We start from the raw sequence: 56,055 nt of genomic DNA on the forward strand, positions 1-56,055 counted from the left end.
CCCCTCAGGTCGGGTTGTTCACCGGGCCGTTCAGCCGATCGCTGTCGGCGATTTCGGCAAACCGGGCCGGTCGCAGACCGGCCCGTTGCATGGCCTGCACCACGCGGGGGCTGATCAGGGCGGCATACTCGCCGCGGTGGTCGTAGTCGACCATGGCCGGCGTGAGCCGGTCACGACTGGCCGGATGACAGTAGATTTCGGCTGGCGCGCCGCCATGCGCGGCGGCTATTGCCGCCAGAACCCGCGCTTCGGTCATGTGGCCGGTCGCCCGCAGGCCCAGCAGGCGGGCGTTGGATGCCACCCCGGACGCGGTCATGCGCCGCCGCATGTGCCGCAACCAGGGTGCCATCAGTGTGGTCTCGACCGCCGTACGCCAGCCGCCGTTGCCCGGCTCGCCGGCATCGTGGCGTGGCTCGTAGGGCCAGCGCATGGCCCGCAGGCCATACTCGCCGCCGATACGCAGCGCCAGCGAGAGGATGGTGGGGTGCACGTGGAAATGCTTGTGTGCATTGACATGATCGAGGACCAGCCCGGTGGCCGCGAATGCGTCGTACTGCGCCCGGATTTCCGCGGCGAGCTGCCGCCGCACACGCGGCCGAAAGAAAAAGCGCGCGCCGGCGCTGGCCATGCCGTCGTGGAAACGGCCATTGGCATCGACCAGATCGGGAATGACCGACCGGGGCAGCACGGCGCGGCCGTCGGTCAGCACCAGGTGCAGCCCGATGCCGAGCGCGGGCCGCGCATGCGCCAGCGTCACCGCCTCCGGCGCGGCTTCTGCGCCCACCATGAGACTGGCCGCGCTCAGGATGCCCGCATCGTGGGCGTGCGCGACAGCCTCGTTCACCGCCGGATGCAGGCCAAAGTCATCGGCCGTGACGATCACGCGCCCCGATGGCGCGCTCATCGCGGCCGAGTTTCGGCCGGCATGGCGTGGTCGCCCCGCGTCGGTCTCAACGATGACTCAGGAACTGCGCGAATTCGCGGCCCTCGCGCAACCGCCGTCCGATCATGCTGGGATGGCGCACCATTTCGGCGGTGAGCTCGGCGATCTTGCCCGGCCGGAAGTAGAAGCGCTTGTAGAAGGTTTCCACCGACTCGAAGATCTCCTCCTTGCCCAGGTGCGGATAGCTGATCGGGGCGATCTGCACGCCATCGTCGTTGACCAGCGCCTCGGGGCCGCTGGCATCGAGCCAGCCGTTTTCCATGGCCTCGTCGTAAAGCCGAGTACCCGGGTAGGGCGCGGCCAGGGACACCTGAATGGTGTGCGGGTTGATTTCCCGCGCGAAATCGATCGTCTCGCGAATCGTCTCGCGCGTTTCGCCGGGCAGCCCCAGGATGAAGGTGCCGTGGATGGTGATACCGAGCTTGCGGCAGTTCTTGGTGAACTCGCGGGCGATATCGGTACGCAGACCCTTCTTGATGTTATGCAGGATCTGGTTGTTGCCGGACTCGTAGCCCACCAGCAGCAGCCGCAGGCCGTTTTCCTTCATGATCTTGAGCGTCTTGTACGGCACATTGGCCTTGGCATTGCACGACCAGGTGACGCCGAGCTTGCCCAGCCCCCGGGCGATCTCCTCCACCCGCGGCTTGAAGTCGGTGAAGGTGTCGTCGTCGAAGAAGATTTCCTTGACGTGCGGCATCTCGCGCTGGATATAGGCCACTTCCGCGACCACGTTCTCTGGGCTGCGCACCCGGTAACGATGCCCGCCGACCGTCTGCGGCCAGAGGCAGAAGGTGCATTTCGAACGGCAACCGCGCCCGGTGTAGAACGACACGTACGGGTGTTCGAGATAACCGATGAAGTAGTTCTCGATGGTCAGATCGCGCTTGTAGACCTCGGAGACGAACGGCAGCTCGTCCATGTTCTCGATCATCGGCCGATCGGGATTACGCACGTGCTCGCCGTTGGCATCGCGCCAGGTCAGCCCGAGAACGCCGGACAGGTCCCGACCTTCGGCGACTTCCTTGCAGGTGTAGTCGAATTCCTCGCGGCCCACGAAGTCGATGGCGGTGGACGCGCCCAGCGAGCCGTCCGGGTCCACGGCGACCTTGGCGCCGACCATGCCGATCAGCAGTTTGGGGTTCTCGCGCTTGAACGCTTCGGCGACTTTCACGTCGGTGGCGAACGACGGCGAACTGGTATGCATGATCACCAGTTCGTACTCGTGCGCCAGCGGCAGCACGTCGTCCAGGGTCAGGCCGTCCGCGGGCGCGTCGATCAGCCGACTGCCGGGGACCAGGGCCGCCGGCTGGGCCAGCCAGGTGGGGTACCAGAATGACTTGATTTCGCGCTTGGCCTGGTAGCGTGCGCCGGCACCGCCGTCGAAGCCGTCGAAGGAGGGCGGATGCAGGAAGAGCGTTTTCATCAGTGCTTATCCATTGACTGTGGTTTCATGGAGCCGTCGGAGCCGATCCGGTAGGTATAGCCTCGCCAGCGGATCGAACGGTTTGATAGTCCGTTGAGCCAGTCGTATAGCGTCAGGAACTCTCGCAACGGCCAAAGCCATAGGCCGTCGGTCGCGGCGCGCCCGGCACGACGGTTCTGAACCCCGTGCAAAGCCACGTCCGCAGTGATTGTCACACCCAGCAGTACGATAGAGATAGGCTGCGCGCAAGTCATTATAACGCCGCACAAGGCCGTGGGCAGTGTACAACTGACGAAAAGAAAGCCGTAACTGACCGGTGCGAGCAGACGGATCGTGCGCATCCATCGCGTTTCGTGGCGGCGCAGGCCGCGCAGGCCGGGTTCGTCGACCGTGGTTTCGACCACGACGTCCGACAGGACGATCGAGCGCCCGAGCGCGCGGATCTGTTGCCCGAGCCGGTGATCGTCGGCCAGGTGGTCTGCCAGCGCGGCAAAGCCGCCGATCCGGGCGAGATCCTCGCGGCGCAGCGCCAGGGTCGCGCCCGCCGCGTAGTCCTGTACTCCAAACAGACGGGCCACGAGTACCGACGGCATGAACCAGTCGTCGATGAAAAGTGTCGCAAGACGGGACCAGCGCGCCGCGGTCGGCCGGCCGCGATAAAGGCAGGTCACCAGGCCCACGTCCGAATCGGCGAGCGGCGCGGTCACACGGTGGAGGTAGTCGGGGCGGACATGGATGTCGCTGTCAGCCAGTACGAGGTGCTCGTGGCGCGCCGCGGTCATCATGTTGACCAGGTTGCTGACCTTGCGATTGGCGCCCCATTCACGCGCATCGAGCACGATGTCGATGTCGTGCTCCGGATAGGCCGCACGGATGCGCCGGGCCACGGCAAGCGCCGGATCCGTTTCGTCCTGCACACCGAACACGATCTGGAATTCCGGGTAATCCTGTTCCACGCATGAGCGCAGGGATGATTCGAGCTCGGTCTCGGCGCCGCACAGCGGCTTGAGCAGCGTGACCGGCGGTGCCGCGCCACGGGCTGCGGTGCGGCGCCGTTGCTTCGGGCCCAGACAGGCCGCCAGCAGTGCCATCAGGCTGTAGCCGCCGGCAAGACCGGCCAGGACAAAACCCAGGGTGTGGAAGACCTCGGAAGCGTTTATCACATCGGCGCAGGGTTGGGGCTGAATTCGATCGGCACGTGACGGCGGGGCCGTGCCGAATTCGTCGGGGCGGCAGACGATAGCGCAAAAGCGGGGTTCGCGCAGTGACAGCGCGACCGCACGCACGGTCCGGCCACGCGAATCCATCCGCTTGTTTTGGTGCACTTTCCGCGCCATTGCCGCGTTGCGGCCACGGGCTGCATGCCGGCAGACTGGCCGTGGCCGCGCCTTGTGCGGCACGAAAAATCACGCGAATACAGACCTAGGCTGCCGGACCAGCGGCGCGCGCCTCGTCGGCAATATCGATCACCACCTTGCCGATCGCAGCACCCGCTTCCAGATGCGCGTGCGCGGCGCCCACATCGCCCAGGTTGAAACGGCGCTCGTCGAGCAGTGGCACAAGCTGGCCCGCGGCCACCAGCGCGCCCGCCCGGGTGAGGATGTCGCCGTGGTGCGCCGGATTCACGCCGTTGAGCATGGCCGTGAGCATGAAGATCGTATGCAGGGTCAGGCTCTTGGTGTGCATCGGCGTCAGATCGGCCGAGTATTGTGACACGATGGTCGCCACCTGGCCGTTGACGCGGACCGCGTCGAACGACTTGGCGATGTCCGAGCCGCCGGTGGCGTCGAAGATCACGTCGAAGCCGCGGCCGCCGGTCAGCCGCGCGACGTATTCAGCGACCGATTCCTCGCGATAGTGAATGGTCTCGTCGGCCCCGCAGCGGCGCGCGATGGCCGCCTTGTCGGCGCTCGAGACCGTGGCCGCCACGCGCGCCCCCTGGGCCTTGGCGATCTGGATCGCGATATGGCCGACACCGCCGGCACCGCCGTGGATGAGCACATGATCGCCGGGCGCGACGCGCGTTCGATCGACCAGTGCTTCCCACGCCGTGATCGTAACCAGCGGCAGGGCCGCGGTTTCGCGCCAGCCGAGCCCGGCCGGCTTGAATGCCATCAATTCGGCATCGACCACCACGTACTCGCCGTAGGCGCCGCCGCGACCGACCAGGCCGGCCGCGCAGCCATAGACGGCATCGCCGACGGCAAACTGCCGCACGTGGTCGCCCACCGCGTCGACTTCACCGGCCACGTCGCAGCCGAGCACGGCCGGTAGCGCGGGTGCGATCGCCGGGCCGGCGGCGCGGAGCTTGGTGTCGACCGGGTTCACGCTCGAGGCGATCTGGCGCACGCGAATCTGGCCCGGCCCCGGTGCGGGCAGCGCCACATCGGCGGGCTCGAAGACATCGGGCGTGCCGAATTGTCGAATCTGTTGAACTTGCATTGAGAAGCCGAAGGCTTGGATTTCGCTGCTCAACATACGCCAAGCAAGGCATTTCGGCATAGCCGCATGGCAGACCAAGGTGCAGTGTCGCGCGATTCCCGGGCCCCGCATTGTGCATTTCAGAGCGCGGGTCGCGGCCCGATTGCAAGACGCGGCGGCGATGAGCAACGCTTTGCATCCTTGGGGGAATCATGAAGCGGAACTGGACACTGGGTGTCGCCATCGCCATCGCCATGGCGGCGTCGCTGGCTGCCTGCGGCGGCAACAGTAGCGACGACAACAGCCAGGCCAGCGCGTCCGGCACGGAGGCTCGCAGCCTGTATGCGCCGGCTTCCCAGAATGCGGTGATCCCGTTTCCGAACAATCTGCTGTTCGTCGATGCCAGCAACACCACCGGCCTGCTGGCCGGCGTGAGCGCCGATGGCACGCTCAATATCCCGGATACGACCGGTGCCAATCCGGTGATCGCCGACGCGAACAAGCTGGACGGGTTCTCCACCACCGATAATCTGTATGCCGATTTCTCCGGCGCGGATATCGACGTCGCCACGGCCAATAATGGCAGCGTACGCGTTATTGATGCGGCGACCGGGTCGGAACTCGCGGCCGGCACCGACTTCGACGTGGTGAAATCGCCCGACGTGGTCGACCACACGCGGTTGCTGATTCGGCCGCTCAAGCCGCTGGACCCGGCCACCACGTACTACGTGGTCATCACCGACCAGCTCAAGACCACCAATGGCGGCCGTGTGGCGCCCAGCGATCAATTCGCGATCGCGGACTCGGCCAGCGCGGTCGGCTCCGATGCCAATCCGGCGGCCCACTTCAGCGCGGCGCAGCAGGCCACCCTGGAATCCATCCGCAGCCAGCAGATCCGCCCGATCCTCGACAGCGTGCCCGGCGCCAGCGCCAGCAATGTCGTCGTGGCCTGGCAGTTCACCACTCAGAGCATCGGTGCGTCATTGCGGTATATCGCGGCGCACCCGACGCCCAACCCGAACGGCAGCAGCGACGGCGGCATTCGTGTCCAGCCGCTGCCCGACGGCCATGGCGGTCAGCTTTCGACCGGTGATATCAACGCCAGCCTGCCCGATACCGCGAATATCTACCAGGGGACGGTGGATCTGTCGTACTACCTCGCCGCCGCCGCGCACGACGGCACCTCGCCGCCGGCGCCCCTGACCACTTACTGGGTTTCCGATGGCAAGGCCGCCCCGGGCCATGCGACGCTGCGCACGCCGAGCGGCGGCTCGATCCCGTGCAGCGTGCTGGCGGCCAGCGATTCCACCACGGGCTGCTTTCCGTATCCCAAGGTGCGCTCGGTGCAATCGGTACCGGTGCTGGTGGCCGTGCCGAACGCCAACAGTCCGAGCGGCGGCACGCCGCCCGCGGGCGGCTGGCCGGTGGTGATCTTCCAGCATGGCATTACCGGCGATCGCACCAACATGTTCGCGGTGGCCCCCGTGCTGGCCGCGGCCGGTTTCGTGACCGTAGCCATCGATCTGCCGCTGCACGGGCTTGCGCCGGGTAACGCGCTGGCGATCAGCGGTCACGAGCGGACCTTCAACCTGGATGCCAACGGCGACGGTGCGGTCGATCCGTCCGGGGCGAATTTCATCAGCCTGACCAGCCCGATCACCTCGCGCGACAGCCTGCGCGAGGCGGTGGCCGATCTGATCGATCTCAACGCTACCGTCATGCAGAGCTCGATTACCGTCGTGGGCGGAACCGCGATCAAGCTCAACGGGCAGCCGAGCCAGTTCCTCGGTCATTCGCTGGGCGCGATCGTGGGGTCGACGCTGATGGGCGTGACCTCGGCGAGCGCCTTCGACGCGGCGACGCTCGCCAACCCGGGCGGTGGCGTCATCCGCCTGCTGGGCGGTTCGGCGGCGTTCGGCCCGAAGATCGCGGCGGGGCTGAAGGCGGCCGGTGTCGGTGCGGGCAGCGAGGCCTATCAAAACTTCCTGCGCCTGGCCCAGACCATCGTCGACGGCGGCGATCCGATCAACTACGCCAAAACCGTGGCGGTGCGCCATCCGTTGCATATGATCGAGGTTGTGGGGGGCGGCAACGGCGGCGTGAATCCGCCCGATCTGGTGGTGCCGAACGCGGTACCGGCCAACGTCGGTCCGGACTTCACGCCGGCGACCAGCGGCGCCTGTCCGGTCACCGCCGGCTATACCCCGGCGCTGGATACCGTCTGTGTCGGCGGGCCGTTGTCGGGCACCAATCCGTTGGTGGCGGCGATGGGTCTGGCTTCGGTCGCCGAAAGCGTGCCTTTCCAGGCCGGCAGCCAGCCAGCCGACAGCGTGGTGCGCTTTGCCAGCGGTGCGCACAGCACGATCCTGGATCCGACCGCGGGCACGGCCAATGGCAGCGTCGATCCGCAGGAAGGCGCGGCGACCACGGCTGAAATGCAGTGCGAGAGTGCCGGCTTCCTGGCGGCGGCAGCCGCCGGTGTCGCCAGCCCGACGATTCCCCTGGGCTGTCGGCAGTAGGCGCGCGACCGGCGGCGTGCCGTCGCCGGTTCGGGCACGCCGCGCCCGCCCGCCGGTCTGTCCGGGGCGGGGCGCGGCGTTGTCGCATCCGGGCGCGGCTGGCTACACTACCCGGCCGACCGGGTTCAGGCCGGCACAGCGCTCCCGCGCCGCTGCCCGAGCCCGGCATGGTTTCCATCCATGCGCCGCATCGCGCCGTCCGAGCATCGTCAATGAGCATCAAGTCCGACAAGTGGATCCGCCGCATGGCCGAGAGCGAAGGCATGATCGAGCCCTTCGAGCCCGGCCAGGTGCGAGAGCGCGACGGCGAGAAGATCGTCTCCTACGGCGTGTCCAGCTATGGCTACGACGTGCGCTGTTCGCCGCACTTCAAGATCTTCACCAACATCAACACGGCGGTGGTCGATCCCAAGGCGTTCGATTCGAGGGGCTTCGTGGATTTCGAAGGCGAGACCTGCATCATCCCGCCGAATTCGTTCGCGCTGGCCTCGACGGTTGAGTACTTTCGCATCCCGCGCAGCGTGCTCACGATCTGCCTCGGCAAGTCGACCTATGCCCGCTGCGGCATCATCGTCAATGTCACACCGCTGGAGCCCGAGTGGGAAGGCCACGTGACGCTCGAGTTCTCCAACACCACGACGCTGCCGGCGAAGATCTACGCCAATGAAGGCGTGGCACAGATGCTGTTCCTGGAATCGGACGAAGTCTGCGAAACGTCCTACGCCGACCGCGGCGGCAAGTACCAGGGCCAGCGCGGCGTGACCCTGCCGCGCGCCTGAACCCGTTGGCCAAGGCGTTTCTTGCGCGCAGTCGGCTGAGTAAGAAAGGGCATTTGTCCGCAAATGCACACGAATGAGCGCCAATAAGAAGAAAGATTAAGACAGTGCTGCTTCAGCTGTGCGAGCAAATTGCGTCGTCAAGCCGTTGCGTGAGCTGTATCCCTGCTCGGCAGCGTTTTGATGAAGGCCAACGGATGACTTGAGCGGTTATGGTCAGTCGAAAACGTGCTTCGGGCGCTGGGATGCATAGTCCGCCACTATTGATCCGGCATCAAAACAGCTGACTTCATCAGCTGTTTTCAAGGCTTCGCGGCCGATGGCCGCGGCGAGCATGCGATCGCATACTCGCGCTATTAACCCGAAAAATCATCTATTTTTGTGCCGTGTTAATAACGCTAATGCAAGAGTTCGTGTGCTCTTCATTCTGCGTTTATTTGCGGACTGATTTTCATCGGTCGGGCCTCACAGTCGATAACAGGCCAAACCGCTGATCAGTGGCCGGTCGTGTCGCTGCGCGACAGCGATTGCATCGTCAGGACATACTGCGTGTTGCCGTCCTCGAGACGCCGTACCTGAACGGGAATCCAATCCGCATTGCGCGCCAGCCAGAAGGTCAGCGCGTGATGATGCTGGCCGTCGCGGGCCAGTTTGACGGTATCGAAGAGACCCCCGGGTGTCTTCAGGTTGCCCGCGTCGCTCACATGCACCTTGTAGGTCTGCAAGCCGTCGTCGTCGGCGAGGATGAAGCGGTGTCCCGTGGGCAGCGTGTTGCCGGGCCGGGTCGAGGCCAGCCAGCGGCGGGCCGCGATCTGCAATGACATCGGGTCCTGCGTGCCGGGCTTGAGCGCGTAGGTCTGGCCGTCGCCCTTCCCGTTCCGATACTGAACGGTCATGGCCGACCAGTCGAACTTCAGGGTGTAGCTATGGCCCGGCTTGCCCTCGACGTGATGACGGAAATACCGGGGCTGGACCTTGCCGTCGACGATACAGAAGCGGGTCTCGTCGTCGATGTCGCCCAGGAACATGCGGACCAGCGCGTTGGGTTTGGCATGGCCGGTATAGACGAAACAGCCGTTCTGCTGGCCCGGCTTCAGGCTGAAATGGGCATCGCCCAGCGGCAGCCCGGATTTGCGCACGCTATAGACTGCGCTGAAGGCATCCGTGGGCGAGGCCAGTGTGGCGGGGCTGACGACGGCGAGGCTCAGCCCCGCGAGCAGAACGGTTGTCAGATGTGCCGTAATCTTCATGGGCCGGGGGTATCCTCGTCGTAGTCGATGATCGGCGGCTCGGATTGCAGGCGACCGTCGCGATGGATGCCGTCGGTGCGCCAGACCACCCGCCCCGAGATGAGATCGTCGAGTGCGGCGGCGTAAAGGCGCTGTTCGATGCGATCCATGATGCGGTCGGCCAGCATGTCGGCGGTGTCGCCCGGGCGAATGGTGATGCGGCCCTGGCGGATCACCGGGCCGTCGTCCAGCGTGGGGGTGACGAAATGCACGCTGGCGCCATGGTCGCGATCGCCCGCGGCCAGGGCGCGCTCGTGCGTGTGCAGGCCCTTGTATCGGGGCAGCAGCGACGGATGGATGTTGACGATGCGCCCGGCAAAGCGTTCGACGAAGGTATCGCTCAGCACCCGCATGAAGCCGGCCAGCACGATCCAGTCGGGCTTCTCCGCGGCGATCCGGTGCGCCAGCGCCGCGTCATAGCTTTCCCGATCCGGGAAATGGCGCGGCGAGATGCTGACCGCGGGCAAGCCGGCGAGGCGCGCCGTCTGCAGGCCCGGCGCGCGTGCCTTGTTGCTGGCAACCAGCACGATCTCGGCGTCGAGCGCACCGGCGTCGATTGCCCGCATGATGGCTTCTAGGTTGCGCCCGCGCCCTGAGATGAGCACGACCAGCCGGGCCGGGCGTTTGTGTTCGCTCGCGCTCATCAAACGATGCGCACGGCGGGCTCGTTATCTTCGCGGGCATGCACGTGGCCGATTTCGAACACGGTCTCGCCGGCGTCTTGCAGCACCGTGCGCGCCGTCGCGGCCTGATCGGCCGGCAGCACGATGCAGTAGCCGATCCCGTTGTTGAAGGTCCGCGCCATTTCCTCGGCCGCCACGTTGCCGGCCTCGGCGAGCCAGTCGAACACGGCCGGCCGTTGCCAGGCCGAGCCCTCGATGGTCACGGCCTTGTCCCCGGGCACGACGCGGGCCAGGTTTTCGGCCAGCCCGCCGCCGGTGACGTGGGCCATGCCGTGGACGGTAGTCCGGGCCAGCAGCTCGCGCACGGCTGCCACATAAATGCGCGTCGGCGCCAACAGTGCATCCAGCAGGCTGTGCTGGCTGCCGATCGGCGCCATGAGATCGGCGCTGCTGGTCTCGATGATCCGGCGCACCAGGGAATAACCGTTGGAATGCGGGCCGCTGGAGGCCAGGCCCAGCACCACGTCGTTTTCCGCGATGGCCGAACCATCGATGCGCGCATCGTATTCGACCACGCCCACGGTAAAACCGGCCAGATCGAAATCGCCCGCGCCGTACATGCCGGGCATCTCGGCGGTTTCGCCGCCGATCAACGCCGCGCCGGCCTGGCGACAGCCTTCGGCGATACTGGCGATGACCGGGCCGGCCACGTCGGCGTCGAGATGCGCGGTGGCGTAGTAATCGAGAAAGAACAGCGGTTCCGCGCCGGCAACCAGCACGTCGTTGACGCACATCGCGACCAGGTCGATGCCGATACCCTCGAAGCGCGCATGGTCGATGGCCAGGCGCAGCTTGGTGCCGACGCCGTCGGTCCCCGAGACCAGCACCGGCCGGCGATAGCGATCGACCGGCAGTTCGAACAGGCCGCCGAAGCCGCCCAGGCCGCCGATCACCTCGGGGCGGCGGGTGGCTTCCACGGGGCCGCGGATGGCGTCGACCAGGCGGTTGCCGGCATCGATATCCACGCCGGCATCGGCGTAGGTCAGGGAGGGACGATCGCTCAAGATCAGGCCTTCTCGGTTGCGTGAACCAAACGCCGGAACTCCGGCAGCAGCATGGTATTGTACCGTTTCGAAGAGCACGACTGGGATTGCGCTCCGACACCCATGACCGCAGGCGATAGCTGACAGAAATGCGTGGACGCACACTCGCCCTGGTCGGCGTGGCGGGGCTCGTTCTGGTGGTCGTGCTGTTGCACGGCATGCTGCTGCCGTTCGTGCTCGGCGCCGGGCTGGCTTATGTCTGCGACCCGATCGTGGATCGCCTGGAACGACTGCGGCTCAATCGTACGCTCGGCGTGATCGTGGTGTTCGCCGCCATGATTCTGTTATTCGCGCTCCTGGTCTTCCTGCTGTTGCCGATTCTGCAGGCGCAGTTCGATACGCTCGTTCGCAGTCTGCCGCGCTATCTGGACTGGGCACAGCATGCCTTCAACCCCTGGATCCGGCGTGTGGCTCCCGGGGTCGGCGGGATCGACGCGGATTCCATCCGTCAACTCATCGCCAACAACTGGGGCAGCGCTGGCGGTTTTGCCTCAGCGATCGCCAAGAAAGCGTTTTCGTCCGGAACGACGCTTTTGTCGTGGGCGATCAACCTGTTGCTCGTGCCCGTGATCATGTTCTACCTGCTGCGTGACTGGGATCGCATGACCGGGTTCATTCGTGCCCAGCTGCCGCGGCGTTACGAAGCCACCATCACCGAGCTCGCGCGCGAGACCGACGACGTGCTCGGCCATTTCCTGCGGGGCCAGGCGCTGGTGATGCTGGTGCTGGGCACGATTTATATCGTCGGCCTGTGGCTGGCCGGACTGGATCTGGCCCTGGTGATCGGGCTGGGCGCCGGATTGATCAGTTTCGTGCCCTATGTCGGCGTCATCTCCGGCGTGTGCATGGCGAGCGTGGCGATGCTGGTGCAGACCGGCGACCCCTATCAGCTGATCTGGGTGGCGCTGGTGTTCAGCATCGGCCAGCTCATGGAGCAGATGGTGCTGACGCCGCTCATGCTGGGTGAGGCGATCGGTCTGCATCCGGTCTGGGTCATCTTTGCCGTGCTGGCCGGTGGGCAGCTGTTCGGCTTCATCGGCGTGTTGCTGGCCCTGCCCACGGCCGCGACCATCGCGGTCATGGTGCGCTATGCCGGTCGACGCTGGCGGGCCAGCCGCCTGTACCTTCAGGAATGAGCGCCCGTTGGCCCGGACTGTCGAGCCGCGCGGTTGCCCGCAGCTTGGCATACCGGCATGCTAGCGCATCGTCGCGCAGGGGGCGCGGCGTCGATCCATCCATGTCAGGTTCGTATGTCCGTACAGCTCGTTCTCGGTGTTCAGCTGCCGGCTTCGGCGACATTGTCGGCCTTCGTCGGCCACACCAACGCCGATGCCAAGGCCGCGGTGGCCGAGGTCGTGGACGGGCGCAGCGAGCGATTGTTCGTGGCCGGCCCGGCGAACTGCGGCAAGACCCATCTGCTGCAGGCGGCCTGCCGGGCGATCGGCGACGCCGGGCGGCGCAGCGTCTATCTGCCGCTGGCCCAGGTCCGTGAGCCGATCGGCTCGCTGCTTGAAGGGCTGGCCGACATGGACTGTGTCTGCGTCGACGACGTGGATGCCATCGCCGGCGACCGCGAGGCCGAGATCGCACTGCTGGGCCTGTCCGATCAATTGCGATCGCGGGGCAGCCGTCTGCTCGCCGCCGGTTCGGCCGTGCCGCGCGAACTCGGGCTGGCCCTGCCCGATCTGGCCAGCCGGCTGGGCTGGGGCGGGGTCGTGGTCTGCCGCGCGCTGGATGACGACGACAAGCGCGAACTTTTGATTCGACGGGCCGAACAGCGCGGCATGGATATGCCGGAGGCGACCGCCCGCTGGTTGATACGGCACGGCGAGGCCGGGGTGCCGGAACTGATGGCCATGCTCGACACTCTGGATCGCGCCTCGCTGGCCGCTCACCGCCGGCTGACGATTCCCTTCGTCAAGCAGGCGCTGGGCTACGGCTGAGCCCTCACGCCGGGCGGGACAAGCGCCGGGCGACGTCGGCCACCCGTGCGCCGAGATTGCGCGCGAGTCGTTTCTCGATCTCCGTGAGTGGCTTGTCGCCCAGCATGCCGGCCACGTGGCTGGCGCCATACGGCGTGCCGCCGGAATCGGTCTCGGCGAGCAGGTCGTCGGCGGTATAGGTCAGCCCGGTGATCAGCATGCCGTGGTGGAGGAGCGGCAGCATCATCGACATCAGTGTGGTCTCCTGCCCGCCGTGCAGGCTCCCGGTGGAGGTGAACACCGCGCCCGGCTTGCCGGCCAGCGTGCCCGACAGCCACTGGCCGGACAACGTATCGATGAAGTGCTTGAGCGGGGCCGCCATGTTGCCGAAACGCGTCGGCGAGCCGAGGATCAGGCCGGCGCATTCTTCCAGATCGTCGGGGTCGACATAGGGCGCGCCGGACGTCGGGATATCGGGCGTCGTTGCTTGCGTGGCGGGCGAGACGGGCGGCACCGTGCGCACGCGCGCGCCCATGCCGTCGATGCGCGCGACGCCGCGGGCGACCTCGTTGGCCAGTTGTTCGGTCGCGCCGTTGCGACTGTAGTAGATGATGAGGATGTCCCGGGTCATGACCTGGCCGTTGCGAATCCGATGGAGATCCATGCTGTCGCCCGGCGCGGCCGGCGTCCAGTCGCGCTCACGGAATTCGCCAGTTGCGGCTCAGCGCGTTCTCGACCCGCAGTGGATACCAGAGCTGGCCCAGGCTGCCGTTGTAGCGCGCCAGGGCCCGCGTCAGATTGCCGTGCTCGAGCTTCAGGTAATACGCCAGGATGGCGCAGCCATAGCGGAGATTGGTCGCGCGATCGAACAGGTTATCGTCCGGCGCGCCGATCGCGTGCCGCCAGAACGGCATGATCTGCATCAAGCCTTCGGCGCCGGCGGCGGACAGCGCGAAGCGCTTGAAGTCGGATTCGACCTGAATCAGCGCCAGCACCAGTTGCGGCGATAGCCCGGCCGCGGTGGCCGCCGCATGCACGTCGCGCAGCAAATTAAGCCGACGTTGGACATTGGGTACGCGCGGAGCCAGCCGGTGCGACATGTCCACCAGCCAGACTTCCGCATCGAAGCGATTCCTGAAGCCCCTGGAATCGGCCACCGCCTTCTTCAGCGCGGACCGCATACCCGGCTGCATATGCGCCGGCACCGCGGCCGCGCCGAAAGCGGTTGGCGCGCTGAAAATCGCGAGGCCGGCCAGGACGGTGGCCGGCAAACACGAAATCAGTCCGCAAATGAACGCAGAACGACGCAAATCAAAACAACGAAGGCGGGCATATCGCGCCGGACAGACGCCCTGTGGTCTGTCCGGCGATCAAGTATCCGAGGCCTTTTCTCCCCATCGTGGCAATGCAAATAACGTGCGGACGCGATGCCCGTTCAAAAACTTCGACCGCTCTCAAAGAGCAAAGCGGTCCGCCAATAAACGTCGATGCATGCGAGTACAAGACACGGCGACGGATCATTTCGCGTTGCTTACGCGTTCGTTTGCGGGCCGCTTCGCATTCATGGCCGTTCGCCGACGCCGGCTTCGATGAAACGCCCGGCTACCCCTGACTAAACACTTTGGACCCGCGCCTTGATGGCCGCGACATCGTGCTCGATCTCGCCGGATTCGGCGTCGCGCCGGCCCTTGTATTCCAGCTTGCCGGATTCCAGGCCGCGGTCCGATACCACGATGCGATGCGGGATGCCGATCAGCTCGGCGTCGGCGAACATGGGGCCAGGGCGCAGGCCGCGATCATCGTAGGCCACGTCCACGCCGGCCGCCTTGAGTTCGGTGTAGAGCGTTTCGCAGGCCTCGCGCACGGCGGCCGACTTGTCGGCCTTGATCGGAATGATCACCAGATCGAACGGGGCGATGGCCTGAGGCCAGCAGATGCCGGCCTCGTCGTGGCACTGCTCGATCGCCGCCGCGACGATGCGCGAGACGCCAAAGCCGTAGCAGCCCATTTCCGGCACGACCGCGTTACCGGATTCATCCAGCACGGTCAGATCCAGCGCTCGGCTGTACTTGTCGCCGAGCTGGAAGACGTGACCGACCTCGATGCCGCGCAGGACCTCGAGCGTGCCGGTGCCGGTCGGGCTGGCATCACCCGCGACCACGTTGCGCAGGTCGGCGAAGCGCGGTTCGGGATGATCGCGGCCCCAGTTGAAGTGGGTGAAGTGGGCGCCGTCGTAGTTCGCGCCCACGACCAGGTCGGTGGCATGCGCCAGGGCGAAGTCGGCGATGACCTCGACGTTGGTGTTCACCGGCCCGATGGAGCCGGGACCGGCCCCGAAATGCGCACGGATGGTCGCCTCATCTGCCATGGTCAACGGCGCGGCGATACCGGGCACGTTTTCGGCCTTGATCTCGTTCAGGCGGTGATCGCCGCGCAGCATGAGCAGCACCGGATCGCCCGATTCCCCCATCACCACGATCGATTTGGCGGTCGCCGATTCCGGCACGCCCATGTGCTCGGCCAGGCCGGCGATCGTGGTGACGCCCGGTGTCTCGATCTTTTTCAGTTCGCCGCCGGGCGCTGCGCGCTCGCCCTCGGCCATGACCGTGGCCGCGGCCTCGATATTGGCGGCGTAGGCGCCATCGGTGGAGACCGCCAGCTCATCCTCGCCGGACAATGCCAGCACGTGGAACTCCTCCGACTTGGCGCCGCCGATGTCGCCGGAGTCCGCGGCCACCACGCGATAATCCAGCCCCATGCGGTCCAGGATCGCACGATAGGCGCCGCGCATGGCGCGGTATTCGCGGGCCAGATCGGCGGCGTCCATGTGGAAGGAATAAGCATCCTTCATGATGAATTCGCGCGCCCGCATCAGGCCGAAGCGCGGGCGGATCTCGTCGCGGAACTTGGTCTGAATCTGGTAGTAGGTCACCGGCAGCTGCTTGTAGCTGTGCACATCGCGCTTGACGTAGTCGGTGATGACTTCTTCGTGCGTGGGACCGAAGCAGTATTCGCGCTCGGCGCGGTCGGTCATGCGCAGCATCAGACCGCCCATGGCGTCCCAGCGGCCGGATTCACGCCAGAGTTCGGCGGGCTGGATCGCGGGCATGAGCATTTCCAGCGCGCCGATGGCTTCCATTTCGGCCCGGATGATGGTCTCGACCCGGCGCAGCACCCGCATGCCCAGCGGCGACCAGCTGTAGAGGCCGGCGCCGAGCCGCCGGATCATGCCGGCGCGCAGCATCAGCTGATGAGAGACGATCTCGGCGTCGGCCGGCGTCTCCTTGGTGGTGGCCAGGGCGAAAGCGGAAAGGCGCATGAACAATGCCGTCGGTTGATCCAGCCTGCGATTCTACAAAAATCCGCCCGCCGGGGGCGGTTGTCGTGCCATTCCGGCCGGTGTTCGAGCGCCCACGATGGCGCCGTATCAAGGCCCCGGCGCCGGGTTGTGTCCCCGGGCGGCCGAATGCCAGCGACCGCCGGTCCACGCGATCGGCCGCTCGAGCGGCATCTCGTTCGCCAGATCCCAGGCCCGGATCGTGTCGCCCGAGCGCGCCGCCGGCGCCACGATCACGGCCATGGCGTCGGGATAGCTGTGGCCGCGCTGGTCGTGAATCGACGGTTCGGCCTCGCCGACCGGATGCGAGTGATAGATGGCGATCAGGGTTTCGCGGCGTTCGCGCATGCGCTTGAACGCGGCGATCTGGTCGGCCGGGTCCATGTCGAACCGATCGGCGGCGCGCGCGGCGCGATTGGCGATTGGATAGCGAACCACGGTCGCGCCGCCTCCGCTGGCAATCAGGCCGCAAAGCTCGATGCCCGGTGCGCGGCGTGCTTCATCGAGCAATGTGTTACCGAGCCGTTCGGGTAGGGTCAGGGGCCCGGCCCGGGTCTTGTCGCGGCGATTGTTTCGCATTCAGCCAGGCTGGGCCCGCGCGGGGCCAGATCGCCCCGGGGCATCTCCCCGGGCGTCGATGCTATAGCGCTCGAAGGTGGCATCGCAGACCGGCACGAGCTGAAAATCGAGCAGGCGCCAATCCATCGCCTCGATCGCCTCGCGCGCGGCCTCGAAGCGCGCCAGCGAGGCCGTGTCCTCGCGCGGGCAGATCAGCGCGACACCGGTCAGCAGGCGGCCTTCCTCGCGCAGCCGCACCCGCGCGTCGCGAACCCAGTCGCGCGCGCGCAGGTCGTCGCGGATTCGCGCGCCGAGCGGGTCGAGCTCGCGGCTGCCGATCCGCCGCGGGATTTCGTCGATCAGGTCACACACCGCGGTATAGACATGGCGCACGCCGTGCCGGGTGATATCGAGCCCGATCGCGAGTGCGGCCGCGAAGTCCAGCCACCAGATCCCGAACCCGATACCGAGCACGCCGATGATGGCAGCGCTGCCGGCCAGCCAGTTCACCCGGCCCATCGAGGCATCGGCATACAGGCCCTTGTCGTGCAGTTCGATCGCCAGTTGGCGACGGCGTTGGCCGATGATCCAGGGCACGGCCACGCTGTAGGCCAGCGCGGCGATAATCCACCAGCCGGTCCAGTGGGTCGGCCCGCCGACGGCATCGATGGTGTGCAGGCTGGGCTGGTGATGCGCGATCAGCGATCGCGCGCCGGCGACGACGAGATAGCCGCCCATGCAGGTCAGCGCCAGGCCGGAGGTTAAAAAAGCAATGCTGCCGGCGCGGTAGAAGCCATAGGGAAAACGTCGCGTCGGCGGCCAGGACTCGACCCTGACGGCGACCAGGAACGCAATCGGCGGCAGCAGCGACCACAGACTCTTGAGCCAGACGGCATGCAGGGCCTGGCTCGACCCAAGCGCGGCATACAGCACCCCGACCACGGTCATGCGCAGCACCAGTGTGCCCCATTCCTGGTAACGCGCGGTCTTGAGCTGCCCTTTTTTTTCGGCCGGCAGCTGGCCGGGCCGGCGCGGCTGTGACCGGGAGTGTTCCGTCACGGATAAATGTGGATCGGGGTGCCGACCGGTACGTGGGCCCAGATCTGATTGATCGCGCGGTTGGACACCGCGATGCAGCCGTGCGTCCAGTCGCCGGTGCGCGGGCGGTCATCGTAGTCGGGTTGGCCGTGGATCATGATGTTATTGCCGGGCGCGACGCCGAGCGCGGTGGCATGGGCGCGATCGGAAGGGTCGGGGTAGGAGATGTGAATCGAGCGATGGAACTCGCTGTTCGGGTTGCGCCAGTCCAGCGTGTAGGCGCCGATCGGCGTCTTGTCGTCGCCGCGCCTGCGTTTGGCACCGATCGGGTCGAGGCCGAGCGCGATCGGGTATTGGGCGATGATCAGACCGTGGCGGTAGAGATAGAGTTCGCGCTCGGATTTCATCACCACCACGAGATCGGCGTCGCCGCTCGGTGGATTGTTGGCGGTACTGGCGATGGTCGCACGGGCCACGCCGGGCAGACTGGCCGCGAGCAGCAAACCGACGACCATGAGTGCCGCCGCCCCTCGTGAAAACACCGACATCATCCTCGACAAACCTCCCGTCGAACGTCGCGCGACCATTCCCATCAAGCCCTGTCTGCCGGTTCGTACATTTCGCGCGGTCAAGCGTTTGTCACAGCGGCCGTGATAACGGTTGGCGGTCGCCGATCGCGCATTCGTACTCGCGGCGCATACCGGGTGCCCGGCCGTGGAGGGCGGGCTCGTATGAAATCGCTACAGCGCCTAGAATGCCATAAGCATGTACCACCGGGGCGACTAACGCGCCGCCCAAGGCCACCAATCCAGGGGACGAATCATGGCGAGCACTCCGCTTACGGTCATCAAGGGCGATGGTATCGGGCCCGATATCGTCGACGCCGCGCTGAAGGTGCTCGATGCGCTGGATGTCCACTTCGAGCGCGAATACGTCGAGGTCGGCCAGGCGGCCCTGGACGCCGGGCAAAGCGATCCGCTACCGAAAAGCGCGGTGGAATCCATCGAGCGCACCGGCCTGGTGCTCAAGGGGCCGGTCACCACGCCGGTGGGCGAGGGCTATAGCTCGGTCAACGTCGCCATGCGCAAGCAGTTCGATCTGTATGCCAATGTCCGGCCGACGCTCAGCCTGCCGGGCACCCAGTCCCGCTATCACGATCTCGACATCATCATCGTGCGCGAGAACAAGGGCGGCATGTACTCTGGCGAAGGCCAGACGGTGTCCGCGGACGGCAATCGCGCCGAGGCGTTGTCGGTGGTCACGCGCGAGCAGTCGGAACGGATCGTGCGTTTCGCCTTCGACATGGCGCGGGCACGTGGGCGCAGCAAGGTTACGCTGGCGCACAAGGCCAACATCATGAAATCCACCTCCGGGCTGTTCCTGAAGGTCGGCCGCGAGATCGCCGGCGAATACGACGATCTCGAATACGAGGAAGTCATCGTCGATGCCTGCGCGATGAAGCTCGTCATGGCGCCGGAGAAATTCGATGTCATCGTCACCACCAACCTGTTCGGCGACATCATCTCGGATCTGTGTGCCGGCCTGGTGGGCGGCCTTGGCCTGGCCCCCGGTGCGAATATCGGCGACGACTGCGCCATGTTCGAGGCTGTGCACGGCAGCGCGCCGGATATCGCCGGCCAGGGCATCGCCAACCCGACCTCGGTGATCCTGGCCGCGGCACTCATGTTCGATCACCTCGATCGAGGCGACCAGGCCGAGCGCATCCGCAAGGCGGTGCGCGGGGCGATGGCCGACCACGACCGCACCACACCGGATATCGGCGGCGAGGGCTCCACCCAGGGCTTTGCCGACGCCATTATCGAACGCCTGTAGCAGCGGCCATCCGGGCCGTATGAAAATAAAAATCCCCGCCGGGCCTTACAGCCGGGCGGGGATGTCTCGGACGAGACGGTCGGCTAGGACGCGCGACCCGAGAAGCGGCCACGGAAGCCGACCAACAGGGCCAGCGCCCCAAGGCCGAACAGCACCAGATTGCCCGGCTCCGGCACGTCGGAGTAGGCCAGATTGTCGATTTCGAACGCGTACTGCGTGCTGGTCAGCTTCACCGAATCGAAAGCCGGCAGCTGGAAGAAATTCACGTATGCGTTGTTCGTCTCGTCTACCTGATTACCGTTCGCCTGGCTGTTGATGTTGATGCCGTTGAAACTGGCGACGGTCGATCCGTTAAACAGGAAGTCAAGCGTGTTGTAATTATCGATGGAGCCCCAGAGCAGGCCCAGATAGTGGTTGACACTACCGAGAGCAATCGTCGCCGACTGTGGCGTAGTGGACAGATCCTTCGGAACAGCCAGATAGTCGGTCTTATCTTTGGTTGTGCTAGTGCCGGCGGTGAACGGGGGGATTGCCGGCGCGGCGTATTTGCCACTAACGCTCCCATTGACGATATGGTAGTTGTTGGACGTGCCAACACCGCACGTGACTGAGCCGCACGTACCGTCATTGAAATTGATGACATGCACGTTGGCTACGTCGTTGATGGGGGTGGGAACACCGTCGCCATCGACTGTGCTGGTTCCATAGATGACGTTCGCCCCCGCGGTACCGCTGATCGCCAGGGCGGCGATTGCCGATGCGAAGATCAATTTTTTCTGCTTATTCACGGTGGCCTCCGGTGGATGTTGCCGAGATATAACACGCCAGAACCGTGCCAAAAAAAATAGTCAATTAATTCAATTGGTTGGGAATGGATCGCGATCGGCGGCGTAAGGAAAGCCGACATATATCCCGCCCCACGGCGGTGGAGGTGTCAGGGTTTCCGGCACGTGACCCGCGCACGGCCGGCCAGATGGGGCAGGGTTTAGCTATCCAGGAGTGCGGCGGCGGATAGCCGGCGCACATCGGCGCCCTCCGTATGGCCATGCTCGACGAACAGGGCGCTGCCGGGGCACAGGTGCGTGCGGGCGCCGGCGGTTATTGGCGCGCTATCGGCCAGGCCATGAGCCTGCGCCACCAGCGCATGGCGGGGTTCATGGCGCAGGGCCGGGTCGTCCAGATGCGGGTCGGCCAGGGTCGATGCGGGGTGGGTTTGGGTTGGGCACGTCGCGTCAAAACGCTCGCCGGCCAGTGTGCCAGGGCTTTGCCGACGCTGTTATCGAACGCCTGTAGCGGTGGATATCCGGGCCGTATGAAAATAAAAATCCCCGCCGGGCGTGCAGCCGGGCGGGGATGTCTTGGTCGTGGTGGTCGGCTAGGACGCGCGACCCGAGAAGCGTCGACGGAAACCGACCAACAGGGCGAGCGCCCCGAGGCCGAACAGCACCAGATTGCCCGGCTCCGGCACATCGGAGTAGGCCAGGTTATCGCTCTCGAAAGCGTAGTACGAGCTGGACAGTGTCACGGCGTGGAAGGCCGGAAGCTGGAAGAAGTTCACATACCTCGTGGGCTTCCCCTGATTAACAGTTGCCGGATGCGACGCGAGGAGATACTTGCCGCTGTAGGTCTCGGTCTTGTTCGTGGCGTCTAACTGGAACGTTATCTTGTTGTAGCTATCGATCGAACCCCACAGCAGCCCGAAGTAGTGGTTGCCACTGCCCAGATTGATCGTCGCCGAACCACTGTGGTTGGCGGACGGAACGGCCAGAAAATACGATAAATCGCGCCCGCTCCCGTTATCATCAGTGGCCGGCCTGGCGTAGTGTGCCGGTGTACTTGAAGACGGTTGATTGGTGATTTCGTAGTCACCAGAGCACGTCGCTGGCGCGCAACTTTGATTCTCGAAGTCAATGACCGTGGCGCCGGCGACCTGGGTGGTCGGCGGCACGCCGTGAGTCGTGGTCGTGGGGTTGGAATCATAGCTGATGACGGTGGCGCCCGCGCTACCACTGATCGCCAGGGCGGCGATTGCCGATGCGAAGATTGTTATTTTCTGCTTATGCACGCTGATCCTTTGAGGGATATTGTCGTGGCCATACAAGCCAGAACCGTGCCAGAAAAAATAGTGTTTTAATTCATGGTTTTGCGCGATGGCTTGATGTGATGTGTAAGGAAACTCGACATATGAACCGCCCCGAGCAATATATGTGTCAGAGTCTCCGACAATCACGCATGGCCGAGCGTGACCCGCGCGCGGCCGGCCAGATCCGGCAGGGTTTCTACATCGATGAGTGCGGCGGCAGCGAATAGCCGGCGCACATCGGCGCCCTGCGTATGGCCATGCTCGACGAACAGGGCGCCGCCGGGGCGCAGATGCGTCCCGGCGCCAGCGGCTATTTGCGCGATATCGGCCAGGCCATGAGCCTGCGCCACCAGCGCCTGACGGGGTTCATGGCGCAGGGCCGGGTCGTCCAGGTGCGGGTCGGCCGGGTCGATGTAGGGTGGGTTGGACACGATCGCGTCAAAACGCGCGCCGGCGAGCGCGTCGTACCAGTGGCCCTCGGCGAAGGCCACATTGGGCACGCCCAGGCGTTCGGCATTGCGGCGGGCCACGGTCAGGGCGTTGGCGTGGGCGTCGGTGGCCAGCAGTTGCCAGCGCGGCCGGGCATGGGCGAGCGCCAGCGCGATCGCGCCGCTGCCGGTACCGAGGTCGGCGACGCGCAATGCGGCCTGCCCGGGCAGGCGGGTAAGGACTGCCTCGACCAGCGCTTCGGTATCCGGGCGCGGCACCAGCACGTCGGGCGTGACCTGGAGGTCGAGTTCGTGAAAGCCGATCTGGCCGACGATGTAGGCCAGCGGTTCGCCGGTCAGCCGGCGTGCGACGGCGGTGTCGAGGCGCGCGGCGACTCCCGGTTCGACCGGTCTGTTGCCCTCGATGATCAGCCGTGCGCCGGTAAGGCCCGTGATCGCCTCGATCAGGCGGCGCGCCTCGAGATCGGGGCTGTCGCTGATCGCGCGCAGGCGTCCGGTGACGGCCCGGCGTAACCGGTCCAGCGTGGGCGCGTCGGTCATCTGTGTGCCGGCGCGCTCAGGCCGCGCCCATTTCAGCCAGCAGATCGGCCTGATACTCGCTTGTCAGGGCGTCGATGATTTCGTCCAGATCGCCGGCGATCACATCCTCGAGCTTGTACAGGGTGAGGTTGATGCGGTGGTCGGTGACCCGTCCCTGCGGAAAATTATAGGTGCGGATGCGTTCGGAACGGTCGCCGCTGCCCACGAGTCGCTTACGGGTGGCGGCCTGTTCGCTGGCTTGCTTGTCCTGTTCCGCGGTGAGCAGTTTGGTCTGCAGCAGACTCATGGCGCGCGCCCGGTTCTTGTGCTGCGAGCGTTCCTGCTGGCATTCGACCACCACGCCGGTGGGGATATGCGTGATGCGGATCGCCGAGTCGGTCTTGTTGATGTGCTGCCCGCCCGCACCCTGGGCACGGAAGGTATCCACGCGCAGGTCGCTGGGGTCGATCTTGATGTCGGCAATTTCGTCCTGTTCCGGCAGCACGGCCACGGTGCAGGCCGAGGTGTGAATGCGGCCCTGGGACTCGGTGGCCGGCACGCGCTGCACGCGATGAGCGCCGGATTCGAACTTGAGCCGCGAGAACGCGCCGGTGCCGATCAGGCGCGAGATCACTTCCTTGTAGCCGCCGTGCTCGCCGTGCGATTCCGACAGGATCTCGACCTGCCAGCCCTGTTTTTCGGCATAGGTCGAATACATGCGCATCAGGTCGCCGGCGAACAGCGCGGCCTCGTCGCCGCCGGTGCCGGCGCGGATTTCCAGATAGAGGTTGGCGTTGTCGTTGGGGTCCTTCGGGATCAGGTGGCGGCGCAGATCGGCCTCCAGACCATCCAGCCGATCACGGGCGTCCGCCAGTTCGGTTTCGGCCATCGCGCGCAGTTCAGCCTCGTCGGCCCCTTCCATTTCCTCGAGATCGGCGATTTCGGCGGTGAGATCGCGCCAGGCGCGATAGTCCGCCGCCAGCGATTCGAGCTGGGCGTACTCCTGCGACATGCGACGGAACTTGTTCTGATCGTTGATGATGTCGGGGTCCGACATCGAATGCGCCAGATCTTCGTGGCGTTCGACCAGCTCCTCGAGTTTCGCGCGCAGGGAATCCTTCATAGACAGGCCTTCATGCTGAGTCGTCGTTCCGGTTCGTGGGGTCGGCGTCGTGGTCGGTCAGCCCGAACAGTTCACGCGCCGGGCCGAGCAGACGCTGCTGGCGGGCGCCGGCCGCCTTGCGCAGCACCGCGCTCGGTTCGTGCATCAGTTTATTGGTCAGCCGGCGCGAGACGAATTCCAGCACCGCCTCGGCATCCTCGCCGCGCGCCAGTCGCCGCCGGGCCTGGGCCATGACTTCAGCCCGGCGGCCCTCCGCCGCGTCGCGCATGGCGCGGATTGTAGCGGTTGCCTGGCGCGAGTCGACCCATTCGAGATATTCGTCGATGCGGGATTCGATGATCTCGTCGGCCTGCTCGGCGGCCGCCGCCCGTGAGCGCTTGTTGTCGTCGATCACGCTCTGCAGGTCGTCGACCGAGTAGAGATAGATGTCCTCGAACTTGGCCGAGGCCGGCTCGATGTCGCGCGGAACGGCCAGGTCGAGTACGAACATCGGCTTGCGCCGGCGCTGCTTGAGCGCGGCTTTGAGCTCCTTGGCGCGCACGAGGTAGCCCGGCGCCCCGGTCGAGGAGATCAGCAGGTCTGCTTCGGCCAGATGTCGGGGGATGTCGTCCAGCCCGATGGCATAGCCGTGGTAGCGGCTGGCCAGTTCCTGCGCCCGGCCCAGGCTGCGATTGGCGAAGATCATGCGCGACACGCCGATCTCGGACAGGTAACGCGCGGTGAGCTCGATCGTCTCGCCGGCGCCGATCATCATCGCGGACGAGGCGCTGACATCGGTGAATATCTGGCGTGCCAGCGATACCCCGGCATAGGCTACCGACACCGGGTTGGCGCCGATATCGGTCCCGCTGCGCACGGCCTTGGCCACGGTGAAGCTGTGCTCGAACAGCCGCGTGAGCAGTGGGCCGGCGCCACGTGCCGCCTGCGCGGAACGATAGGCGTTCTTCATCTGTCCGAGGATCTGCGGCTCACCGAGAATCAACGAATCCAGGCCGGAGGCAACGCGCAGACTGTGGCGTACGACCTCGCGGCCGTGATGCACGTAGAAACAGCCGGACAGGGCCTCCGGCTCGAGCCCGCGCTGGCGGCAGAGCCATTCGCGCAGGCCGCCATCGTCGGTCGGGTTCGCCTGTTCGTCGACGATGGCGTACAACTCGGTACGATTACAGGTCGACAGGATCGCACCTTCGCGAACCTGCGGCAGGTGCAGGAAATCATCCAACGCGCTGGCAAACTGATCCGCCGGGAACGCGACCGCTTCGCGTATCGACAGCGGCGCGGTATGGTGATTGAGGCCCACGGTCAACAGCGACATGGGTCTATTCTACCGTGCGCTCGATAGTTCTGGGATATTCATATGGCAAAGTCTGGGTGCGCAAACTATCGAGATCGGGTGCGGGCGTGGGCCGTCGTCGGGCTGGCGAGCGTACTCGGATTCGGCGCCTTTGACACGTCGGCCGTCGCCGCTGCGGACGATACGCGCACAGCGCCGGTCAGCGATATCGATCAACTGGCCCGTGCCCCCGAGGCTGCCCTGGATTACCAGGTGATGGTCGGTGAGCTGTCTTTGCTCAATGGCGATACCCCGGGCGCGGCCAAGGCCTATGTGAAGGCGCTTTCCTATTCGCAGGACCCGGCGCTGGCCCAGCGTGCGACGCAGATCGCACTGGCCGCGAATCGCCAGGATCTGGCCTACCGGGCTGCCAGGGTCTGGGCGCGGGCGGCGTCGAAGGACCGCCGGGCGCAGCAGGCGGTGGTTCGGCTGGCATTCGTCAACAGGGACCCGCAGGGCGTTGGGACTTTTGCGCCGCAGCTGATCGCGAGTGCCGATTCGCCGCGCGACGGTTATCAGGCACTGGCCCGGATCCTGAGTGACCAGCCGGACCAGGCCAATATGGCCCTCGATGCCATGTCCAGGCTCGCCGCCGCGCATCCCAAACAGGCAGCCCCGCAGTATGCGCTGGGCCGCCTGGCGCTGAACTACAACCATATCGACACCGCTGCATCGGCCGCGGACAAGGCCGTGGCGGACGCGCCCGACTGGCCCGAGGCCAGCCTGTTGCGCGCCGCGATCGAGGTCCGGCAGGGCAAGCCCGAGGCCGCGGCCAAGCGCGTGGCCGCGCTCAAGGGCAGCGGTCGACAGCGCGCCGAGTACCATGTCGCGCTCGGGCGCATGCTCCTCCAGGCGGGTAACGACAGTAAAGGGCTGGCGGCATTCAAGCAGGCGGTGGCAATCGACGGCGATTTCACCGCGGCGCGCTACGGGCTGGGGCTGGTGGCGCTGTCGCAGGGCGATCTCGATACCGCGGCCACGCAGTTCGAGCAGCTTTACAAATCCGGCGCACACAGTGACGACGCGGCCTTTTATCGGGGTGTGGTCGCCGAGAGGCGCCAGCACGACGCCAAGGCGATCGATTGGTACCGGAAGGTCAGCGACGGCGATCACCGGTTCGCCGCTCGTGTGCGCATCGCGCAGCTCACCTACAAGCAGGGCAATCTCGACGGCGCGCGGGACCAGTTGCATCAACTGGCCGATGCGTATCCGGACCGGAGTGCGAAGCTGCACGCGGTGGAAGGCGGTCTGCTGGTCGATGCCGGGCAGCCGAAAAAAGCGCTGGCGGTCTACGATGCCGCGCTCAAGAATGCGCCCGACGATACCGATCTGCTCTACGCCCGCTCGCTGGCCTACGCCAAACTCGGCCGGGTCGACGCCGCCGAGGCCGATCTCAAGCACGTCCTGTCGCAAGACGCCGACAACCCCGAGGCACTCAACGCGCTGGGCTACATGCTGACCAACCACAGCACCGATTACGCCCGGGCCGAACGCTATATCCGCAAGTCGTTGCAAGCCGATCCCGATGATCCGGCCGTGCTGGATAGCCTGGGCTGGGTGGAATACAAGCGCGGGCATCTGGCTTCGGCGCGCAAGCATCTGGAAAAAGCCTACCAGGGCAGTACCGATCCGGAGATCGCCGCCCATCTCGGCGAAGTGCGTTGGCAGCAGGGCGACCACGACGCCGCGCGCCGGATATGGCATAAAGCGCAGGCTAAGCACCCGCATGACAAGGTGCTCAAGCAGACGATCAAACGGCTGACTTCATGAAGAAACTCGTATTCGCGATGATGGGAATCGCGCTGCTGGGCGGTTGCGCGATCATTCACAAGCCGGCGCCGAGTGAGGCCGGCGTGGCCAATGCCAAGGCATGGCAGGCGCGCCAGAAAACGCTCGACCAGTTCTCTGACTGGTCGCTGCAGGGGCGGGTTGCCACCGGGCAGTTGCTGGGCTGGACCGGCAACCTGAGCTGGCGCGAACGCGCGCCGAAGTTCAATGTGCGCCTGGCCGGCCCGTTGGGCGCCGGCGGCATGCGGGCCAAGGGCACGCTCAATCATGTGGTCATCGACACCGACGACGGCAAGCATTTCGAGACCAGCGACCCGGACGCTCTGGTGAAGAAGGCACTGGGCTGGTCGTTTCCGCTCAAGCCGCTGAGCTATTGGGCCAAGGGCTTGCCGGCCCCCGGCGGCTACCAGCGAATCTCGGTCGACGCCCAGGGCCGGCTGCGTTCCTTGACCCAGGATGGCTGGACCGTATCGTATCTCCACTACACCACGCCGGCCGGCGCGCCCGCGCCGCTGCCCAAACGCGTGGTGCTCGATAATGGCGACACGCGCATTCGTCTGATCGTCGATCGCTGGTTCGACCTGAACGCTTCGAGCGGCAACGCCGGTTGACGTCCGCGCCGATGGCCTCCGATACCACCGCCTCCATGGCTGCGCGCCCGGCTGCGAGCCCGTCTTTTCGCCTGGCGGGCATGAGTTGGTCGCACTTCGTCAACGACGGCGCGGCGAACTTCCTGCCGGGCGTATTGCCCGCCATCCTGATCGGGCTTCACCTGCCAGTGGCGCTGGCCGGCACATTGATGGCCGCGCTGCTGGTCGGGCAGGGCCTGCAACCGTTCGTCGGCCTGGTCGGCGACCGGATCGGCGGGCGTGCATTGAGCCTCGTCGGCCTGGTGGGCTCGTCGCTCGGTGCCGGCCTGGTGGGATGGGTGGCCAGCCCGGCCGCGCTGATGGCCGCGCTCGTGCTGATCGGTGTCTCGAACGCGATGTTCCATCCCCAGGCCCTGGCGGGCGTGCGTCGACTGGCGCAGACACGCCAGGGGCTGGCCATGTCTGTGTTTCTCGTCGGCGGCGAGATCGGGCGGGGTGTCTGGCCGGTGCTGGCCGGGCTGTGCGTGGTGTGGGGCGGTCTGCACTGGCTGGCCTTGCTGGCCTTGCCCGGTTTCGCCAGTGTTTTCCTGCTGGCGCGTTGCGCACCCGCGTTGCCGCGGCGTTCCCTGGATGCCACGCCGATCGCCTGGCGCCGGCACATCGGCGGTCTGTCGCGTCTCGTCGTGTTCTGCGCACTGCGCGCGTTCGTGATCTTTGCCGCGGTCACGCTGTTGCCGCTGATGTGGTCGGCCGATGGCGGATCGCTCACCGCGGGCGCCAGCCTGATCACCGTGCTCCTGGTGGTCGGCGTGATCGGCAATCTCAGCGGCGGCTGGCTTGCCGATCGGCTCGGCTCGCGGGTGCTGCTGATCGGCACCATGCTGCTCAGTGCGTTATGCGCGGCGGCGCTGGGCTTCGTTGGCGGGTTATGGCTGTGGTTGCTCACCGCGATGCTCGGCATCGCCCTGTTCGCCACGCTGCCGCTCACCATCCTGATCGCGCAGGATGTGCTGCCCGAGAATCGTTCGTTCGGCTCCGGCCTGGCGCTGGGGCTGGCCAACGCGCTGGGCGCGGTGGCCGTGATCGGCCTGGGGCCGTTGATCGAGGCGGCGGGCGCATCGGCCGGTTTCCTGCTGGCCGCGGGTGCCGCACTCGCCGCGGCGATGCTGGCGGTCTGGGTGCCGCGACGCGCTCGCGCGCATTGAGCGAGACACGGCGGCCCGCGCAATGGCCAGTGCCCGGGCCGGCCAGGCAATACACAGCCGCTGAATGAGCCGGCATCGGCACTCGCGTGTCACCGGCCGCGGTTTGAGCGGGCGCGGCCATGCGGTAAGGAATAGGCTCTTGGTGAACAGCGATCGCGCCTGCCGCAGGTTCGACGCCCTCGCATGCGCGGGCGAACCGGGGCGCTTCAGCGCCACGGGCCCGTAGGGTTGAGGATGCGTGAGCATCCGAATAATCCTGCCGCCCGGAAGGTTTCTCGTGGCTGTCGTTTGTTTGTGCTGTGGCTGAAATTGACAGGCTCAGGTCAAGCCAAGAGAATACGCCGCTCTCGCCTGCGCAATGCGCGCGATGGGCGATTGGGACACCGATTTGAATGGGGCGTAGCTAAGCGGTAAGGCATCGGCCCGTTTGTGACAGGCGATCCCGTGTACCGCAGGTTCGACGCCCTCGCATGCGAGGGCGAACCGGGGCGCTTCAGCGCCACGGGCCCGCAGGGTGAGGATGCGTGAGCATCCGAATAATCCTGCCGCCCGGAAGGTTTCTCGTGGCTGCCGTTTGTTTGTGCTGTGCCTGAAATTGACAGGCTCAGGTCAAGCCAAGAGAATACGCCGCTCTCGTCTGCGCAATGCGCGCGATGGGCGATTGGGACACTGATTTGAATGGGGCGTAGCCAAGCGGTAAGGCATCGGCCCGTTTGTGACAGGCGATCCCGTGTACCGCAGGTTCGACGCCCTCGCATGCGAGGGCGAACCGGGGCGCTTCAGCGCCACGGGCCCGTAGGGTGAGGATGCGTGAGCATCCGAATAATCCTGCCGCCCGGAAGCATTCTTTCTAAATTGACACGGGTAGGGTTGCAAAACAGAATACCCGGCGTTCTGATTAAACGGTGACCCCCCTATCCGGGTTGCCGTTGTGATTTTACTGGGGCGTAGCCAAGCGGTAAGGCATCGGGTTTTGATCCCGTGTACCGCAGGTTCGAATCCTGCCGCCCCAGCCAATTAGACGTTCGCGTGAGCGGACACAACAGACAGTTGGGGCGGCAGGATGAGCATCCTGCAAGGTTCGACGGTCGCGCGACAGCGCGATCGAATCGTGTCGCGAAGCGACACGAGCCCGAAGGGTGAGGATGCGCAAGCATCCGAATAATCCTGCCGCCCCAGCCAATTTCGACAAAAACGGCGGCAATCCATGGCGGACTCCCGATTGATGGTCTTCACCGGCAACGCCAACCCGGCGTTGGCGCGCGATGTGGCGGGCTATCTCAGGTTGCCGATGGGCAAGGCCAGCGTTGGACGATTCTCGGACGGCGAATGCCAGGTCGAGATCGAGGAGAACGTACGCGGCCGCGATGTGTTTGTGGTGCAGTCGACCTGTCGGCCGACCAACGACACGCTCATGGAACTGCTGATGATGATCGATGCGCTGCATCGCGCATCCGCCGGGCGTATCACCGCGGTCATGCCGTATTTCGGTTATGCGCGCCAGGATCGCCGCCCGCGCAGCGCGCGCGTGCCGATCTCGGCCAAGGTGGCGGCCAGCCTGCTGGGCGCGGTGGGCACCGACCGCGTGCTCACGGTCGACCTGCACGCCGACCAGATCCAGGGGTTCTTCGACATGCCGGTGGACAACGTCTATGCCTCGCCGGTGCTGCTGGGCGATATCTGGCGCCAGAAGGAACGCAGCGACAACCTGATCGTGGTATCGCCCGACGTGGGCGGCGTGGTCCGCGCCCGGGCGCTGGCCAAACGCCTCGACGAGGCGGACCTGGCGATCATCGACAAGCGCCGGCCCAAGGCCAACGAAGCCAAGATCATGAACATCATCGGCGACGTGGCGGGCAAGAGCTGCATCATGGTCGACGATCTGGTGGATACCGCCGGCACGCTGTGCCAGGCGGCCAATGCGCTGAAGGATCAGGGCGCGACCAAGGTGCGAGCCTACGTGACGCACCCGGTGCTGTCCGGCAAGGCGGTGGAGAATATCCGCGATTCCCGCCTCGACGAACTCGTGGTCACCGACACGATCCCGTTGTCGGAAGAGGCCTCGGCCTGCCCCAAGATCCGACAGCTGCATATCGCGCCGCTGCTGGCCGAGACGATCCGGCGCGTGTCGGCCGAGGAGTCGGTGTCGACGCTGTACGTCGACTAGCGTCGATTCCGGCGGTCAATGCGCGCCGCCGATACAATTTTTACCGTGCGCCTCGTGCAATCGGCGACGAAGCGCGTATACTACGCGGTCTTTTAATCCCGGCGGAACAATCGTTGCGCCGTTCGACCATCGACTGTAACCGGCCGCAACCCAACGCCAGCGGCCAGACAAGCTAGCTGGAGCGAATCGATATGGAAGCTTTCGAGCTCAACGCGGAAAAACGCAATGCCACCGGCCGGGCCGAGAACAGGCGCCTGCGCAAGACCGGTCGCGTGCCGGCCATCATCTATGGCGGTAACGGCGATCCGGTGATGCTGTCGTTCAACCACAACGACCTGGTCCATCATCTGGACAACGAGGCGTTCTTCTCGCACATCATCAGGATCAACATCGACGGCGCCCAGGCGGAAGAGGTCGTGCTGCGCGACCTGCAGCGCCACCCGGCCAAGCCGTTCGTCGAGCATGCCGATTTCCTGCGCATTGTCGCGGGCGAGGCGCTGCGCATGAGCGTGCCGCTGCACTTCGTGGGTGAAGAGGAATGCCCGGGTGTGGTCGACGAAGCCGGTGTCATCCAGCACAACATGAATGACATCGAGATCGAGTGCCTGCCGCGCGACCTGCCGGAGTATCTCGAGGTCGATTGCCGCAACCTGCATCTGCACGATGCGGTGCATCTGTCGCAGCTGGTGCTGCCGAACGGTGTCCAGGTCGTTGAGCTGATGGGCGACGAGGAAGAGCAGAACGATCTGACCGTGGTCTCCGTCCAGGTGCCGCGCGCCGCAGTGGAGCTGGAAGCCGAGGACGAGGCCGAGGCAGAAGCCGAAGCGGCGGCCGACGCGGCCGAGGCCGAGGACGAAGACGCCGACGAGGACGGCAAGGAAGAGGGCGACGCGGACAACAGCTGATCGTTGTCCCGCGGCTGTTGGAACGCATCGAATGACCGATGAGTGAACGCATCCGCGCGCTCGTGGCCCTGGGCAATCCCGGCGCCGATCATGCCCGTGACCGGCACAACGCCGGCTTCTGGCTGGCGGACCGGCTGGCCCAGCGCTGGGGTCTTGTCTTTTCCCCGGAGAAGAAGTTCAGGGGCGATCTCGCGCGCGCTGACCGCGCGGGCGAGACGCTCTGGCTGCTCAAGCCGATGACCTTCATGAACGTCAGCGGCGAGGCCATCCAGCCGCTGCTGGCATTTCACAAGATTGAGCCCGCCGAATTGCTGGTCGTGCACGACGAGCTCGACCTGCCGCCGGGGGTGGCCCGGCTCAAGGATGGCGGCGGTCACGGCGGCCACAACGGCCTGCGCGATACCCATCGTGTGATCGGCCCCGGTTATCGACGCCTGCGCATCGGCATCGGCCATCCCGGCCACGCCTCACGGGTGCTGTCGCACGTGCTCGGCAAACCGTCGGCCGATGAACAGGCGGCAATCGACGCCGCCATCGAGGCGGGTGTCGACGCGGTGGAAACAATCATCGAGTCCGGCTGGAACCGCGGCGCCCAGCAGCTTAACTCCCGCAAGCCCTGATTCGATTCCGTCCGCGATCTCGCGGGCGCTCACGAGGTATTTTCCATGGCGCTTCAGATCGGCATCGTCGGCCTGCCCAATGTCGGCAAATCGACCCTGTTCAACGCCCTGACCGCGGCCGAGATCCCGGCCGAGAACTATCCGTTCTGCACCATCGATCCCAATGTGGGCGTGGTCACCGTGCCCGATCCGCGGCTCGACAGACTGGCCGCGATCGCCGCGCCGGAAAAGGTGCTGCCGACGACCATCGAGTTCGTCGATATCGCCGGACTCGTGGCGGGGGCCTCGACAGGGGAAGGGCTCGGCAACCAGTTTCTGGCCAATATCCGCGAGACCGACGCCATCCTGCATGTCGTGCGCTGTTTCGAGAACGACGATGTCATGCATGTCTCGGGGCGCGTGGACCCGATCGCCGACATCGAGACCATCGACACCGAGCTGGCGCTGGCGGATCTGACCACGGTCACCCGGGCGCTGGACCGGGTGTCCAAGGCCGCGAAATCCGGTGACAAGAACGCCAGGCGCCAGGCCGACGTCTATGCCCGTGTGCGCGATCATCTCGATACCGGGGCGCCGGTGCGGGCGCTGGAACTGTCCGAGGACGAGCACGCGGCGCTGCGCGAGCTGCATCTGATCACCGCCAAGCCGGCGTTGTTCGTGGCCAACGTCGACGAGGAGGGGTTCGAGAACAACCCGCTGCTCGATCGTGTGCGCGCGCACGCCGAGGCGCAGAATGCGCGGGTAGTGCCGGTATGCGCCGCGCTGGAAGGCGAGATCGCGCAACTCGACGGCGGCGACAAGCTCGAATTCCTGGCCGAACTGGGCCAGGACGAGCCCGGGCTGAATCGCGTGATCCGCGCCGGCTATGCGCTGCTCGGGCTGCAGACGTTCTTCACGGTCGGGCCCAAGGAGGTCCGGGCCTGGACGGTGCGTGCCGGCTCCACCGCGCCGCAGGCGGCGGGTGTGATCCATACCGACTTCGAGCGCGGCTTCATCCGGGCCGAGGTGATCGGCTACGACGACTACGTCGAGCTTGGCGGTGAGAAAGGCGCCAAGGAAGCCGGCCGCCAGCGGCTCGAAGGCAAGGAGTACCGCATGGCCGAAGGCGATGTGGTGCATTTCCGCTTCAACGTCTGAGCGGATTCCGTATTTTTTGGCCGTTACCGTCTTGACGGAAACGGCCGGGCCGAACATAATCTCGCGCCTTCGCGGCCATGTAGCTCAGGGGTTAGAGCACAGCATTCATAATGCTGGTGTCGCTGGTTCAAATCCAGCCATGGCCACCAAATCGAGACGGTACGCACGGGCATATGTCGCGCCGCTGACCATCGGCATCGGCGACTCCCATACCCGGGCCGGTATCGAGCGTAAAAAGGCCCGGCAGCCCGCCCGGGCCTTTTTCGTATCCGCTCCGAAACGCGCCCCCGGAATAGGGCGGATGGTCGTGTGCGGCCAAGCTGCTAGACTCTGGCGCTACACGGCCAAGCGAGTGTCAACGGGCCCCGATCCCTATGGCGAAGAAATCCGACGGTGGCAAGCGTAAGCCGCTCAAGCTCAAGACCGGGTCATTCGACCGCAACGCGGCGATGGCGCGCATGGGCATGATGGCCGGCGCGTCGTTCGCCACCCACACGGTGGGCAATCTGTTCCGCAACAAGGCCGACCGCGAGGCCCGCAACCGCGAGTTCTATGTCCGGCAGGCCCAGTTCCTGGCCGACGAGCTCGGGCAGCTCAAGGGCAGCGTGATGAAGGTCGGCCAGATGCTGTCGGTGTATGGTCAGTACTTCATGCCGCCGGAGGCGATCGAGGTGCTGCGCAGCCTGCAGGACGACAGCCCGCCGGTGGCCTGGGCGGATCTGGAGCCGGTGGTGATCGAACGGCTCGGGCGCAAACGCCTGGACGAGCTCGAGATCGACCCGGAGCCGCTCGCGGCGGCCTCGCTGGGCCAGGTGCACCGCGCCTGGCGTAAATCCGACGGCCGCGAGCTGTGCGTGAAGGTGCAGTACCCGCGCCTGGCCGATGCCATCGACAGCGATATCCGCACGTTGACCAATATCGTGCGTCTGGCGCGGCTCGTGCCCAAGGGCATGGAGTTGCACTCGGTGATGGAGGAAGTGCGCGAGATGATCTACCGCGAGGTGGATTACGATCGCGAATTGCGCATGACCCGGGAGTTCGGTCAGCGCCTGGCGCACGACGACCGCTACGTGGTGCCGGAGGTATTTCCCGAATACTCGACCGAGACCGTACTGGTGACCTCGTTCGAGGCCGCCGACCACGTGCAGAGCGAGCGCGTGAAGAATCTGTCGCAGGACCGGCGCAATCATCTGAGCGAGTCCGCGCTGGAGCTGTTTTTCCTCGAGTTCTTCAACTGGGGCATCGTCCAGACCGATCCGCATTTCGGCAACTACAAGATCCGGATCAACGACGACGGCGCCGACCAGTTCGTGCTGCTCGATTTCGGCGCGACGCGCGAATTCGCGCCGCGCTTTCTCGGCTCGTACTACGACACGGTGGCGGGCGCTTTCGAGGGCGATCGGCAGAAACTCATCGACGGCGCGATCGGCATCAATCTGCTGCGCCGCGATTCGCCGCAGCGCGTGTTCGACGATTTCGCCAACGTCGGCCTGCTCATCATCGAGCCGTTTCGCGCCGAACCGCCGGCCGAACTGTCGACCCCGGACGGTCGTTACAAGTGGGGCGAGTCCGATCTGTTCTGGCGCGTCTCCAGGGCGGTACAGGATGCGGCCATCTCGCGCTGGTTCCGTATTCCGCCGCGCGAGATCGTGTTCCTGCACCGGCGGCTCGGCGGCGTGTTCGTGCTGCTGTCGGTGCTCGGCGCCCAGATCAACGCGCACGATCTGCTGGGCGCCTATCTGTATCAGGAAAACGGCCGGATCCGGCCCGACGCCTAGCCGAACACCTGGCCGAACGCCGAGTGCGACGCCCACGTGCGGCATGACCGCCGGGGCGCTGTCGCTCGATCAAAACGAAAAGGACGATTCATGAAATTTCAGGAAACCTTCGACTTCGACTATCCGCGCAACGTGATCCTGCGCATGTTCGGAGACGAGGCGTACTACCGCGCCAAGTACGAGAGGATGGGCGGCGAGCCCGAAGTGATCGATACCCAGAGCAGCGAGAATCGCTTCTCGATCACCGTGCGCCACGCGCTCGATGCGGCCCGCCTCAAGTTCCCCGATTTCATCAAGAGCCGGATCGGCGACCATCTGTATCTGCGCCAGACCGATGCCTGGCAGCTGGATCAGGGGCGCGGCCGCCTGGACATCGAGATCGAAAAAGCGCCGGTACAGATCGGGGCCGCCCTGCACCTGACCGACCAGGGCTCGGGCTCGCGTCTGACGCTGGATTTCGATATCAAGGCCTCGGTGCCTCTGTTGGGCGGCAAGATCGAGAAAGCCGTAGCCGGGCCGATCAGCCGACACATGCAGAAGGACCTGAAGCTGACCAACCAGATGGCGGCCGATTACGACTGAGCGGTTTTCGGGTATCTCGCGGGCGGTTCGTTGAAATACGGGTCGGCGAATAAACGCCAAGGAACGCAAATAAAAGACCGTCCGAGCGATAAGGCTCGCTTCGGTCCGAGCACAGTGACCGGCATGCAACGTCGATCCGGTTTTCCGGAACGAAGAGGCCATTGGCGCTGTGCCGGTGGATCGAGCGCTGTGGCCACGCAGGCCTCGACCCGTTGATCTGTTCATTTGCGTTTATTGCGCGTTGACTCGCCGGCTAATTCTTGGAAGAGCTTCGCTCCGACCGCTCCCGCAGGTTCTTCAGTTCATAAAGCCTGGCCAGGGCTTCACGCGGGGTGAGATCGTCGCAGTCGATCTCGTCGAGCAGGTCGTGCACGGGGTCCGGCTGGGTCTCGGCGACCGGTGCCGGCTTCGGCGCCTCGAACAGGCCGAGCTGCGGGCTGCTCGATTCGCGCGACGCGTTTTCCAGTTCGGCCAGGTGCTTCTCGGCCTGGCGGATCACTTTCTTCGGCACCCCCGCGAGGGCGGCGACCTGCAGGCCGAAACTGCGCGAGGCCGGGCCGGGACGGATCGCGTGCAGGAACGCCAGTTTCTGTTCGCCGCCGGCATCGGCGTAGTCCGCCACCTCGAAATGGGCATTCTTCGCGGCCGGCCAGTCGGCCGCGATCTGGGTCAGCTCGAAGTAGTGCGTGGCGAACAGCGTATACGCCCGATTGTGCGTGGCCAGTCGTTCGGCCACCGCCCGGGCCAGCGCCAGGCCGTCGTAGGTGGAGGTGCCGCGGCCGATCTCGTCCAGCAGCACCAGCGACTGTTCGGTGGCGTGGTGCAGAATCTGCGCGGTCTCGCTCATCTCCACCATGAACGTGGACTGGCCGGCCGACAGATCGTCGCCGGCGCCGATGCGCGTGAAAATGCGGTCGAGCGGGCCGATGGTGGCGGAATCGGCGGGCACGAACGAACCGATGTGCGCCATCAGCACGATCAACGCCGTCTGGCGCATGTAGGTCGACTTGCCGCCCATGTTGGGGCCGGTGATCAGCAGCACGCGCGTGTCGTCGTCCAGTTCGGTGTCGTTGGCCACGAACGGCGCGTCGGAAAAGCGCTCGACCACCGGATGGCGGCCGCCGCTGATATGAATGCCGGGTGTGTCGGTCAGCCGGGGCGCGACCCAGCGATAATCCACAGCACAGCGCGCCAGCCCGGCCAGCACGTCCAGCCGCGCCAGGCCATCGGCGATCGACTGCAGGCGCGACATGTGCGTGGCCAGCCGTTCGACCAGTTCCGTATACAGCTGCTTCTCGCGCGCCAGGGCGCGTTCGCGCGCCGACAGCACCTTGTCCTCGAAGGATTTGAGTTCCGGCGTGATATAGCGCTCGACCGCCTTGAGGGTCTGACGGCGCTGGTAGTCGATGGGCGCCTTGTCGGCATGGGTGCGCCCCATTTCGATGTAGTAGCCGTGTACCCGGTTGTAGCCGACCTTGAGCGTGTCCACGCCGGTGCGTTCGCGCTCGCGTGTTTCCAGTTCGGTCAGGTAGCCGTCGGCGTTGGCCGACAGCGCGCGCAATTCGTCGAGCGTGTCGTCGTAGCCGTCGGCGATCACGCCGCCATCGCGCACCACCACCGGCGGCGAGGCCACGATGGCCCGCGCCAGCAGCCCGGCCAGGTCATCGGCGGGGTCGAGCGCGGTATCGATGCCGGCCAGCAACGGCGCATCCAGGCCGGCCAGTTCTTTTTTCAGCCCCGGCAGCCCGGCCAGCGCACCGGCCAGCCCGGACAGATCGCGCGGCCGGGCGGTGCCCAGCGCGATGCGGGTGGCGATGCGCTCGACATCGGCCATCGCGCGCAGCTTGTCGGCGATCGGCACATAGGCGCCGCGCATGAGGGTTTCGATCGCCTGGTGGCGATGGGCCAGCGTGTTGAAGTGGCGCGTCGGCTCGGCCGCCCAGCGCCGCAGTGCGCGGGCGCCCATGGCCGTCGCGCAGCGATCCAGCAGGCCGATCAGACTGTGCCGGGTATCGCCGCTCGCGCTGGCCTCGATTTCCAGATTGCGCCGCGTGGGCCCGTCCAGGATCAGTGTGTCGGTGACGGCATAGGTCCGCATGGACGCGATATGGGCGAGGGCGGTGTGCTGGGTCGCCTCGACATAATCGATCAGAGCGCCGGCCGCGGCGATCGCGCGGGGCATGTCGCCGCAACCGAAGCCGTCGAGCTGGGCCACGCCGAAGAATGCCTCCAGCTTGCGCCGGGCAGACACCGCGTCGAACAGCCAGGCCGGGCGTTCGGTGCGGGCCGTGTCGTTCAGCTTGAGCTCGAGCGTGGACTGATCCGACACCACGATCTCGCTGGGCGAAAGACGCGCCAGCTCGGCGGCCAGCGCGGCTTCGTCGGCGACCTCGGTGACCGCCAGGTCGCCGCGCGCGAGTTCGAGCGCCGCGATACCGATGGCGCGCTTGGCCGGCGCGATGGCCACGATGAGGTTGGCAGTGCGCGCATCCAGCAGGGCATCGTCGGTGACCGTGCCCGGCGTGACCACGCGCACCACTTCGCGCCGCACCGGCCCCTTGGTGCTGCCGGGGGCTTCCATTTGTTCACAGATGGCCACCGATTCGCCGCGCGCGATCAACCGCGCCAGATACGATTCGGCCGCGTGATAGGGCACGCCGGCCATGGGAATCGATACCCCGCCCGACTCGCCGCGCGCGGTAAGCGTGATGTCGAGCAGCTCGGCCGCGCGCTTGGCGTCGTCGAAGAACAGCTCGTAGAAATCGCCCATGCGGTAGAACACCAGCATGTGCGGGTATTCATCCTTGATCGCCAGGTACTGGCGGATCATGGGGGTGTGCGAAGGAGCGTCACTGTTAGACATTAAAATCAATCGGTTATAAGTTTGGACATAGTTCTTTACGGCGAATTCCGGATATTTTTGCCACGTATTGCATGCGCTGCCGAAAGCGCACCGGCTCGCGGTTCCGCTCCATTGCCTGTTCCAGGCGCGCGGCGTGAGATAGCCGTTGATCGGTCCGCTGGCGGGGCCGGGCTTGCGGCGACAGCGGCACCCACCGGTGATCGGCACGTGAATCGATTGGCCGTGTCCGTCCACGCCAATCGTGCCGGTTCGCCCGTCACGTCGCACCATGGTCGCCATTCAGCGGCCACTGTCCGGTTTTGAGCATGAACAGCTCGAACAGGCCGGGAGGCATCGTGCGGTCGCCCGCTTCCCATTGTTGCCATCCGCGCAACGAGGCGCTTACTGTCTGTGCCGCTTCCGTCTGGGTGAGCCCCGCCGCCATGCGGGCTTCGCGGATGGCGGCCGGCGTAGGGCTTTGCTGCTTTTGCGAGTGGGTCATAGGCGCCGACGAGGAGAACCTGTGCGCTTGCACGCAGGATATCTACTCGGCAGTATACGCTCAATGAGCGTATTGGCAATGCTCGTCATCCCGTCCCACTCGTGTGCGCTGGACACGCGACAAGCGCTAGAAGGTGGTGGCTCGGGGCGCGCTTTCGACCCAGTGCTCGAACTCGGTGAGGTTTAGGGAAATGCGGCCGTCCGGCGCTTTGCGCCAGATGCGGCCCGCACCCAGGTTCCATTTTTGACCTTATGGCGCACGGCGTTCCTGCTGTAGCCCGTGACCTTAGTGAATCGCTTGACCAGGACCCATGGGTTGGGATGGCTTATGGGGCCTCCATGGACGGCTACCGTTGAAGCGGCGGCCGAATCGACATGGGAATTATCTCGGTCCTTTGCCGTACACGAAACCCGCATGGGCGTAGATGGGCATAGGGAGGCGTGGTCACACAGTATTTGACCGAGGGTGAGGGCCTGAAAGCGGCCTCCAGTTTACAATAGTTCGGATGGGATATCCCATCGATGCTCCGAGCAGGGGCGAGATCCGACCTGTAAACCATATGCCATTCGGCGCTGTTACATTCAGCGATGTCGCACTCTTTCTCGTGAAATTGGCGCATGGCGAGCATCGACGGGAAGTTGTCGGTAAAGCGGTCAAAGTGTCCTATGTCAAGCGACAGGCGGGCCCATAGCTGATGTCACGAAGACGCCGCGGCCGGGGGTTTCGGCCCCGCCAGATCGAGGAAGGCGGACATGGCGCTGGAGACATAGGCATCGGTGCGGCGGACGAAGAGTGTTTGCACCTGCGCCTGGTCGGGCGCCAACTCATGAATGGAAATCCGGCCCTCCTGCCAGGCGCCGGTGACCACGCCTTTCGGTAGAAGCGTCACGCCCACACCGGCCGACACACAGCTCACGATGGCGTCGAGCGAGCCGAACTCCAGCGGCTTGGCGGTGGCGATGCCCTTGTCGGCCAGAACGGCTTCGAGCCGCTGGCGATAGGAGCACCCGATCTGGAATACGATGGTCTTGAGATCGGAGACCGCCGTCAGAGCGTCCAGTGTCCGGATCGCCGGCGCGGTGACGAGCACCAGTTCCTCTTCGAACACCACCTGCTGATGCAGATCCGGGTGGCTGACGGGGCCGGCGACGAAGGCGCCTTCGAGACGATAGGCGAGCACCTCATCCAGAAGCTTGCGCGTGGTGCCGGTCGAGACCACCAGGCGAACCTGCGGATAGGCCTTGGCGAACGAGGTGAGCATGGGCGACAGGCGCAGCGCGGTCGTCGTCTCCAGGCTGCCGAGAACGAGGGCGCCATTGGGCGCGCCGTCATCCTGCGCGGCGGCGCGTGCATCTGCGAGCAGCTTGGTGAGGCGTCCGGCGAAGGGCAGGATGCGCTGGCCGGCGGGCGTCATGGATACGCCGCGGGCGTGACGTTGAAAAAGAGTCACGCCCAACTCCTCTTCCAGCCCACGAATCCGCGCCGTGACATTCGATTGGACCGTGTGCAGCTCCTGCGCCGCCCGGTTCATGCTGCCGTGCCGTGACACCGCCTCGAACATTCTCATGTCGGATATGTCCATGCCTTAGCTATCTCTCATGGCGATATGGGTTATCTCATATATTCTCTTTTAGAGATTACATGGCCGGCGCTATTCTCTCAAGACCTGATAACCGATAGAGAGATGAGGGCAGCGACGTGCAGGAACGCAACACAGATTCTGCGACGCCGAAGGTGGTGGCTTGGCGGGCGATCCTGTCCGCCTTCTGCGCCTGCCTGATCGGCGTGGGGCTGGCTCGCTTCGCCTATACGCCCCTGCTGCCTGCGCTCGTGGACGCGCATTGGTTCGCGGCGTCGGCTGCCGCCTATCTGGGGGCAGCCAATCTGGCGGGGTATTTGGCGGGTGCCGTCCTGGGCCGGCCGATCGCGTCGCGCGTGCCGACCGTCGTCACGCTCCGGGCAATGATGCTGATCGCGACCGGCACCTTCTTCGCCTGCGCCTTTCCGCTGGGCTTTGCCTGGTTCTTCGTCTGGCGGTTCGCCGCCGGACTGGCTGGTGGCGCACTGATGGTGCTGGCCGCGCCCATCGTCCTTGCCCATGTTCCCGCGGCACGCCGGGGGCTGGCCGGCGGCTTCATCTTCATGGGCGTGGGCGCAGGCGTGGCCGCATCCGGCACGCTCGTCCCCTTGCTGCTGCGGCAAGGCCTTGAGCAGACCTGGCTCGGGCTGGGCGTGGCATCGCTGCTGGCCGTGCTCGTTGGCTGGACCGGGTGGCCGACCCATGACGCTGCGACGGCGCAAGCCGCCCATCGTCCGCGCGGGCCGCAGGTCAGAACGCTGCGGGCGCTCTATGCGGAATATGGGCTGAACGCGGCCGGCTGGGTGCCGCACATGATCTTCCTGGTGGATTTCGTGGCGCGGGGCCTGGGCCAGGGTGTTGCGGCCGGCTCCGACTATTGGGTGCTGTTCGGCCTGGGCGCCACCTTCGGTCCCATTGTGGCGGGCCATCTCGCCGACCGCGCCGGCTTCGGGGCGGCGCTACGGCTGGCGTTTTTGCTGGAAGCTGTCGCCGTCGCCATTCCCGCGTTCGGGTTGGGCTCGGCATGGCTCATCGTATCGAGCGTCATTGTCGGCGCTTTCGTGACCGGGACCGTTCCCCTCGTGCTCGGCCGGATCGGCGAGTTGCTGCCGCACCACCCGGCGGAGCAGAAAGCGGCCTGGAGCGTGGCCACCGTGGCCTTCGCCGTGTGCCAGGCGGCATCGGCCTATGCGCTCTCCTTCGTATTCGCGCAAAGCGGCGAGAATTATCGCCTGTTGTTCCTCATCGGTGCGGCCGCGATGGTGGTGGCCCTGGCGATCGACCTCATCGCGGTGGTGACGGCAACCCGCGCGCCCGAACTCTCGAACCCAAAGATATCGCACTGACAGAAAGGATCAGCCATGAACGCATTGACAACCGCGATCACAGGCACCGAAACAGCGACCGGCGACAGCGCACTGGCTGCGCTGATCGGCTTCTATCGCGCGTTCAATGCGTGCGATCTAGAGGCGCTCGCCGCCAATTGGATGGAAGGTGATGCGCCGAGCATGGACAATCCGATCGGCGGCATCCGGCGCGGCTGGCCCGCCATCCGCGAAGGCTATGCCAAGCTGTTCACCGGACCTGCGCGTGTCGAAGCGGCTTTCCACGATTTCACGAGTCAGGGCGGCAGCGATTGGCATTTGTTCGTCGGCCGCGAGAAGGGAATTTGCATGACGCCCGAAACCACTGTCGATTTGCGCATCCGCACGACGCGCTGGTTCATGAAGGTCGGCGGCGTATGGCGCCAGCTTCATCATCACGGCTCTATCGAGGAGCCAGCGCTGCTTGCCGACTATCAGCGGGCGATCTTCGGCGCGCCGTTGGAAGCGCCGGCCTGAACGGGAGATTATCATGACAGAGGCATCCGATCGTCTTTGCCGCTTGCTGGGTATCGACTGGCCCATCGTTCAGGCACCGATGGCGGGCACATCCACACCCGAGATGGCCGTAGCGGTCTCGAATGCAGGTGGGCTGGGCTCCCTCGGCGTGGGCGCGATCACGGCCAAGGCGGCTGGGGAGGCAATCGCCGCGTTCCGGGCCCGCTCCGGGCGGGCGCTGAATGTCAATGTCTTCTGCCATCGCCCCGCGCAGCCCGATCGCGCGCGCGAAGCGGCTTGGCTGGAACGGTTGCGGCCGGCGTTCGCGGCCGTGAAGGGCACGCCGCCTACCGCCCTCACGGAAATCTATCAGAGCTTCATCGTAGACGAGGCGATGTTCAAGACGATCCTGGCGGCAAAGCCGACGGTTGTGAGCTTCCATTTCGGGCTACCGCCCGATGCGTGGATTCATACCCTTAGAGATGCTGGTATCGTCTTGCTCGCCACGGCGACAAGCCTCGCGGAGGCTCGAGCCAATGTGGCGGCCGGCGTTCAGGTCGTCGTCGCGCAAGGTTATGAAGCCGGCGGGCATCGCGGGCTATTCGATCCTGACAAGCCGGATGACCAGCTTGGGTTATTCGCGCTCACTCGACTTCTAACCCGCAACCTGGATGTGCCGGTGATTGCGGCCGGTGGCATCATGGACGGGGCGGGAATCGCCGCCGCCTTGCAGCTCGGGGCGGGAGCGGCGCAACTCGGCACCGCCTTTGTCGCGACCGATGAATCTGCCGCGGACGTCGGCTATCGCGCCGCACTGTCCAGCGATGCGGCGAACCACACCGTGATGACACGGACGATTTCCGGGCGACCGGCGCGCTGTCTAGCGAACCGATTCACCGACCTCGGGGCAAGCGTCACCCCGCACGACGTTCCAACTTATCCCATCGCCTACGATGCCGGAAAGGCACTCAATGCCGCCGCGAAGGCGTCCGGCGAAACAGGCTATGGCGCGCAATGGGCGGGACAAGGCGCGCCGCTCGCACGGTCGATGTCCGCCGGAAAGCTGGTCGCGACCCTCGTCGATGAGATGACTGGCGCAGGATAACGGCAAGTAACGGCGTCAATGCGAGATGCTTCGGCGCTTTCCGGTTCGGACAATGTCCCTTGACGTGTGCCACGAAGCGACCGGTGGCCTTAAGCAACGGTTGCATGCTGTATCCGAGATGAGGGAGGGCCCCTCGGCATCGCCTTTCAGGAGGAGATGTCAAAGCGCCTCCAGCTGCTGCGGTCAAGAGTCGTGGTGGTGAGCGTGGGGGAAAAGGCAGGCAAGACCTGTCAGGTGCGGGACATTGAGGCGAACGCAAGTGAACCGCTGATGAAGCATCGAAAAGTTATAAGTGATGTCGAAACCGTGGCTGTGTCAAGAGCCCGGGATTCAGCTCGGCAGGTGCCTGATGGCGGGCCGAGCGGCATCCGGTGTATAGGCGGCGTGACGATGTTTCAGGCTCGGATACGGAACGTGGGAACCTGTCGCCTCGATGCCAAGGGAGCGAACCGAGCGGGGATCCCCGCGAGGTTCTGAGTACCGAAGCGAGGCACAGGGGCGGAGTGATCCGTAGTAGTGCTGAGCCGGCTGTAATGGCCGTGGAGCGAAGGGGTCACGTCATTGGGCCTTGGACGTTGCGACAACCGTGATGCGGGAGGATCCGGCGAACAAGGCAAAGCCATTCGAGATACCCAAACGTTGGGTCTGGGAAGGCTTTCAGCAGGTCCGATCCCGCAAGGGATCGCCGGGCTGCGACGGTCAGAGCATAGCGGACTTCGAAGGGGATCTTCGGAATCAGCTCTACAAGCTCTGGAATCGGATGTCGTCGGGCAGTTATATGCCGCCACCGGTGTTGTCGGTCGAGATACCGAAACCCGGAGGCGGTCAGCGTCCGCTGGGCATTCCGACCGTGGCCGACCGGGTGGCTCAGGTGGTGGTCAAACGGGCTTTGGAGCCGGAGCTGGAGCGGCATTTCCATGCCGACTCCTACGGTTACCGCCCCCACAAGAGCGCCTTGGGCGCGATCGAGACTACGCGACAGCGCTGCTGGCGCTATGCGTGGGTTGTCGATCTCGATATCAAGGCTTTCTTCGATACTATCGACCACGATCTGCTGATGCAGGCGGTACGCCACCATACTCAGGAACGCTGGGTGTGTTTGTATATCGAACGGTGGCTGAAAGCTGATCTTATCCTCGCGGATGGAACGCGGGGTCCCGATATATTTGACTGGCATTTGGAAAAGATGTATATATCGTAGTATGGCTACGACAGAACGAAGTAAGTTAAATTCACTCTACACCCGGCTTGCGCCAGGGGTGCCGCTGGCTTCGGAGGACTTGGCGGCGTTGGATATCTCCGCGGACTTGGCTGTCCACTACGTGCGGGCAGGGTGGCTTACCCGGCTGGCTCGCGGCGTGTACTGTCGTCCCAACGACACGTTGGCGTTGCATCCCAGTCTCCTGCTGCTGCAACGCAAGTTCGATGGTCTCCATGTCGGCGGCAAATCCGCGCTCGACTGGTATGGTCTGCGTCAGTACGTCTCACAACAGCCCGTACTGCATCTGTATGGCTGGGAGTCGGGGCACCTGCCGGATTGGTTCACAGAGCGCTTCCCGGCGGAGTATCACCGCAAGCGGCTGTTCGATGAGCTTCCCGATGCTTTACGGCATGTGGGGCCCTTCGAAAAGCGAAACGGAGCGCCGCAGGTTTCCGCACCGGAGAGGGCGCTGCTGGAACTGCTGAGCGATGTGGGCGTACGCCAGCCCCTGCAGGAGGCCCGCGAGCTTGTCGAGAGCAGTTACAGCCTGCGGGTGAGCGTGCTGCTTGAACTGCTGCAGCACTGCAAGAGCGTCAAGACCGTGCGGCTGTGCCTCCAACTCGGTCGAGAGGGGGCACTGCCCTGGGTGGCGAAGCTCGATCCCGCTCAATTGCCGACGGGCAGCGACCGGCCCTGGGTCTCGCAGTCGGGCGATGGCTTGTTGGTGCTCAAGCCATGAACCCGGCCTATCTCGAGACCGCGCGTCTGCTGACGCAGGTTGCGCCGTTCGTATTCGTAGACGACACGTTCGCCTTGAAGGGAGGCACGGCCATCAACCTCTTCGTGCGTGACATGCCGCGCCTGTCGGTGGATCTCGATCTGGTCTTTCCCGACTACACGCTGCCACGCGAGGAAGCACTGGCTCGGATCAATAACGCCATTCGCCAGGCCGCTGAGCGCCTGAACGGGCGAGGGTTCCAGACGCATATGCCTGCGGCCGCCGCGGGCGAGACGAAGCTGCTGGTGCGGAGGGACCGTATCGAGGTCAAAGTTGAGGCCAACTTCGTCATGCGCGGCACAGTGCAGCCGGTACGGCGCGCTTCGCTCACGCCGGCGGCCAGCGACGCGTCGCTGGCCGATCTGGATATCCCTGTCATCTCGCTGGAAGACATGTACGGCGGAAAACTGGTTGCTGCACTGGACCGTCAGCATCCGCGCGACCTGTTCGATGTGATGTAGCTCTTCGCGAACGAGGGCATCACACCGGGAATTCGGCGTGCCTTTGTCGTCTACCTGGCCAGCCACAATCGTCCCGTGCACGAAGTGCTGTTTCCGGCGTTGCGGGACATCCAGTACGACTACACCCACAACTTCGAGGGCATGACTGCCGATCCGGTGTCGCTCGCCGACTTACTGGCGGTGCGGGAGCGGCTGGCGCGCGAGCTTCAAGAAGGCCTGGATGATGAGGAACGTAGATTTCTGTTGTCATTGGTCGCGGGCGCGCCTGAGTGGCCGTTGTTGGGAATCGCCCACCTCAAACAATTGCCGGAATCCGCTGGAAGCTGCGCAACTTAGCCCAATTGCAGAATTCAAATGCGAAGAAGTTTACCGAGCAGGCCGATGCACTGGTCGCCCGACTGGCCTCTGTCACATCAATGGCTGGGGAAGGGGGATAGCATGGATGTACTGTATTTCCTCAAGGAACGCACGAGGATCACTCGCCAGAATTGCGAGCACTCGGCTGCCCGCGGCGCTCCCGCCGACGCCGCAAATGCTCTTTCCACGCCGCCGTGCGGTCACGAATGAAATCGCTCACTTGCGCCGCTGACGTTAATGGCGGGGTGGCCTGCTCGTAGTGCCCTTGCTCGCTTCTGAGAGGCAGCGCGGCGACCCGGTCCGCATGGATTTTGTCGAGCTTGGAGGGTATCGAGGAATTCGGATGATGCGCCGACGACACCGGCACCTTGACGCCCTTGAGCGGATCGTCGGTGCGGGGGCGGGTGAGCGTCAGCACATCGGCGAGTGAGGCCGCGGCCTTGTCGCGCTCGGTAAGCGGCGTCGTACCCCAGCGCTCGTGAATCGTTGCCAGGATCGACGTATGGTCGATCCGTCCGGTTTTCGCACGAAAGACCGTATTCTCTTCGATCAACGGCGAGACGAGCACGGCGGGCACGCGCACGCCGAAGCGGCTGAAGTCGAAACCCTGTTCGCCCACGGTGCCGTCGTTGGGCGGCGTCGCATCCGCCGGTGGCGCCACGTGGTCGTAGTTGCCGCCATGCTCGTCGTAGGTGATGACGAGCAGCGTGGATGCCCAGCTCTTGCCGTTGCGCACCGCGTAGTAGGCGTCGTGAATCAATTGCTCGCCGGCTGCCACGTTATAGTTCGGATGCTGGCTGTTGCCCGTTGCGCCCCAACTCGGTTCGAGGAAGGTGAAGGGTGGCAGCTTGCCCGCTGCGGCACGCGCCTGGAAGTCGCGGAAATGCCCGAAGTGCGCCTCGTCGGCATGCTGGGTATCGGGGAAGTCGTGGCGCGTGAGCGGGTCGCGGTTGTACCCGTATATCGCCCAGTCGAGTTGCTTGTCCGAAAGCCGGCCGAAGATGCTCGGGCAAGTGAAAATCTTGACGTGATCGTCGAGATGGCCCTGCGACGTGGCGGCGAGCGTGAACGCCCGGTTGGGGATCGTCATGGTGGGAACGGACGCGAACCACGCATCGCACACGGCATAGCCGCGCGCGAGTCCCGAAAGAACGGGCAACAGTTCGGGCGTGTACATGCCCATGATCTGCGACGCCTCGGTGCCCGGCAACGTGTCCTTGTAATGCCTGGCAAGGTCCGAGGCGATCGCCGATTTGAAGTTCAGCACGAAGCCCTTGTTCGTGGGCACGTCGCCGGGAGCCGGGTCGTCGTTCGAATACAGCTGATAGTTGGTGTTCAGGAAGCCCTCGCCCGGATCGGCGCCGGGCATCAGATAGACGTGGGGGTCGTCCTCCTTGATCTTGTACACGGCAATCTCGCGTCCATGACCGTCGGGATTCCACTCCTTCCCCGTGAGCCCGTCGAAGTGGTCGACGGCGGCGGGCCGATCGTCGCTATAGAGAAAACCGAGCATCTGATCGAACGACCGGTTTTCCAGCATGAGTACGACGATGTGCTCGATCTTCTTGAGTTGGTGGGTCACGGCTTGATCTCCCGGAAGAAGTTCGACGTTCGCGCCAGGTGTTTCACGCAACCACACCGGCGTTACCTTGAAGCTCGCGCGCAGACGTGCGCCGCCCTGATGCACAAGGCTCCTCGGATTGCGTGATGATTGTATGAAGGATCTGTGCTTCGCGAGCTTGCGGTAAGCCGGCACGTCCCCTGTGAGCGAATATGAAAGACGGCTATTGGCGGCGGGTCGGTTTGCCGCCGGTCCATGTGACGAGACTCGCCCTCAAATTTCGCAGCGCTCGCCAAGTAAGCGAGCAATTCACGGGCGACTCCGCACGCCATCGAGCAAGGTACGCGCAACGAGTTGGGGGACGTCCGCAGGCGATTCCGGGCCAGCCAGACCGTCGATCAGCAGCATGGTCAGCCCATGCACCAGGGACCAGGCGGTGAGGACCAGACGGTCCCGTTCCGCTGTCGTGTTTTCGCGCACCGCAAACCGCCCTGTCCGTATCCCGCGGGCGACAACCTCGACCAGAACCGCCTTCGCCGCTTCCGAGGCTTCGGCCACCGTCGCCGGGATCTCACATCCCCCGGCGAGAAGGTCCGACCCGAACATCAGCCGGTAACGGGCCGGATTGTCCGTTCCGAACCGGACATACGCCACGCCGGTCGTCAACAACGCGGCCTCCGGCCCCTCCGTTGCGTCCGCGGCCTCGACCAGTCGTTCCCGCAGGGCCTTGTAGCCGACTGCCGCGAGCTCCGCGAGCAGGTCGCGCTTCTCCGGGAAGTGGCGATAGGGCGCGTTGTGGCTGACGCCGGCTCGCCGGGCGACTTGCCGCAGCGAGAAATCCCAGTTCTGCTCCTCTGTGACCAGGCCCAGAGCTGCCTCGACCAGGGCGCGGCGGAGATCCCCATGGTGATAGGTGGATGGCTGATTGGTGTCTGGAGAAAGGGAGACACAAGCTTTGCGTCGGCTCATGTTGACGGCGCCCACATTTAAGACTAAGTTGACAGCGACAACATAAATCAACCGTGGCAGAAAGTCATGAACCGGATGACCGACGTTATTGCAGAGCGCGTCTGCGCGGAGATGGAGGGAGAGACCGTGGTCTTTCTTATTGGGATGCGTATCAACAAGCTCTGGAAGGTGTGGAAGTGGTTTCCGGTGCTGGCGGCGATGCCGCGGATGCTGCGGGAACTTGCCGCGCAACCCGAGCTCGGCCTGCTGCACGCCCGCGCCCAGTTCGGTCTGCGCAATTTGTGGGTGGTGCAATACTGGCAGAGTGCCGAACATCTGCGGGCCTATGCGAAAGCGGCCGGTCAGGCCCATTTGCCGGCCTGGCAGGCCTTCAACGCCAGCATCGGCACCGGTGGCGATGTCGGGATCTGGCACGAGACGTATGTAGTGCCGCCGGGCCATGCGGAATCGGTCTACGTGAACATGCCGCGTTTCGGCCTGGGCCGGGCCGGACAGCTGTTTCCGGCCACGGGGCGACGAGCCAGCGCGGCAAAGCGCCTCAGCGCTCTGCGGTCACCGCCGCAAAAGCAACCGCCGTCCTCGGTCTAGCCGATATTTCCCGGGCCCCCGAGTCGATGACGGGCTCGGGCGGTCCCTGCACGGTGTTCACGACCATGAGTTCGATGAGACCCACATGGAGCTGGAAACGCTGAACGGTCATGCGCTTGCGATGTCGAGAGGACAAAGGGAGGCGCCCTTCGGTCGCGTTAAAGGGTCCAGCCTCGTGCGGCAGCGCGTGAGAGATTGGTGCGAATGACACGCCGGTGGAACGGTGCGATGACGCACAGGTAAGCCTTCCCAAGGCGGTTGTGGCAGCGTGCCACCGTGGTTGCGACGAGCTCGGCATCCCCGCTCTCCGCATGGCGTCGCATCAGTACGGAGCCCCTGAAGTCGAGGTGCCGATCGTCCTCGCCGACGATGACTTCGTTGTCGGAGACCGCGAGAACTCGAAAAAAGTCGATGTGGTCCATACCCTCCGCCGCGGCCGCGTCCCGCAGGTATCTGGATGTCTTGACCCCGAACCCGGCGACCAGGATGTCCCGAAGGGTGATCAGGACCCTGAACCCGATTGGCGGATGCCCGAGCACGCATTTTGTCAGGTGAAGAATACCCTGCGATGCGAAGCGCTCCGGCACGGTGATCATGAAGGCGTCGGCGAGATCGGCATCGTGCAGCCAATCCGAGATCAGACTCCGGTCGGGGCAGGGCACTTCTCTGACATGCGCAACCATCGGCTTAGTCCTCGGTACATGCGACGCGTGACCTACGGCGGATCATTACATGCGCGCCCGTTCTAAGGATTGATCGGCCGTTTCGCCGGCATTCTGGCGACCGTATTGCCGGGGCGAACAGTGCATGATGCGCTTGAATGCGGCGCTGAAGGATTTTTCGGATTCGTATCCCAGAGCGGCTCCGATCTGCGACAGCGACTGGCGCGAATGGGTCAGGCGGTCGGCGGCCAGCAGCATCCGCCAACGCGTCAGGTACGACATGGGCGTCATTCCGACAACCTCCTTGAACTTCAACGCGAAGGCGGTACGCGACATCGCGGCTTCGCCAGCCAGTCTCTCGAGCGTCCAGCGCTCACCGGGCGCACGATGGAACGCGGTGACGGCGGCGCGCAGCCGCGCGTCGGCCAGGGCGGACAGCCAGCCGGTCCGCTGCTCTGCCGGCGTTTGCGAGAGATGAACGCGCAGGGCCTCGACCAGAACCAGGGTCGCCAGTTGCTGCGCCACGATGAAATCGCCCGGCAGGCCGTCGGCCAATTCCCGCCGCATGCGCTCGACACACCAGCGCAGCGTCGCGCTGTTGGCGGTGTCGTGGATGTGAAGAATCGACGGCAGGGTACCCAGAAGCAGATCCGCCTGCCCCGCCGAAAGAGTGAAGTAGCCGCCGACGCTGAGAAAATCGCCGCCGCCGTTGTGGGTGACGATGCGGCCGTCGGCCACCGGCGGCAGGAGGCTTTGCACGTCGACCGGCGTGATCGAGGGATCGCTCGAGATCCTGAACGCCTTGCCATGCGGCAGCAGAAAACATTCCCCCGCCTTGATCCGTAGCGGCCCGGGCGTGTCTTCGACCGAGACCCAGCAGGCACCGGCGGCGACCGCATGAAACTTGATGCCGTCATGCTGGCCGAACTGCACCGCAAAATCGCCGCCGGCGTCAAACCCGCCGGAGACGTAGCTACGCAGCTTTAACAGCCAGAGAAGGTCAGAGAGAGGATCCAATCCGAAGGCTCTGAACGATTGGTGGTTATATTGGGACTCTAAGGAGTGTTTCGTTCCGCATCCAGCGCCTATCCTGCCCCCAACAGGAACAGGAGATGTGCGATGCGTGTGTTCGTCACCGGTGCCACCGGCTTCATCGGTTCGGCTATCGTCAGTGAGTTGATTTCGGCCGGCCATGAAGTCACCGGGCTGGCGCGCTCGGCGGAATCGGCGCGGCGCCTCGAAGTCGCCGGCGCACGGGTTGCACGCGGGACGGTCGACAGTCTCGACGTGTTACACCGCGAGGCGGGCAAAGCGGATGGGGTGATCCACGCCGCCTTCTTCCACGCCCTGTCCCACGCGGGGTTCGGCGCCCGCCTTCGCGTGCTGTTCGGCGGCCGTCCGAGCGGTATCGTCGGTCGCTTCACGCAGGCGGCCGTCGAAGCGGACCGGCGTGCAATCGAAACGATGGGCGGCGCGCTGAGCAAAGCGGCCCCACTGGTCGCGGCTTTCCCCACCATGGCGATGCGGGCGGGACAGACGGCGATCGAAACGGACCTGGCCGATCCCCGGGCGGTCGGTGGTGCCAGGGCACGCTCGGAACAGGCAGTGCAGGCGCTGGCCACGCGCGGGGTGCGCGCCTCGCTGGTGCGCCTGCCGCCCTCGGTGCATGACAAGACCCGTCAGGGCCTGGTCACCCAATTGATCGGCATGGCCCGCAAGTCGGGCGTGTCAGCCGTTGTCGGGGCGGGCGCGAACCGTTGGTGCGCGGTGCACCGGCTGGATGCCGCGGCCCTGTTCGTTCGGGCACTGGCGCACGGCGAGGCCGGTGCGCATTACCACGCCATCGGCGAAGAGCCGATCCCGGTTCGCGAGATCGCCACGACGATCGGCCATCATCTCGGCGTCCCGGTCAGAGAGCTGTCTGCAAAGGAGGCCGCGAGGCATTTCGGCTGGCTCGCCCCGTTCGTCGGGGCCGACAACCCGGTCTCCAGCCGGATCACCCGGGAGGTGCTTGGCTGGGCACCGAGGTATCCATCACTACGGCAGGATACCGTCGCGGTTTCCGACTGAGGGCGGAGAATTAGCGCAAAACATCGCCGGGTGCGCCGTCAACGCGGGCGGGCGGGCGCGGCGTGGATGTCGTCGTGGCAACGATCCGCCCAATCGACGAGGCTCGCCATCGGTGCTCAAGAGTGCGCGACCGTGTGTGCCGTAATCGTGTAGCCAAACGGGTCGCGAAACGCGAAATGGCGGCCAAAGGGGCCATTCTTCGGCGCGAAGGCGATTGGCGTGCCCCGCTCAATAAGATGGTCATGCAGGGCGTCGGCGTCATCGCAGCCGAACCAAATTGCGACGCCTTCACCGAGCCCGTCCGTTCCCTTCAGCTCGACCAGGGGCGTGCGAACGGCGAACGGGATCGGCCTGGTATCGAAAACTACGGCGCCCGGGGGGCTTTGGGCGATGGCCTTCAGCCCAACGACCTCGGTGTAGAAGATCCGTGCCGCATTGAGATCTTCGGTTTGAATGCCGATAAAATCGGGTCCGATCAGATGGGGCATAGCTGGGTTTCCTTTCGCTGGACAAGCTTTTAGTATCAGTGTGCTTATACAAATATAAGGACACTGATATGTCGAGTCAAGAGACTAACCCGGTGATGAGCGATCCCTACGCGACGATCGGCTTCGCGTTGAAGCAGGCTCAACAGGCGCTTCGCACTCGTTTGGACTCTGAACTGCGGGAAATCGGGCTGACGACGCCCCAGTATGCGGTTCTCGCTTTCTTGGAGGTCGAAGCCGGTGCCTCGAATGCCGCGCTCGCGCGCCGCGCCTTTGTGACGCCCCAATCGATGCAGGCCATCCTGGTCGCACTGGAGCGCTCAGGCTTTATTGCACGAACCCCCCATCCCGAACACGGGCGAATTCAAACGACGGAGCTGACGGAGTTGGGTCGTGGCGCCCTGGAAGCGGCCACCGGGATCGTGGCCGATACAGAAGCGCGTGTCCGCAACGCCGTGGCGCCTCTTGATCCCCGGGTAGTCACCGCAATGCTGCTACGGCTTGCGGAGGCACTCCGTTGAACAGATAACGACCGCAAGGCAATTCTTGGCTGGTTACAATCAAGTGCGGCCAAGCAAGTCTCACGGGAAGCTGTGACAGGCGCCCAAATCATATGCGGAAATATACATATATCGTTGTTTATCGCATATGATCTGGGAATGGCTGCACTTGCGCAGTACATGGAGGATCGCCTCGCCCGAGGGCGCGCTTACTTTGTGAGGGAGGAGGCGCTGGCCGCGCTTGGCTCGTCCCCCGAGACGCTGAACATGGCGCTCATGCGGCAAGCGAAGAAGCACCGCCTGGCGAGTCCTCGGCGTGGCTTTTACTTGATTCTTCGCCCGGAAGACCGGGCCGTCGGCGCGCCCGATCCGGCACGCTGGATCGACCCGTTGATGAAGTATCTTCGGCATGACTACTGTGTCGCGCTGTTGCGGGCAGCGGCTTTCCACGGTGCGGCACACCAGGTGCCCATGGTGTTCCAGGTGATCGTGCCCAGGCAGATGCGCAGCGTCGAGATGGGCCGGCACCGGCTGGAGTTCGTCTATCAGAACCCGTCCGCGTTCGCCAAGGTCAACCGGCCGGACTGGCTGGGCTCGCTGAAAAGCGAGGCGGGCTATGCGCAGGTCGCCGGCATCGAATTGACGCTGCTTGATTGCGCGCGTTATTTCCACAAGGCGGGGGTATCAACGGCGTGGCCCAGGTCGTGAAGGATCTGGGTGGCAAGGTGAGGGCGGACACGCTGGCCAAGCTGGCCGTGCACTACGAAAACTCGTCTGTGCGCCGCCTCGGCTACTTGCTGGAGCGCATGCAGCATGCGCGGCAAGCCAACGCCCTGCGACCCTTTGCCGGGAAAGCCAAGACGGCGGTGTTGCTGGACCCCTCCGTCAAGCCTTTGATCGAGGAGTTGTCCGGTCTCGATGAGAAAGATTCCCGGTGGAAGCTGATCCTCAATGAATCCGTGGAGGTCGATTTTTGATTCCCCAAGCCTATCTGCAGGCACGGAGCGCGGAGGCCCCATGGTGCGGACAGGCGCGAATTGTAGTCCGGCAATTCCGGTTTCGCAGGGTCGCGCTGGCATAATGCCACCATGACGACGCTCTACGATCCTGACGGCGCGATCGACGAGTTGGTGGGGCAGTTGGCCGCGCTGCTGCCGGCGCGCGACCGGCGCCTGGCCACAGCCGAATCCTGTACCGGCGGCATGATCGCGGCCGCCTGTACCGATATCCCCGGCAGTTCGGCCTGGTTCGAGCGCGGCTATGTCACGTATTCCAACGAGGCCAAGCAGTCCGATCTCGGGGTGGCGCCGGCGATGCTGGCCGATCACGGCGCGGTGAGCGCGCCGGTGGTCGCGGCCATGACCCGGGGCGTACTGACCGCGGCGCCGGGCGCGGATTGGGCGATCGCGGTATCCGGCGTCGCCGGGCCCGCTGGTGGCAGTGCCGACAAGCCGGTGGGCACGGTATTCATCGGCTGGCAGGCGCGCGGCGGCCAGCCCGACGTGGTTCGTTATCGGTTCGACGGCGACCGCCGTGCGGTACGGCATGCTTCGGTTCTGGCCGCGCTGGTCGGCCTGCGCGAACGCGTGGACGCCGGCTGAGGGCGGGGCGCGCATGACGGCCGGCGATACATCGGGATCACAGCGTCTGTTCTTCGCGCTCTGGCCGCCGCCCGATGCGGCCCGGCGCATCGCTGATCTCGGCGCGGCACTCGATGCCGGGGGCGCGCCGGTGGCCTGCGACAAGCTGCATCTCACGCTCGCCTTCCACGGCAACTGCGACGCGGCCGGGCGCGAGGCGCTGATCGCCCGCGCCGAGCGCGTGTCCGCAGCACCGATCGACCTCGTGTTCGACCGCCTCGACAGTTTTTCCAAACCCCGCCTGATCTGGCTCGGGCCTTCCGATCCACCCCAGGCGTTGATCGATCTTGCCGCTTTTTTGCGCGGCCCCGGTCTTGATCGGCGGCGTTTCGTGCCGCATATCACGTTGCAAAGAAAGGCCGCGCCGATCACGGCCCGTCCGGTCGTTCCCATCGCCTGGCGGGCGCGCGAGTTCGTGCTGGCCGAAAGCGGGGCGCACGGCGTGGTCGGCGCTTATCGCGTACTTGCGCGCTGGCCGCTCGCGGGCGAGGCTGGGCCTCTCGCAAATGTGAAATAATGCCGCCCATACCCGACCATCAGCAGTCTGCTTTCCCGCCCGGGAGGCCTGCGTTCGATTCGAACGGACCCGATCACTATGGATGAAGATCGCAAGAAAGCACTCGCCGCCGCGCTGAGCCAGATCGAACGCCAGTTCGGCAAGGGCTCGGTGATGCGCATGGGCGATGTCGACAACTCCAACGTCGCCTCGATTTCCAGCGGCTCGCTGACGCTCGACATCGCACTCGGTGTCGGTGGCTACCCGCGTGGCCGTGTGGTCGAGATCTACGGCCCGGAATCCTCGGGCAAGACCACGCTCACGCTGCAGGCCATCGCCGAGGCGCAGAAGGCCGGCGGCACCGCGGCCTTCATC

At 65.2% G+C, this 56,055-nt stretch carries 54 protein-coding genes, 2 tRNA genes, 1 other RNA gene and 1 pseudogene (1 of these 58 cut by a window edge); 32 read left to right on the forward strand and 26 right to left on the reverse strand.

Annotated elements, in window-relative coordinates; all coding sequences use genetic code 11:
- Window positions 1-4: 4 nt before the first annotated feature.
- From hpnK to ACS8Y6_RS07550, 4 genes are all read right to left on the reverse strand, one after another.
- Complete coding sequence (hpnK, locus tag ACS8Y6_RS07535) at window positions 5-904, reverse strand: hopanoid biosynthesis-associated protein HpnK (RefSeq protein WP_440850603.1); 900 nt, start codon at window positions 902-904, stop codon at window positions 5-7.
- A gap of 46 nt (window positions 905-950) precedes the next feature.
- Window positions 951-2,366: a hopanoid biosynthesis associated radical SAM protein HpnJ gene (gene hpnJ / locus ACS8Y6_RS07540; RefSeq protein ID WP_440850602.1), complete on the reverse strand. Its 1,416-nt coding sequence runs from the start codon at window positions 2,364-2,366 to the stop codon at window positions 951-953.
- Window positions 2,366-3,529, reverse strand: a complete 1,164-nt coding sequence (gene hpnI / locus ACS8Y6_RS07545) for a bacteriohopanetetrol glucosamine biosynthesis glycosyltransferase HpnI (RefSeq protein WP_440850601.1) — start codon at window positions 3,527-3,529, stop codon at window positions 2,366-2,368. The genes hpnJ and hpnI overlap by 1 nt, the downstream gene beginning before the upstream one ends.
- 259 nt (window positions 3,530-3,788) lie before the next feature.
- Window positions 3,789-4,808 (reverse strand): zinc-dependent alcohol dehydrogenase family protein, encoded by a 1,020-nt coding sequence (locus ACS8Y6_RS07550; RefSeq protein ID WP_440850600.1) that lies wholly within the window; start codon window positions 4,806-4,808, stop codon window positions 3,789-3,791.
- 191 nt (window positions 4,809-4,999) lie between these two features.
- On the opposite strand from ACS8Y6_RS07550, the gene ACS8Y6_RS07555 reads away from it, so the two are divergent.
- Together ACS8Y6_RS07555 and dcd are read left to right on the forward strand one after the other, a co-directional pair.
- Window positions 5,000-7,306 (forward strand): hypothetical protein, encoded by a 2,307-nt coding sequence (locus tag ACS8Y6_RS07555; protein WP_440855302.1) that lies wholly within the window; start codon window positions 5,000-5,002, stop codon window positions 7,304-7,306.
- 212 nt (window positions 7,307-7,518) lie between these two features.
- Window positions 7,519-8,085, forward strand: a complete 567-nt coding sequence (gene dcd, locus ACS8Y6_RS07560; RefSeq protein WP_109992255.1) for a dCTP deaminase — start codon at window positions 7,519-7,521, stop codon at window positions 8,083-8,085.
- A 491-nt stretch (window positions 8,086-8,576) separates the two neighbouring features.
- On the opposite strand, the gene ACS8Y6_RS07565 is transcribed toward dcd, so the two are convergent.
- The 3 genes from ACS8Y6_RS07565 to purM are packed head-to-tail and all read right to left on the reverse strand — an operon-like array spanning window position 8,577 to window position 11,058.
- Window positions 8,577-9,332, reverse strand: coding sequence for a DUF3108 domain-containing protein (locus ACS8Y6_RS07565; protein ID WP_440850598.1), 756 nt, complete (start codon window positions 9,330-9,332; stop codon window positions 8,577-8,579).
- Window positions 9,329-10,015, reverse strand: a complete 687-nt coding sequence (gene purN, locus ACS8Y6_RS07570) for a phosphoribosylglycinamide formyltransferase (RefSeq protein ID WP_440850597.1) — start codon at window positions 10,013-10,015, stop codon at window positions 9,329-9,331. The genes ACS8Y6_RS07565 and purN overlap by 4 nt, the downstream gene beginning before the upstream one ends.
- Window positions 10,015-11,058 carry a phosphoribosylformylglycinamidine cyclo-ligase gene (purM, locus tag ACS8Y6_RS07575; RefSeq protein ID WP_440850596.1) on the reverse strand — a complete coding sequence of 348 codons (1,044 nt, stop codon included), beginning with the start codon at window positions 11,056-11,058 and terminating at the stop codon, window positions 10,015-10,017. Before purM ends, purN begins: the two co-directional genes overlap by 1 nt.
- Before the next feature lie 128 nt (window positions 11,059-11,186).
- Here purM and ACS8Y6_RS07580 point away from each other — a divergent pair, with 128 nt between their 5' ends.
- Window positions 11,187-12,233: an AI-2E family transporter gene (locus tag ACS8Y6_RS07580; RefSeq protein WP_440850595.1), complete on the forward strand. Its 1,047-nt coding sequence runs from the start codon at window positions 11,187-11,189 to the stop codon at window positions 12,231-12,233.
- A gap of 114 nt (window positions 12,234-12,347) precedes the next feature.
- Complete coding sequence (gene hda, locus ACS8Y6_RS07585) at window positions 12,348-13,040, forward strand: DnaA regulatory inactivator Hda (RefSeq protein ID WP_440850594.1); 693 nt, start codon at window positions 12,348-12,350, stop codon at window positions 13,038-13,040.
- A gap of 4 nt (window positions 13,041-13,044) precedes the next feature.
- Here hda and wrbA read toward each other — a convergent pair whose 3' ends face one another.
- From wrbA to ACS8Y6_RS07615, 6 genes are all read right to left on the reverse strand, one after another.
- Complete coding sequence (gene wrbA, locus ACS8Y6_RS07590) at window positions 13,045-13,683, reverse strand: NAD(P)H:quinone oxidoreductase (RefSeq protein WP_440850593.1); 639 nt, start codon at window positions 13,681-13,683, stop codon at window positions 13,045-13,047.
- Window positions 13,684-13,717: 34 nt separating this feature from the next.
- The gene (locus ACS8Y6_RS07595; protein WP_440850592.1) at window positions 13,718-14,290 is read right to left on the reverse strand and encodes a lytic transglycosylase domain-containing protein; all 573 of its coding nucleotides are present in this window, start codon (window positions 14,288-14,290) and stop codon (window positions 13,718-13,720) included.
- A 341-nt stretch (window positions 14,291-14,631) separates the two neighbouring features.
- On the reverse strand, window positions 14,632-16,338 hold the full coding sequence (locus ACS8Y6_RS07600; RefSeq protein WP_440855303.1) for a proline--tRNA ligase: 1,707 nt from the start codon (window positions 16,336-16,338) through the stop codon (window positions 14,632-14,634).
- 108 nt (window positions 16,339-16,446) lie between these two features.
- Window positions 16,447-16,935, reverse strand: a complete 489-nt coding sequence (locus ACS8Y6_RS07605; protein WP_440850590.1) for a Mov34/MPN/PAD-1 family protein — start codon at window positions 16,933-16,935, stop codon at window positions 16,447-16,449.
- On the reverse strand, window positions 16,936-17,973 hold the full coding sequence (locus ACS8Y6_RS07610; RefSeq protein ID WP_440850589.1) for a cation transporter: 1,038 nt from the start codon (window positions 17,971-17,973) through the stop codon (window positions 16,936-16,938).
- On the reverse strand, window positions 17,970-18,467 hold the full coding sequence (locus ACS8Y6_RS07615) for a L,D-transpeptidase family protein (RefSeq protein ID WP_440850588.1): 498 nt from the start codon (window positions 18,465-18,467) through the stop codon (window positions 17,970-17,972). The genes ACS8Y6_RS07610 and ACS8Y6_RS07615 overlap by 4 nt, the downstream gene beginning before the upstream one ends.
- On the opposite strand from ACS8Y6_RS07615, the gene ACS8Y6_RS07620 reads away from it, so the two are divergent.
- Complete coding sequence (locus ACS8Y6_RS07620) at window positions 18,466-18,606, forward strand: hypothetical protein (protein ID WP_440850587.1); 141 nt, start codon at window positions 18,466-18,468, stop codon at window positions 18,604-18,606. The two genes, ACS8Y6_RS07615 and ACS8Y6_RS07620, sit on opposite strands and share 2 nt — an antisense overlap.
- 168 nt (window positions 18,607-18,774) lie before the next feature.
- On the forward strand, window positions 18,775-19,785 hold the full coding sequence (locus ACS8Y6_RS07625) for an isocitrate dehydrogenase (RefSeq protein ID WP_440850586.1): 1,011 nt from the start codon (window positions 18,775-18,777) through the stop codon (window positions 19,783-19,785).
- Between the two features lie 83 nt (window positions 19,786-19,868).
- Here ACS8Y6_RS07625 and ACS8Y6_RS07630 read toward each other — a convergent pair whose 3' ends face one another.
- The 5 genes from ACS8Y6_RS07630 to hemA all read right to left on the reverse strand — a co-directional run bounded on the left by ACS8Y6_RS07630 (window position 19,869) and on the right by hemA (window position 25,274).
- Window positions 19,869-20,573, reverse strand: coding sequence for an Npun_F0296 family exosortase-dependent surface protein (locus tag ACS8Y6_RS07630; RefSeq protein WP_440850585.1), 705 nt, complete (start codon window positions 20,571-20,573; stop codon window positions 19,869-19,871).
- Between the two features lie 587 nt (window positions 20,574-21,160).
- A complete protein-coding gene (locus ACS8Y6_RS07635; protein WP_440850583.1) occupies window positions 21,161-22,015 on the reverse strand; it encodes an Npun_F0296 family exosortase-dependent surface protein in 855 nt (284 codons plus the stop codon).
- Complete coding sequence (gene prmC / locus ACS8Y6_RS07640; protein WP_440855304.1) at window positions 22,012-22,857, reverse strand: peptide chain release factor N(5)-glutamine methyltransferase; 846 nt, start codon at window positions 22,855-22,857, stop codon at window positions 22,012-22,014. The genes ACS8Y6_RS07635 and prmC overlap by 4 nt, the downstream gene beginning before the upstream one ends.
- Window positions 22,858-22,873: 16 nt before the next feature.
- Window positions 22,874-23,959 (reverse strand): peptide chain release factor 1, encoded by a 1,086-nt coding sequence (gene prfA, locus ACS8Y6_RS07645; protein WP_440855305.1) that lies wholly within the window; start codon window positions 23,957-23,959, stop codon window positions 22,874-22,876.
- Between the two features lie 10 nt (window positions 23,960-23,969).
- Complete coding sequence (gene hemA, locus ACS8Y6_RS07650) at window positions 23,970-25,274, reverse strand: glutamyl-tRNA reductase (RefSeq protein ID WP_440850580.1); 1,305 nt, start codon at window positions 25,272-25,274, stop codon at window positions 23,970-23,972.
- Window positions 25,275-25,352: 78 nt separating this feature from the next.
- On the opposite strand from hemA, the gene ACS8Y6_RS07655 reads away from it, so the two are divergent.
- The 12 genes from ACS8Y6_RS07655 (at window position 25,353) to ACS8Y6_RS07710 (ending at window position 36,064) form a co-directional block, all read left to right on the forward strand.
- A complete protein-coding gene (locus ACS8Y6_RS07655; protein WP_440855306.1) occupies window positions 25,353-27,062 on the forward strand; it encodes a tetratricopeptide repeat protein in 1,710 nt (569 codons plus the stop codon).
- Entirely contained in the window at window positions 27,059-27,691 is a 633-nt protein-coding gene (gene lolB, locus ACS8Y6_RS07660; protein WP_440850578.1) for a lipoprotein insertase outer membrane protein LolB, read from the forward strand. The genes ACS8Y6_RS07655 and lolB overlap by 4 nt, the downstream gene beginning before the upstream one ends.
- Before the next feature lie 80 nt (window positions 27,692-27,771).
- Window positions 27,772-28,875, forward strand: coding sequence for an MFS transporter (locus ACS8Y6_RS07665; RefSeq protein ID WP_440850577.1), 1,104 nt, complete (start codon window positions 27,772-27,774; stop codon window positions 28,873-28,875).
- Between the two features lie 941 nt (window positions 28,876-29,816).
- Window positions 29,817-29,891 (forward strand) — tRNA-Gln (locus ACS8Y6_RS07670).
- Between the two features lie 26 nt (window positions 29,892-29,917).
- Window positions 29,918-30,057, forward strand: a non-coding RNA gene (locus ACS8Y6_RS07675) — RtT sRNA.
- A 25-nt stretch (window positions 30,058-30,082) separates the two neighbouring features.
- Entirely contained in the window at window positions 30,083-31,042 is a 960-nt protein-coding gene (locus ACS8Y6_RS07680; RefSeq protein WP_440850576.1) for a ribose-phosphate diphosphokinase, read from the forward strand.
- A gap of 191 nt (window positions 31,043-31,233) precedes the next feature.
- Entirely contained in the window at window positions 31,234-31,947 is a 714-nt protein-coding gene (locus ACS8Y6_RS07685) for a 50S ribosomal protein L25/general stress protein Ctc (protein WP_440850575.1), read from the forward strand.
- A 38-nt stretch (window positions 31,948-31,985) separates the two neighbouring features.
- Window positions 31,986-32,567 carry an aminoacyl-tRNA hydrolase gene (gene pth / locus ACS8Y6_RS07690; protein ID WP_440855307.1) on the forward strand — a complete coding sequence of 194 codons (582 nt, stop codon included), beginning with the start codon at window positions 31,986-31,988 and terminating at the stop codon, window positions 32,565-32,567.
- 45 nt (window positions 32,568-32,612) lie between these two features.
- Window positions 32,613-33,704 carry a redox-regulated ATPase YchF gene (gene ychF, locus ACS8Y6_RS07695; RefSeq protein WP_440850573.1) on the forward strand — a complete coding sequence of 364 codons (1,092 nt, stop codon included), beginning with the start codon at window positions 32,613-32,615 and terminating at the stop codon, window positions 33,702-33,704.
- Window positions 33,705-33,777: 73 nt separating this feature from the next.
- Window positions 33,778-33,853: transfer RNA gene (locus tag ACS8Y6_RS07700), tRNA-Met, on the forward strand.
- Window positions 33,854-34,078: 225 nt separating this feature from the next.
- On the forward strand, window positions 34,079-35,482 hold the full coding sequence (locus ACS8Y6_RS07705; RefSeq protein WP_440855308.1) for an ABC1 kinase family protein: 1,404 nt from the start codon (window positions 34,079-34,081) through the stop codon (window positions 35,480-35,482).
- A 90-nt stretch (window positions 35,483-35,572) separates the two neighbouring features.
- Window positions 35,573-36,064, forward strand: coding sequence for a DUF2505 domain-containing protein (locus ACS8Y6_RS07710; protein ID WP_440855309.1), 492 nt, complete (start codon window positions 35,573-35,575; stop codon window positions 36,062-36,064).
- 253 nt (window positions 36,065-36,317) lie between these two features.
- Here the strand turns inward: ACS8Y6_RS07710 and mutS are convergent, their stop codons facing one another.
- The 3 genes from mutS to ACS8Y6_RS07725 all read right to left on the reverse strand — a co-directional run bounded on the left by mutS (window position 36,318) and on the right by ACS8Y6_RS07725 (window position 40,990).
- Window positions 36,318-38,894, reverse strand: a complete 2,577-nt coding sequence (gene mutS / locus ACS8Y6_RS07715; protein ID WP_440855310.1) for a DNA mismatch repair protein MutS — start codon at window positions 38,892-38,894, stop codon at window positions 36,318-36,320.
- A gap of 289 nt (window positions 38,895-39,183) precedes the next feature.
- Complete coding sequence (locus ACS8Y6_RS07720) at window positions 39,184-39,408, reverse strand: XRE family transcriptional regulator (RefSeq protein ID WP_440855311.1); 225 nt, start codon at window positions 39,406-39,408, stop codon at window positions 39,184-39,186.
- A gap of 697 nt (window positions 39,409-40,105) precedes the next feature.
- On the reverse strand, window positions 40,106-40,990 hold the full coding sequence (locus ACS8Y6_RS07725; protein ID WP_440855312.1) for a LysR family transcriptional regulator: 885 nt from the start codon (window positions 40,988-40,990) through the stop codon (window positions 40,106-40,108).
- Between the two features lie 116 nt (window positions 40,991-41,106).
- On the opposite strand from ACS8Y6_RS07725, the gene ACS8Y6_RS07730 reads away from it, so the two are divergent.
- From ACS8Y6_RS07730 to ACS8Y6_RS07755, 6 genes and pseudogenes are all read left to right on the forward strand, one after another.
- Window positions 41,107-42,333, forward strand: a complete 1,227-nt coding sequence (locus ACS8Y6_RS07730) for a YbfB/YjiJ family MFS transporter (RefSeq protein WP_440855313.1) — start codon at window positions 41,107-41,109, stop codon at window positions 42,331-42,333.
- 15 nt (window positions 42,334-42,348) lie between these two features.
- On the forward strand, window positions 42,349-42,828 hold the full coding sequence (locus tag ACS8Y6_RS07735) for a YybH family protein (RefSeq protein ID WP_440855314.1): 480 nt from the start codon (window positions 42,349-42,351) through the stop codon (window positions 42,826-42,828).
- A 13-nt stretch (window positions 42,829-42,841) separates the two neighbouring features.
- Window positions 42,842-43,912 (forward strand): NAD(P)H-dependent flavin oxidoreductase, encoded by a 1,071-nt coding sequence (locus tag ACS8Y6_RS07740; protein ID WP_440855315.1) that lies wholly within the window; start codon window positions 42,842-42,844, stop codon window positions 43,910-43,912.
- 589 nt (window positions 43,913-44,501) lie between these two features.
- Entirely contained in the window at window positions 44,502-45,113 is a 612-nt protein-coding gene (locus ACS8Y6_RS07745; protein ID WP_440855316.1) for a reverse transcriptase domain-containing protein, read from the forward strand.
- Between the two features lies 1 nt (window position 45,114).
- Window positions 45,115-45,852 carry a type IV toxin-antitoxin system AbiEi family antitoxin domain-containing protein gene (locus ACS8Y6_RS07750; protein WP_440855317.1) on the forward strand — a complete coding sequence of 246 codons (738 nt, stop codon included), beginning with the start codon at window positions 45,115-45,117 and terminating at the stop codon, window positions 45,850-45,852.
- A pseudogene (locus tag ACS8Y6_RS07755) lies at window positions 45,849-46,789 on the forward strand (nucleotidyl transferase AbiEii/AbiGii toxin family protein). The gene ACS8Y6_RS07750 and the pseudogene ACS8Y6_RS07755 overlap by 4 nt, the downstream one beginning before the upstream one ends.
- A 38-nt stretch (window positions 46,790-46,827) precedes the next feature.
- On the opposite strand, the gene ACS8Y6_RS07760 reads toward ACS8Y6_RS07755, so the two are convergent.
- Both ACS8Y6_RS07760 and ACS8Y6_RS07765 read right to left on the reverse strand, forming a co-directional pair.
- The gene (locus tag ACS8Y6_RS07760) at window positions 46,828-48,291 is read right to left on the reverse strand and encodes an alkaline phosphatase family protein (RefSeq protein WP_440855334.1); all 1,464 of its coding nucleotides are present in this window, start codon (window positions 48,289-48,291) and stop codon (window positions 46,828-46,830) included.
- Between the two features lie 288 nt (window positions 48,292-48,579).
- Window positions 48,580-49,239 (reverse strand): TetR/AcrR family transcriptional regulator, encoded by a 660-nt coding sequence (locus ACS8Y6_RS07765; RefSeq protein ID WP_440855318.1) that lies wholly within the window; start codon window positions 49,237-49,239, stop codon window positions 48,580-48,582.
- Between the two features lie 66 nt (window positions 49,240-49,305).
- On the opposite strand from ACS8Y6_RS07765, the gene ACS8Y6_RS07770 reads away from it, so the two are divergent.
- Window positions 49,306-49,827: a DUF4188 domain-containing protein gene (locus ACS8Y6_RS07770; RefSeq protein WP_440855319.1), complete on the forward strand. Its 522-nt coding sequence runs from the start codon at window positions 49,306-49,308 to the stop codon at window positions 49,825-49,827.
- Window positions 49,828-49,985: 158 nt separating this feature from the next.
- Here the strand turns inward: ACS8Y6_RS07770 and ACS8Y6_RS07775 are convergent, their stop codons facing one another.
- A complete protein-coding gene (locus ACS8Y6_RS07775) occupies window positions 49,986-50,510 on the reverse strand; it encodes a DUF2867 domain-containing protein (protein ID WP_440855320.1) in 525 nt (174 codons plus the stop codon).
- A gap of 45 nt (window positions 50,511-50,555) precedes the next feature.
- Window positions 50,556-51,506 carry an AraC family transcriptional regulator gene (locus tag ACS8Y6_RS07780; protein ID WP_440855335.1) on the reverse strand — a complete coding sequence of 317 codons (951 nt, stop codon included), beginning with the start codon at window positions 51,504-51,506 and terminating at the stop codon, window positions 50,556-50,558.
- 102 nt (window positions 51,507-51,608) lie between these two features.
- Here ACS8Y6_RS07780 and ACS8Y6_RS07785 point away from each other — a divergent pair, with 102 nt between their 5' ends.
- Window positions 51,609-52,559 carry an SDR family oxidoreductase gene (locus tag ACS8Y6_RS07785; RefSeq protein WP_440855321.1) on the forward strand — a complete coding sequence of 317 codons (951 nt, stop codon included), beginning with the start codon at window positions 51,609-51,611 and terminating at the stop codon, window positions 52,557-52,559.
- A 116-nt stretch (window positions 52,560-52,675) separates the two neighbouring features.
- Here the strand turns inward: ACS8Y6_RS07785 and ACS8Y6_RS07790 are convergent, their stop codons facing one another.
- Window positions 52,676-53,047 carry a VOC family protein gene (locus ACS8Y6_RS07790; RefSeq protein WP_440855322.1) on the reverse strand — a complete coding sequence of 124 codons (372 nt, stop codon included), beginning with the start codon at window positions 53,045-53,047 and terminating at the stop codon, window positions 52,676-52,678.
- Between the two features lie 95 nt (window positions 53,048-53,142).
- Between ACS8Y6_RS07790 and ACS8Y6_RS07795 the strand changes: the two genes are divergently transcribed.
- From ACS8Y6_RS07795 to recA, 6 genes are all read left to right on the forward strand, one after another.
- Window positions 53,143-53,565: a MarR family winged helix-turn-helix transcriptional regulator gene (locus tag ACS8Y6_RS07795; protein ID WP_440855323.1), complete on the forward strand. Its 423-nt coding sequence runs from the start codon at window positions 53,143-53,145 to the stop codon at window positions 53,563-53,565.
- A 138-nt stretch (window positions 53,566-53,703) separates the two neighbouring features.
- The gene (locus ACS8Y6_RS07800) at window positions 53,704-54,252 is read left to right on the forward strand and encodes a type IV toxin-antitoxin system AbiEi family antitoxin domain-containing protein (protein ID WP_440855324.1); all 549 of its coding nucleotides are present in this window, start codon (window positions 53,704-53,706) and stop codon (window positions 54,250-54,252) included.
- Complete coding sequence (locus ACS8Y6_RS07805) at window positions 54,249-54,521, forward strand: hypothetical protein (protein ID WP_440855325.1); 273 nt, start codon at window positions 54,249-54,251, stop codon at window positions 54,519-54,521. The genes ACS8Y6_RS07800 and ACS8Y6_RS07805 overlap by 4 nt, the downstream gene beginning before the upstream one ends.
- Window positions 54,522-54,632: 111 nt before the next feature.
- Window positions 54,633-55,145 (forward strand): CinA family protein, encoded by a 513-nt coding sequence (locus tag ACS8Y6_RS07810; protein WP_440855326.1) that lies wholly within the window; start codon window positions 54,633-54,635, stop codon window positions 55,143-55,145.
- 13 nt (window positions 55,146-55,158) lie between these two features.
- A complete protein-coding gene (gene thpR / locus ACS8Y6_RS07815; RefSeq protein ID WP_440855327.1) occupies window positions 55,159-55,701 on the forward strand; it encodes an RNA 2',3'-cyclic phosphodiesterase in 543 nt (180 codons plus the stop codon).
- Between the two features lie 78 nt (window positions 55,702-55,779).
- On the forward strand, window positions 55,780-56,055 hold the start of the coding sequence (recA, locus tag ACS8Y6_RS07820; protein WP_440850567.1) for a recombinase RecA. Its footprint extends 846 nt past the window's final position; 276 of the gene's 1,122 nt are visible here — the first part of the coding sequence; its start codon is at window positions 55,780-55,782; its stop codon lies off the right edge, out of view.

It is taken from the genome of Salinisphaera sp. RV14, assembly GCF_052044135.1.
Taxonomy (GTDB): Bacteria; Pseudomonadota; Gammaproteobacteria; order Nevskiales; family Salinisphaeraceae; genus Salinisphaera.

Coding starts and splice junctions, on each gene's coding strand:
- ACS8Y6_RS07550 (WP_440850600.1), bottom strand. CDS start 4,808: ATGCAAGTTCAACAGATTCGACAATTCGGCACGCCCGATGTCTTCGAG.
- ACS8Y6_RS07785 (WP_440855321.1), top strand. CDS start 51,609: ATGCGTGTGTTCGTCACCGGTGCCACCGGCTTCATCGGTTCGGCTATC.
- wrbA (WP_440850593.1), bottom strand. CDS start 13,683: ATGGATCTCCATCGGATTCGCAACGGCCAGGTCATGACCCGGGACATC.
- ACS8Y6_RS07680 (WP_440850576.1), top strand. CDS start 30,083: ATGGCGGACTCCCGATTGATGGTCTTCACCGGCAACGCCAACCCGGCG.
- hpnJ (WP_440850602.1), bottom strand. CDS start 2,366: ATGAAAACGCTCTTCCTGCATCCGCCCTCCTTCGACGGCTTCGACGGC.
- ACS8Y6_RS07735 (WP_440855314.1), top strand. CDS start 42,349: ATGAACGCATTGACAACCGCGATCACAGGCACCGAAACAGCGACCGGC.
- thpR (WP_440855327.1), top strand. CDS start 55,159: ATGACGGCCGGCGATACATCGGGATCACAGCGTCTGTTCTTCGCGCTC.
- ACS8Y6_RS07765 (WP_440855318.1), bottom strand. CDS start 49,239: ATGAGCCGACGCAAAGCTTGTGTCTCCCTTTCTCCAGACACCAATCAG.
- ACS8Y6_RS07625 (WP_440850586.1), top strand. CDS start 18,775: ATGGCGAGCACTCCGCTTACGGTCATCAAGGGCGATGGTATCGGGCCC.
- hemA (WP_440850580.1), bottom strand. CDS start 25,274: ATGTCGCTGTTGACCGTGGGCCTCAATCACCATACCGCGCCGCTGTCG.
- ACS8Y6_RS07775 (WP_440855320.1), bottom strand. CDS start 50,510: ATGGTTGCGCATGTCAGAGAAGTGCCCTGCCCCGACCGGAGTCTGATC.
- ACS8Y6_RS07800 (WP_440855324.1), top strand. CDS start 53,704: ATGGCTGCACTTGCGCAGTACATGGAGGATCGCCTCGCCCGAGGGCGC.
- ACS8Y6_RS07740 (WP_440855315.1), top strand. CDS start 42,842: ATGACAGAGGCATCCGATCGTCTTTGCCGCTTGCTGGGTATCGACTGG.
- ACS8Y6_RS07705 (WP_440855308.1), top strand. CDS start 34,079: ATGGCGAAGAAATCCGACGGTGGCAAGCGTAAGCCGCTCAAGCTCAAG.
- ACS8Y6_RS07745 (WP_440855316.1), top strand. CDS start 44,502: ATGCGGGAGGATCCGGCGAACAAGGCAAAGCCATTCGAGATACCCAAA.
- ACS8Y6_RS07565 (WP_440850598.1), bottom strand. CDS start 9,332: ATGAAGATTACGGCACATCTGACAACCGTTCTGCTCGCGGGGCTGAGC.
- ACS8Y6_RS07795 (WP_440855323.1), top strand. CDS start 53,143: ATGAGCGATCCCTACGCGACGATCGGCTTCGCGTTGAAGCAGGCTCAA.
- ACS8Y6_RS07615 (WP_440850588.1), bottom strand. CDS start 18,467: ATGGTCGTCGGTTTGCTGCTCGCGGCCAGTCTGCCCGGCGTGGCCCGT.
- prmC (WP_440855304.1), bottom strand. CDS start 22,857: ATGACCGACGCGCCCACGCTGGACCGGTTACGCCGGGCCGTCACCGGA.
- ACS8Y6_RS07750 (WP_440855317.1), top strand. CDS start 45,115: ATGGCTACGACAGAACGAAGTAAGTTAAATTCACTCTACACCCGGCTT.
- ACS8Y6_RS07555 (WP_440855302.1), top strand. CDS start 5,000: ATGAAGCGGAACTGGACACTGGGTGTCGCCATCGCCATCGCCATGGCG.
- lolB (WP_440850578.1), top strand. CDS start 27,059: ATGAAGAAACTCGTATTCGCGATGATGGGAATCGCGCTGCTGGGCGGT.
- ACS8Y6_RS07685 (WP_440850575.1), top strand. CDS start 31,234: ATGGAAGCTTTCGAGCTCAACGCGGAAAAACGCAATGCCACCGGCCGG.
- ACS8Y6_RS07720 (WP_440855311.1), bottom strand. CDS start 39,408: ATGACCCACTCGCAAAAGCAGCAAAGCCCTACGCCGGCCGCCATCCGC.
- hda (WP_440850594.1), top strand. CDS start 12,348: ATGTCCGTACAGCTCGTTCTCGGTGTTCAGCTGCCGGCTTCGGCGACA.
- mutS (WP_440855310.1), bottom strand. CDS start 38,894: ATGATCCGCCAGTACCTGGCGATCAAGGATGAATACCCGCACATGCTG.
- ACS8Y6_RS07770 (WP_440855319.1), top strand. CDS start 49,306: ATGAACCGGATGACCGACGTTATTGCAGAGCGCGTCTGCGCGGAGATG.
- ACS8Y6_RS07580 (WP_440850595.1), top strand. CDS start 11,187: ATGCGTGGACGCACACTCGCCCTGGTCGGCGTGGCGGGGCTCGTTCTG.
- ACS8Y6_RS07710 (WP_440855309.1), top strand. CDS start 35,573: ATGAAATTTCAGGAAACCTTCGACTTCGACTATCCGCGCAACGTGATC.
- pth (WP_440855307.1), top strand. CDS start 31,986: ATGAGTGAACGCATCCGCGCGCTCGTGGCCCTGGGCAATCCCGGCGCC.
- ACS8Y6_RS07600 (WP_440855303.1), bottom strand. CDS start 16,338: ATGCGCCTTTCCGCTTTCGCCCTGGCCACCACCAAGGAGACGCCGGCC.
- ACS8Y6_RS07725 (WP_440855312.1), bottom strand. CDS start 40,990: ATGGACATATCCGACATGAGAATGTTCGAGGCGGTGTCACGGCACGGC.
- ACS8Y6_RS07605 (WP_440850590.1), bottom strand. CDS start 16,935: ATGCGAAACAATCGCCGCGACAAGACCCGGGCCGGGCCCCTGACCCTA.
- purN (WP_440850597.1), bottom strand. CDS start 10,015: ATGAGCGCGAGCGAACACAAACGCCCGGCCCGGCTGGTCGTGCTCATC.
- prfA (WP_440855305.1), bottom strand. CDS start 23,959: ATGAAGGATTCCCTGCGCGCGAAACTCGAGGAGCTGGTCGAACGCCAC.
- ychF (WP_440850573.1), top strand. CDS start 32,613: ATGGCGCTTCAGATCGGCATCGTCGGCCTGCCCAATGTCGGCAAATCG.
- dcd (WP_109992255.1), top strand. CDS start 7,519: ATGAGCATCAAGTCCGACAAGTGGATCCGCCGCATGGCCGAGAGCGAA.
- ACS8Y6_RS07620 (WP_440850587.1), top strand. CDS start 18,466: ATGAGTGCCGCCGCCCCTCGTGAAAACACCGACATCATCCTCGACAAA.
- ACS8Y6_RS07790 (WP_440855322.1), bottom strand. CDS start 53,047: ATGCCCCATCTGATCGGACCCGATTTTATCGGCATTCAAACCGAAGAT.
- hpnK (WP_440850603.1), bottom strand. CDS start 904: ATGAGCGCGCCATCGGGGCGCGTGATCGTCACGGCCGATGACTTTGGC.
- ACS8Y6_RS07665 (WP_440850577.1), top strand. CDS start 27,772: ATGAGTTGGTCGCACTTCGTCAACGACGGCGCGGCGAACTTCCTGCCG.
- ACS8Y6_RS07810 (WP_440855326.1), top strand. CDS start 54,633: ATGACGACGCTCTACGATCCTGACGGCGCGATCGACGAGTTGGTGGGG.